This window comes from Pseudomonas sp. GP01-A4 (assembly GCF_058780865.1).
The window spans coordinates 1-53,967 of sequence record NZ_JBYSWF010000052.1; the positions used below are offsets into that span (position 1 = coordinate 1).

Genomic DNA, 53,967 nt, shown 5'->3' on the forward strand with positions numbered 1-53,967 from the left:
CTGCCTGTCCGAATGAGCGTGGAACAGGTGTCCGGATCAGCGTGGGCTGAGTGTCCGAATGGCGTGGAATCCGCAGTATTACTTGCGATGTTGGTGATTTCGTACCACCCACCATCAGGCCCAAGGAAAGCATCCCCTAAAGCTGTTGAAGACGCCGACCTCGTACGTCGGCTTTTTTGTGTCTGAAATTCAGGCTGCCTTCACCGACGCATCCATCACGTCCAGGCTCTGCCGAACGTGATTGATCTCTTGGCGGATCAGGCTCAGAGGGTTGGCAACTGACCCGGGCGTGCAGCGTAAAGCGCCAAGAACAGTTATCCAGCGGGAGAACAAGCCGAAAGGCCCGCGGCTGGAAGAACAATTGAATCAGGTCGGCGACTGACGCCAGTAGCGGGAAACCGACCAGCAGAACATTTCACGTCAGCGCCTGAATCGGGCGCTTTCGGAAGCCAACTGAATAGCGGCTATCGACGCTTACCCATGCCCGGCGCTCCACCGCTAACGATCTGAACCCATCCTTTAGGCATGGATCGATGCGGAGCGGAGCTCAGATGAGTTTCGTCTATGTCTTTGGTGCACGCCGGGCAAAGCGTAGGCGGTTGTTGCCATTGGATATGAATTGAAAACTTGCTATCACACCGCCAACAGACCTTTCGGACCCATTTCGACTCTGAATCCTTGATTGAAGGCTTCGTTTGCTTTGGTGGTGAAGCTAACTTCGGTTTTTTAGCTGTCTTGCTGGCTTTTTTTGCCTCTTTGATCGCCGATCGAGCGGCCTTACGACTCTGCTTCGTGCCCTTTTGCTTTGCGACTTCTCGAAGTTCGATAATTTTGTTGAGTCGCGCAAACTCCAAGCGAAGGTCTCTGGTTAGGTCATCAAGCTCATAGTCAGCCTTATATGCCAACGACCGGACTACACCTTCTTCGATTTCCTTGCGCTTGCTGGCAGCGCGATCAGAGAAATATTGCTCAGACTCTTCGCTGAATCCATCCCGAGACATGTGCGGCGCAGTCTCACCCTCGCCGGATTTTCTTATGAGCTTCAATCGCTCGAGCTTATCGCCATCCATGTGGAACCCCGATCCCTGACCATATCGGCAGAGTAGCAATTAGCTGGTACTGAGCGCCAGGTGAGTGATTCTAGTGACGAGGTGTTGACCGAACTGGCGAATGACCTGGTAAGCGGCGCGAGAGACACCCACAGATTTACTGATGCCGCTTCTATGAGGCGGCATTGGAAATCAACGGAGGGCAACACGATGACCGATGCAGCAGCAACACAAACGAAGTGCACGTACTGCGGCAAGCCAGCCGAAAAGGTGGTGCGCCGCAACATTCACGACCGCACTCGCGACCCATACACCAATCGGCAGGTGCTTCGCACTCGAGAGTTGTCGTTTTGCAGCGCCGAGCATGCAAGCAACTACCAGATGGGCTGCGAAGGCTGACGGACCTTTTCACTGATGCCCATCCAGAGCGGTGGGCATCGGGAAAATAACCGGAGCATGACCATGAACAAAGAACAGATTTACGACGCTCAGATCAGCCCGCTCATGCGGCAGGTCATTGCGATCTGTAAGGAACACGGCATCGCGATGATGGCGAGCTTTTCCATTGGCCACGATGGCGAAGGCCCGAACGGTGAAGACTGCTCGAATTTGACGTGCAACACGTTGCTGCCTGATGGAGCTGGCGAGCCATACTCTGTTTTTGCACAGGCGAACGCATTGATCCGCCGTAATGGACGGCCGGCTCCGCTGACGTTCACCACGGAACACGGCGACGGCTCCAAGACCATGACGGCAGTTATCTGAACAACCAGCGCCACGATAGCCTGTCGTTAAATGCCCGGTCACCTGCATGACAAAATTTTCGTACTTTATGGAGCCAATACAATCTAGTAGCTTAGAACTGAAATCCTAAACGTGAAACGGCATACCGCCGCTACATGATGAACACCTTAAGGTCTCGTAGAATGAGTGTGACAAAAAATTGGCTGAGGCTGTCCTTTGCGCTTTTGTGGCGCGCGTTTCTATTGTTCCAAATTTTCGGTTTGGTATTTGGTGTACTGCTTGGAAAACTCCTACTGCCGAGCTCATTCGTCATATTGATTAAGCCTACAATTTTGTACGGATCATTAGCTCTGGTAGTAGTTATCGCTGAAGCCGGATTCAAGCTCAATCTACTTCAATGCATTTTCGGAAAACGTTTAAATCTGTCAAAACCACAATGGCGCATGTGTGCACTTTCACTGGCGTTGCTTCTCGCAACTATGGCAGTGTTGAGCGTTGCGGTCGCTTTTTCCACGCCATTTGATTTTTGGCTTTACTACAAAGTTTTCGGCAGTCCGGTGATATTTGTTGCTGGCATATTCGCTATTTCTTGGATTGCCATCAGCAAGACCAGCATTCACCAGTAATCGCACCTCCCCTAGTGGTGGCTGACCGCTCTGAACAGGGCCTCAGCTCCACCATTCCTACAGCAATGCATTGAGGACTCCCTGTCCTCTCATATCAATCCGATTTTTCGGATTCCCACCTCTACCCGTCAGCACTCCTCCCCCGCGCCCATCGGCAACCAGCGGGAGGCATGAGTGTTGACGAATACAGGTGAACCAACGAACGGAGAAAATCATGGCCAAGAAGGTTGGCGTAAAAACCAGGAGCGCCCAAATCGGCGTTCGAATCAGCCCCCGCGCTAAGTACATGCTCGATGTAATGGGTCGCATCCAGCGCAGAACAATGAGTGGAGTTATCGAATCGGCTCTTTTGGCTTATGCCAAGTGCGACGAAGAACGCTTAGCCGACCAGACATGGTCAACGGATGAAAGCGAACGATTGCTCAACCTTTACCTAGTAGCGCCTCACCTCCTGTCATTCGACGAAGAGATTGAGGCCAAGCGGCTAATCGCAGCCAAAGCAACCGCCTAACCCCAAGCAATGGAGGCCGCCAATCGTCAATGATCTCTGGGTCGAGATCGATGCCCGCAGCGCCGGTAACGGTGGGCGGCACCCGGCGCCGGTTGCGGTCAGCTTAGGCTGACTGTGCGATGAGAGCCTTCCAACGATGTCGGACGCCAACCCCGCAGGTGCGAGATGAATCGCCCCGGGTTTCGTAGACACCTCTTTGCCTTAAACTGAGGCCAATTAGGAGGTGCCATGAGCAACCCGCGTTATCCCGAAGAATTCAAAATCCAAGCAGTCAATCAAGTGACCGAAAAGAAGCTGCCTGTCGCTGAGGTAGCGGCCCGTCTCGGCGTGTCGACGCATAGCCTCTATGCCTGGATAAAGCGCTACAGCAAACCTCAAGAAGAACGGCAGCAGGATGATGATCAGCACGCTGAGCTACGTCGTCTGCGAGCGGAACTCAAGCGCGTCACTGAAGAGCGAGACATATTAAAAAAGGCCGCCGCGTACTTTGCCAAGGAGTGCGGCTGAAGTACGCATTTATCAAGCAGCGCGCGGGCGACTATTCGATTCGACGGCTTTGCCTGACGCTGAAAGTCCATCCCAGCGGTTATTACGCCTGGCTGTCTGAGCCGCAATCTGTACGCGCCAAAGACGACCAGCGACTGCTGGGTTTGATCAAGCATTCCTGGCTGGAGAGCGGCGGCGTTTATGGCTATCGCAAAATCCACGACGATCTGCGCGAGGTCGGTGAGGATTGTGGTCGTCATCGTGTGGCGAGGCTGATGCGTCTTGAAGGTCTGCGTTCTCAGACAGGTTATCGACGCCGCCCTGGAAAGTACGGCGGTAAGCCAGCGGTCGTCTCACCCAATTTGCTGAAGCGCCAGTTCGATGTTGTGGAACCCAACAAGGTTTGGGTAACCGACATCACGTACATTCGTACGTATGAAGGCTGGTTGTATTTGGCGGTGGTACTGGATCTGTTTTCTCGGCAGGTCGTTGGCTGGTCAATGAAGTCGCAGATGACCAGTGATTTGGCTATTGATGCGTTGTTGATGGCGGTTTGGAGGCGTAAACCGAAGCAAGAGGTGATGGTTCATTCCGACCAAGGCAGCCAGTACAGCAGCTCCGATTGGCGCAGCTTTTTGAAGGCAAACAATTTGATTGCCAGCATGAGTCGCCGAGGCAACTGTCATGACAACGCTGTGGCCGAGAGCTTTTTCCAGCTTCTGAAACGGGAAAGGATCAAGCGAAAAATCTACACCACGCGGGAAGATGCTCGGAGTGATGTGTTTGATTACATCGAGATGTTCTACAACGTAAAACGCCGCCATGGTTTCAACAATCAGCTGTCACCGGTAGAGTTTGAAAAGCGTTACGCAATGAGCTTGCAAGGTGTCTAGAGAATCCGGGGCGATTCAAGACACCTAGCATAAGGTATGCGTTCTCACTTCTTGGGGAGGTAGTACGAGCACATATCTGGAAGCTTAGATACGACGACAGAGTTGCTCATATTGAACGCCAACGATTGGATTTTTGCTTTGGAAGCTGGATCAGCTTTGACTCGGCGAACTTCTGCTCTAAGCGACTCGGTCGTCTCCGGATCGCTATTTAAAGCGTTCTCAACGCTGCTATTCGAATCTGGATTGGCCTTGACGCAAAGGCTTTCAATGGCCAGCAAATTGACGGCGTTTTCGGTGTCGTCCTCTGCTGCGCTTGCCAAGGTACTTGCGACCGAGGAAACGCTCAATAGCAGAAGCGCTGCAGTAATTCGCTTTAAAAACATCATTGATCTCCCTGAAAAAACTGAAATTTATCATAGCGCTATTGATTGACGATTTTCCAGTTTTCCCCCGCATAGACACCTCCCCACCCACTACCAACAACCTTACCGGTCAGGTGCCCGACAGACCTATTTATGCCGGGATTCAAAGACGGCCACTTCAAATACGTCGCTTACACCGACTAACCCACCCAGCCGCCTCGGAGGCGACCATGAACGCAGCATTGAAGATATGCCAGGAGCGTTACGACGCTCAGTTGCCTCCAGAGGTCAGCGAGAGCGACGAGGTGACGGACTGGCTTGAGCATTCGGCGGAGCGCCTGGTGTGCGGCGTCGACATCAAGTGGAAGCGCCGCTACGGCCAGCCGCAGGTGGTGACGTTCGACCGGTTCTGCACTGTCCTGCAAGGCCATCTGAACCAGCGCCAGATCGACGGCCTGGACCAGCGCGATTCGTTTGCCCGCCTGCTGCTGTCGGCAATGCTCGGCAGCCAGAGCGATGCCCGCGCCCACGCTGCCGACTTGCTGGGCCAGCAGCGTCCGATTGAGGCGGTCGAGAAGATCGCTGTGGCGCTGCTGAGGCCCTATGCCGAGGACGCTGTAGCGGCGGAACGGGAAGAGCGCGAAGACGATGTGGATGCAGACCTATGAGCCCTCACATCCTGATCGATGAGGCGCTGGAGGCCCTGGAGCATCCCAGCAGTGAACCAGGCGCCCAAGCCGTCGTGGTGCGGATGATCACCAACATGCTCACTGGCGACGCAATCACCGTCGAGGAGTTCAACCATTACTGCCAGCGGCTGCTGAAGATCACCACGCAGCGCAAGGAGGACGCATGACCACCGCACCGGTTAAATCGCTAATCGACGAGCAGCTCGACGACGTGGAGGCCAAGCTGATCATGCTGGGCTTCGGCCTCCCCTTCAATGAAGTGATCGGCCAGCCGCGTGAGCGTGCCGTGGCCACCCTGCCGAAGCGCCTTACAGCAACCATGAAGGGCGGGCGGATCGCGGTGAGGGTTCGGCCGTGACCACCCGCCAGCGCACCAGGCGCCTACTGATCTGGCGCGGCTCTTTCTCTGCCCTCTCCGTCTGCACCTTCCTGATGTTGCTCAGCGCCCTCGCTGACCGAATCACCCAATAACCAACACCTTCAATCGCTGCGAGCATCGCGGCAAGGATTCCCCATGTCGACAAACATGCAGATCTGGGAAAAGGTCAGCACGACCGACACCCGCTACACCAAAGCTGCCGAGGTTGGCGGACAGAAGATCACCAGCCTGAACGGCACGGCGATGATCATGAAAGCCACGGAGATATTCGGGCCTGTCGGCATCGGGTTTGGGTGGTCAGTCATGGAGGAGCGCTTCGACGCAGGCTCAGAAATGGCTAGCGGCGAAGGCGACAAACGCCTCGTACTGGGTCGAGAGCTCAACCACACCATCAAGATTCGCTTCTGGTTCGAGCTGGACGGCAAGCGCGGCGAGATCGAGCAGTACGGCTGCACTCGCTACCTCTACAAATCGAAGTTCGGTACGACAACCGATGGCGAGGCGCCGAAGAATCGCTGACCGATGCCATCAAGAAATCGCTATCTATGCTCGGCTTCAGCGCCGACGTGTTCCTGGGGATGTTTGACGACGCGGAGTACGTCAATCAACTGAAGGACGAAGAGCTGATTGAACACGCCGAAGACCAGGAGGCCGAGAGGGCTCGCCAGCAGCAGGAGCGCCTGGACTACATCAAATCGGTTATCGACACGATGGCCGGAGCCCAGTCCCCCCAAGAGCTGAAAAAGATCCATGACGTTGCGGTACGCAAACTCACTCTGCGCAAGGACACCAAGGGCGCCGAGCGTATCTCGCTGGAATGGAAGCGAATCACCGATGCCGATAAGGAGGCTGCAGCATGACCCAGCTCTACACACTCACCGGCAAGCTGGCCGAACTTCAAGCAATGGCTGACACCGACGACGAGGGGTTGAAGGAGGCTCTGCAGTACGCCATGGAGGAGATCCAGGGCGAGTTCGGCGATAAGGCTGAGAGCGTCGTCATGCTGAGTCGGAACATCCAAGGCGACATCGACGCAATAGACAAAGAAGTCGACCGGCTGAATGAGCTCAAGCGCATCCGGAAGAATACCGTAGGCAAGCTCGACGAGTACTTGCGCAATAACATGGAGGCCTCCGACATCAAGACGATCAGGCGACCGTTGTTCACGATCACTCTGGCTTTGGCGCCCGAAAAGGTCATCGTCGATAAAGAAGACGATATCCCGGATGACTTCATCGACACCAAAACCGTGTTCTCTCCCGACAAGCGTGCTATCGCGACCAAGCTCAAGGAAATCCGAGATCACAACGCAGCCGTAACAAAGCGTATGGCGGCCGGTGAGGATGCGGAGCACGAACTTTTACCCGAACCAGCCTGGGCTCACCTGGAGCGCGGCGACAGTTCAATCCGCATTAAGTGAGGCCCTCATGATCAGCAACTACCTCAGCCTGGTCGAGGCACTACGCCCGGCCTCGGATGAACTGGCGGCCCAGGTCGCCCGGTTTCTGGCCGGCGGCGGCCAGATCGAAGAAGCGGCGCCCATCGGGTATAAGCCCAAACCCATCACCTACAGCAACCAGATGCCGCCAGCGCTGAAGCCATTTGTTCGACGGCGGGTTGAGGCGACTCCCCTGCCCCCTGCACTCAAAAGATATACGCCAGCAGGAACGCGACGAGCTTGCCGAGCGTATTCGGGAACTGGGAGCCACGCACACGCAAACGGAGGCATCGGTTGCCTTGGGCCTGAGCCGGCGCACCCTCTACAGCTTCGCGAAGGAGTACGGCATCGCCTTCAAGAAGCCAACCCGGGGCGGCGCCAACGGCGCAGTTCGAAGCGAACAGGTTCAGGCCCGCGACGCGAAGTACGCCGAGCGGATTCGCGCCTTCCTGGAACTGGGCATCACCCGGCGCCAGTGCTGCGGCAGGCTGGCGATCGGCAACAAGGCCTTCGAGCGGATCATCGCCGCCCATGGTATCGATTACCCAAAACGATCGTAGAAACATGCCGGAAACGCTAGATTTCGAACATCGTAAACAAGCAAAACCCCATCATCAAGGAGCAAAGGAAATGCTAGAAAACATTAACGAAGCGGGTATCACCAGTCAGGTCGTCGACAATATCTCAGCACTTAAGGCACTCGTTACGGCGAGTGACGCGGTTTATGTGCTTGGATATTACGTGCCTGGAGATGGAGGTGGAGGTGTCTATCGCAGGGATCCCGACGATGTCACTACACCGGACAATAAAGGAAGCGTGATCGTTGGTGACAACGGCACTTACCGTTGGAAGCTTTGCCAAACTACGCCTTATACCCTTAAACAGTTCGGCTGCAAGGGCGACGGAATCACTGACGATACCGCCGGGTACCTGGCTTGCTTCAGCACTGGACTCCCTGTACATATTCCGTCTGGCCGATACAAGGTAGCGCCGATTGGACCGGCCGCTGTCTACCCGGAAGGGCGGGAGCCGAATCGGACCTCCGCCGTGACGCTAGGCACCGGTCAGAACGTTACAGGAGAAGGTGCGGGCTCGGAATTAATCTGGGGCAACACTACCAAGCAGGCATTTTTCAGAGTAGTTAACGCCAAGAATATTGTGATCTCGGGCATCAAATTCACGGGCGGCTACTCTGCGATTATCATCGATCCGACTGCTGATGGATCGGTTGACGATGTAGGGCTTAAAAACTGCACCCTAGATGGGCAGTTGATCGGTTTGCTCGGCGGTCGCCAGTACGCATTGGACCCCACTGGATCCAAGTACTGCTCGAATATCTGGATAGAAACCTGTGACCTTCGAAATATTGTCGTTCACGGCATGGTCGCTACCAACTGTTATCGCCCAAGAGCCACGAGTAATAACTTTGAGTCCTTCACTGGCGGCTTTTGCATAGACTTCTCCCAGGGAACTCGCGGGGGAATTATCAGCAACAACACTGGCAACAATGTTCTGCACTTCTGCAAAGTAGAGTCGTCAAATATAGGCTTGAACGGGCAACCACTACTTCCGGATGCGACAACCGTCGCAAGCCGCGACTGTCTTATTACTGGAAACAACATTACGGGAATACAGCAACTAGGCATTTTCTTTAACAGCGGCACTGACAGACTGATTGCATCTTCCAATAGCTTGCAAGGCTCGTTCACTGTCGCGATAAGCGTCGGCTCGGTCACGGGCTTTACACACGACGGCCAAATTATCATTTCGAATAACATCCTGAAGTTGCTGTCCATAAATGCCATCGGTATTAGGTCCCAGCTCAATACAGCGACACAGCCCCCCCTGATTGAAGGAAATAGCATCAGCGGAGGCTCAATTGGTATTGACTGGCAAACACCACAGGCAAGGTTTGTCGGCAACAATATTACGTCCATCAATACCGGAATCCAGATAAGCGCGGCCGTTAAAAACATCGACTTGCTTAACAACCACATTACTGCTTCCTCCGCTGTAGCGGGTACCGGGACCGCTGCATGGAAGGGGCTAAGGGCTAGAGGCAACACGATCAATGTCACGGAATGGTCGTTTTACTTAGGGACTATTGGAAGCCTTGGATTTTCTGAGTTTTTCGACAATAGCGTAATCAATCAAACCACGCGGGCCAACGGGTCGTTGTTGATCAACAATCCAAGCTCAACACGTTTCGCCATGAACACATTTAATCTTCCTCCTGCATCAGGAGGGTCAATTGTCACCATCGGCAGCGCAACAAAGTGTTCATTGCTAGGCAACATTTCTACAGTGGGTTTTAAAGTGGCCGCTCCCGATGCCACAACCACAGCCCAAACGTTGAATAACATCACGGATGCAAGCTACATCGCCTGATACTCGGACACCATTGAGGAGTGGCATCCCGATATTCAAAAGCACTGAGAAGGCCCATGCCACTACCTCGATATGGTCGATACGGTAACTGGCTGCAATCGCTCATAGTAGTAACCGTTCCTCATATCCGAGTACCGAAAAGCCTGGATCCGGGCCGACCAAATAGCAGATTGGTCAGCCCGGATCCAAGTCGATGACACAAGGTAGCCACATAGAAAAATTCACACCTGTTGCCCACGTGAACCGCATCAACAACCAGGTGCGGCAGCGCCGGCGGCAGGCATGGCTTGATTTGCCGGCACATGAAATCGAAGAGGTAGGCCATGGCCAAGGACAACGCGCAGATCCAGCGGGACAAGCGCGCGAAAGAGAAGGCGCTGCTCGACCGGATCGGCGCCGAGAAGCGAACGCTGATTGTCTCGAAAGCGCTAGATGATGCGCTTCAAGTGCTGGGCGAACGTCACGATTTTGAAGAGTGGCAGGAGACGGTCTCGACGCTACTGATCAACCTGGCAGCAGCGCCCGCCGAAGAATCTGCCCGCTTCACCACCATGTCGCGACCTGTTTTCGAGGTTACTGAAAAGCAGTCACGACAGCTTGAAGAGTTCCGCAAGACCGGCATCGAACCCGAATAACCCACCCTACTCGCTGCATGACGAAAAGAAGATCGAGTACCTGGAGGTGGGCGCCGAATTGGCGTTCTGAGGTGGGAGTTTTGCAAAAGTTTTGCAAAAGTTTTGCAAATTCCAGGCAACAAAAAAGGGCCCACCTTTCGGTGAGCCCTTTTAGACCGCCCAGCAGAGCGGATTTTGTTTGGTAGGCGCGATTGGACTCGAACCAACGACCCCCACCATGTCAAGGTCTGCTTGAGCAAGCTGCAAGCCTTGCTGCTCTTGGTTTCCACAGAACGCCCATTCACATCATGAGGCGTCAACAATGGCCAATTTTCGTTTACTTCCGTCCGGTAACTGGAATGCTCAGGTACGGGTAAAAGGTAACCCCCCTCAGTCGAAAACCTTCAGCACCAAAGCTGACGCAGAGTCATGGGCGAACCAACTCGAAGCCGTAACGATGGACCGCAAGCATCACACCATTTACACGCTGGGCATGACCTACTGCGAGACCATGCTCAAGGGCAAAGGTAGCTACGATCATGCGTTGAAGATTGTGGAGCATCTGGGCAAACACTTCTGGCAGCCAATCCACGACATCACGCCGCAGATGATCAATGACTTCAAGATCATGCGATTGAAGACAGTGAAGCCGTCCACGTGCAGAACGCAGCTTGCATTCATGTCCCGCTTCTACAGGTTCGCAAAGCGCGGCTTACTGATCGACATCCACAACCCTGTGAGTGATATCGCTCTACCCAAGCCGGATCGCTCCTCCGACAAGGTGATTCATAAAACTGAGCTTGACCGACTGCTGGCGAAGATGTCCCCGACGATGCAGCTCATCGTTGAACTGGCCTACGAAACTGCCATGAGGCGGTCCGAAATCCTGAAGCTGACAAGAGAATGCCTGCACCTCAAAGAACGTATTGCCGATGTGATCGATGGAAAGAACGGCACGCGATCTGTCCCCCTCACCTACCGCGCCGTTGAGATTCTTGAACTCGCCCAGCTGTGGGCCACTGTGGAACGCCACCCACTCGGCATGATCTTCACTGTGACTCCCCACGCCGTTTCTCAGGCTGTGCGTCTGGCACGTGTCAAGGCTGGACTTGATAGCAGCGTCAAGCTGCACCAGTTAAGGCATACCAGAATTACCAATGTGGCGAAAAAAGGGTTTAACAACGCTCAAATCATGATCGTTTCAGGGCACCGAGATACCCGATCCGTTGCACGTTATTCCCACCTGAACGCAAGGGATGTTCTTCACCTGATTGACTGAATGACCAGCGAGGGAAGCCATTTGCCACACTTCTGCCTGATGGAAGATTGGCGAATGGCAAATATTAAGCACTATTCGTGCCAACTATTGACAAAATAGCATTTGAATGCTATAATGGGTTACAGAGATAGGAAAAACTTCCCCACCCTCTTCAACCCCATTTCTCCTAGCAACTCGTTAGAGTTCGCTTCCCCGACCCGGCTTCGATCCGTCCAAGCGCCAGCAGTTCGCCGGTCGATAACTGTTAGATACAGAGTGCGGACTTTGTATCGGCCACCGCCCTTGGCTCTTCGAATGGGCAACTAATTCAGCACCAAATGAAAACAAGCATCGGCTACACAATCAAGGCAGGGCGCCTCCAAGCTAACCCTGCCTTTTTTGCGCCTGTCATTCCGCATCACCCCGTTATCACCACAACTTTGAAAGAGGAAAGCCAAACAATGGCCCACGTCACCCGCACGTGTAAAAACCCGGCATGCCGGAAACAATATGAGAGCCGAACAGCCCGCTCTTTGTATTGCAGCAAGCAGTGCAACACCGAGTACCACAGACGAAATACCAGTAAGACAGTTCACATTGGCCGATTGTCCGTAGAGTTTCAGGACTGCGAAGACAAGACGCTGGAGCAGCTTCACAGCATTGTAGAGAGTTGCCTCACTGACGACATGAGAAAAATCATAAATAACGAACAATCAACCACAACAGGAGAGACACAATGATCCAGCAAGTAGACCAGAAGGAGCTTAAAGCTCGTATCGAAATCGCACAGGCAGGTTACAAGGACAAGAAATCAGGCATCGACTTCTTTGCCGAAACAGACCCCGTAAGCGGTCGCCCAATTGCGAAGCATGCAGAGGGCGGCACAGTAGTCTTCCAGTGTTCTACGCCACTCGACATCCTGCCAACGTACTTGGAACAAATCCAGAAGGGATTTCAACCTCACCCGTTGTCAGTTGTTCAAATTGACCACGAGCGCTTCGATATTTACTTTTATAAGCCTGCCCAAGTTATCCAAGCCGCACTTGAACAGATTGCCAAAGACGAAACCGCTAGGTATCACGCCGAAGTCGAAGCCCATAATGAACAGTTCATCCAGCAGCAGATTGACGCCCAGCTACGTGTTGACCTTGCCCGCGAAGAGCGGGAGCGAGCACTAGCCGAGACAGAACGCCGGGCTAAAGTTGAACGCGACATTCGTGCCACTTTCCAGCCAGTAGACGAAGTGACCCAGCCTGCCACGAAAGGGCGTAAATAATGGATGGCCTTACGAAGTTGCTATTGCAGCGTCACGCCCCCAACGACCCAAGGCTAGAAGAATCCCCAGATGCCCTCACAGCAGTTGCTAAGTCCACGGGTATGACTGTAGTTATGTCGGCAAATGACTACAGTGACAGTGTGATTTTCGCAGCCGTCACGAAGTTTAATCGAGAGCACCCTGAGTACATGTCATATTCATTTACATTGCCCATAGCTACTAACGGTATTGCTGCTGGTAGCTGGGTGCTAACGGATATCACGGAGGTTTAATGGAAAAACCAGCATCACCGGAAAAAGTTCTGAAAAATGAACCACAGCAGTATCGTAGTATCACCAAAATGAGCCCCTCTGTTAACATTCGTGGGTTTGTTTGTGCTCTCGGTCAGCACCTTCGTAGTTACATTTCCATCGATATCGAGTTCAATTACCAGTGGGCGAGGCTCCCAGATGGAACGGTCTACTTTGCATTGTCTGGTAGCCGGGCCGTCCAAGATGCTTTCAAGGCATACTTGATTAACAATAAGGGCAGCACCCTTGAAAGTTCAGAATATGTAAGCTACGGGCGTAACAACTCGGCGTTTCATCGTGCGCTCAATGAATACTTCGAGCAGCGTAAGAGCCTTCACGGATTCGGTTGTGGGGGTTCACGATGAGTGCCCATAATGAAGAGATTGCACGCCTAACGGGTAGTTTGATCTTCGATGTGAAGACAGGTCCGCTACTTGCGTTCGAGCAGATGCTTAAACGTGTTCAAGCCAGCATGGCGGGAATGATGAAAACAGCGGATGACTTGAACAAGCGGCTTGATCGTAAACTTGGAATCTCAACCAAGCGTGAAGCATCAGCACTAGCAAACGTAGCTGCTCAAAAGAGTCTCGACAAACAAATTGCCACTGAAGGAAAACTGTCCCGTTTACGGCAGTCGCAGTTCAGAGCGGCACTTGCTGAGCAGAAGTTAACTTCTGCGGGCAACCGCGAAGCTGCATTCCTGCAAAGCGCGTCCTTGAAACAACAAGTCACCGCCGCCGTGCTGTCAGCCAAACAACGCAAGGCCGAACAAGAGGCATTGAAAGTTGATCTTGGAAGGGCGAAGTTGCAAGCATCGGCGGAACAGTCAAAGATTCGAGAAGCGCGACTAGCTGACATCCTGCAACGTCGCCAAGAACGTACAGTTCAATTGCAGCAACAGGCTGCGCTGCATCAGTCCAAGTTGCAGCGTGCCGAGGCGAGCCTAGTAGCAGCTCGTGAACGTGGTATTCGGCTCGCTGAGCGTCACCAAGCATCCAAACTCGTCAGCGCTGCCCGTGAAGCCAGAGCCGCTGTTAGAGGCGAACAAACAGCAGGGCGTTACAGTATGGCCCAAGAGCGTTTTGCGGCTTGGAAGGCCCGTCAGGATAGCCCGGAGAGTTCCGGGATAGGCGGGCTCACCGTTGGCCTTGGCGCTGCTGGGGCGGCGTTGTACGCCCTCACAGAGGCAGCCGGTTATCTCGGTAAGCGTATCGAACAGCGCCAAGAAACAGCCGCCGACAATCAGCAGTTCGACAACACGTTGCTGGCCGCTGGCAACAACGACAAGGAGCGAGCACGAATCAAAGCAGCGTACATCGGCAACAGCCAAGAGTACGGAATGAAGATCGACCGCGAATCCGCCGTCGCTTACTCAAACATGATTCAAGGCTTCCGGGCTCAGGGGAAAACACTGGAAGAGGCCATCCAGTTGCAGAAGGATCAAGCCGCAGTGTTCCGTATCGGTAACTTGGACAAGACGCAGCAATACTCTGCCGCCCTCCAGCTCAATCAGGGTTACTCGAAAGACCGATTCATGGGGCAGGATCTACGCCCTCTGACCGACGCCCTTGGCACACGTCTAACAACGATCCTATACCAAGCAATTGGTAAGGCGCTTGGTTACAAAGGTGACGTGAACAAGCTCGCCGGGTTCGTGCTGGAAGCCCAACACGATGGCAAGGTGAACGGTGCGATGGTTCAACAGGGTCTACGTGACATCGTAGCCCAATCACCGGAACTACTTGAACGTCACAAGCGCTCCTTGGATGCACAGGCTGTACGTGTTGAGAACGATCAGTACTTGCGGAGCGTAGACGTAAATGAAAGCCCCGAACTGATCGCAGCGCTAGGTGATCGTCTTACGGCAGAGCGCCAGCTGATTGAAAGCACCACCGGCCTGCAAGCGGCTTTTCGAGACGTTGACATCGTGCTGGTAAAACTTCAGACCAGCATGTTGAACCTGCTCGCAGGAAAGAATGCCGACAACAGCGAGAAGACTCCGCAACAGCGGACAGAGGAAGTTGGGGCGGGATTCTTGATCGAGGGTAGCGGTATTGATCCATTCGCCATTAACGGAAAGAGCGGTGGCTCTCGCACAGCCCAAGGCCAACTTGATGAAGAGGCACGCGACCCAGTTTCAAAGCTGTGGCGCCTCCTTGGTGTTGGCAATGACTTGCAAAAAGTGGCCGATGACAACCGCCAGCGTTGGGGTCAAGTTGGGTTCAGCGACCATGCACCTCTGGACCCGAGACTGCCAGCACTCGATACGTCTGGGCTGAATACTCGTGCATTGCCTGACTTCGGCAAACATCTTGAAGACCTGTTGAGCCAGTCGGACCCAAACAACGCAGTTGCCAAAGTTGCCGCTCAAGCAGTTGCGACAGCATCGCGTGCTACTCCGGGTAGTCGTGGCGAAATGGTTGCCGATGATCAGTCTGCTAAAGGCGGTACCGTTACCAACACCACCAATATTGACGCTCCCGTGCATGTTGAAGTAACCATTAATGCAAAAACAGATGCCTCCCCAGAGGCTATTGGTGCCGCTGTAAGTGGGCAAGTTCGCGAAGAGATTCAAAAGACTTTCCAGGCCTACCTTCCTAAGGAGACACAATGAGCCTGCTGACAACAGGCTTCACTCTTTCACCTATCCAATGAAATTAGCCGGAGAACAAAAATGAAATACGACGACATCGCCCAATCCGAAGACATACATGCGGCGAGCAGGCTCTACGCTGTTGAAGTTTACGGCCAAGAAGTAATCAACGCCTTCCCACCCATCCCTTCGATGATCCTTGAATGCGTGCTGGCGGGACTACAAGAAGAACAGGTACTGCTGGAAGTCTTCAAGGATTACCGGCTACCACCACCAAACAAGGAAACAGAACAATGAACCAAGTGTTCACAGATGCAAACGTAGCCATGAAAGCAGCATATGAACTTTCACAAAGACTCCACAGGCCCATGTGGCGTCACACAGGCGTTGATAGCCGTGGGGCTACTGTTTGGGTGGTTAGTCTTGAAAGCAACGCTGCAACCGCACTACAAGGGCTTGTGGCCTAACTCCTTACAGCAACTTGTAAGCGTAAAGTTGATTGACAAGCTGGGGTATTTGGCGTATGTTCGCCACCTTCTTTCAGCAAACCAGCACCGAACGATCTCGACTTGCCCCAGTGCAACGTCAGGCGTCGGTTTTCTGCCGTCTGGAATTTGACCCAACAAACTACCCGAGGCACTCGCCTATGAAATGAACTACTACAGGAGATACACACATGAATGAGCTTTTATTACGTTGTCACACCCGCATCGTAGACGGTTTCAGAGTTGATCAAGAGACCGGCGAGATCTACGGTGAATACATCACCACCCCATATGCGCCATTGGCAGAAGATTACGAAATTCCCCGGAGCGTGAAAGCGGACGCAAGAGACTTGTACTTGGTTGGTCCCGAGTATCACACCGTAGCAGATGACTTCGCACCTACCGCCGTTCCTGAGGGTGTCATTGACCTAGATACGATAAGAGGGAAGCGCGGGCCAAAGCCTAAAGTATTCATTAACACTCTTGCACCCTTCATTCAGGCTGCTCATTCCGAGAGAATGCAATGGCTCGACGACTTTGTTTACGGCGCCTGCTACACCTCTGGCGAGACTAGCAATGGAACCCTCAATGTCTCACCTTCGGATGTACGGCGGGTGTGCATGTTGCCCGTGATCAGTACGGAAACCGTTAGGTCCGTGATTCGCACACGTAGCTTCGAACCCGCATCGGAAAGGCAAGCTCGTCGTATTGCCAAAGCAGCGAAGTTTGCCATAGGTGGAATTGATCTCTACCTATCCCGGAACTTGAGCGTCATGGAAAGACTAAAGTACGAGGTTGATTTCATCGCCGCTTATTACGGGCCTGATGCCGATGAAATGAGCGCTTGAATTACGGTCGGATATAGAGAGAGAAGCGAACGACCCCATACCGATAGGTATGAACAGCAATTACGGTCGGATATAGAAAAAGCGTCAGTGCGGAGCACTACGGTTGAATCACCCATGGACTAACACTAGTCGTATCGTCCCGATTCCGGATCAGCCCACCAGTAATTACACCAATATCACCACAACCCAAAATGCTCTTGCTCTTGATCTTGACACACCGGAGGTGATGGGCAACAGTTGTCAGCGAGCGCTGACGGTGAACTAATGAATGCGAGCGCATTCCTTTATGCACAAAAATCCAAGGTCAAGATCAAGGGCAAAAGCGTTTCTGTGGTGATTTCTTATGTATGGCTTCGGTTGGACTGGAAGTCCTGTGGCGATACGTCCACCGGAAGGTGGAGACATTGGAGTGAATCAGGCTTACAGCTCACGCTGTTACCACCCTTGTGCTTGGTGGGGCCATACGGCGACGTATGATGCTGACTCACCCCATTGGCGGATTAACTCTTCGTACTATCAATGGCGAAGTTGGTGAATGCGGAGCAGCAGATGAGCATGAATCGAGCATCTGCTTGGGTAAGTGTGGATTCGTTATCCATCAATGAATGACGAATACCGTTAGCATCATTGGTGTAACCATAGAGTGCGGAGAAGGCAGTTTTGAGACTTGGGTGAAGGTTGTGGTGCTTTTCCAGAACTTTCAGAGCTTGGCCAAGCGTAGCCTTTTCATCACCTACAAGTTTCTTCGCCAGCGACTCAACCGCGCTTATGCTTTCTTTAATCGAATTCCGATAGTCAGGATTTTGTTTGTCTGTCAGGAAACGAAGTGATGTTTGAATGTGAGTCCTCACGCCTGCATATTGGTCGGAATCTGCAATCGCTCGTTCTATCTCTTCGATTTCATCCTTGGACGTGATGGGCGTTAATTGTCCGTCGACAAAGCGATATGCTGAGTTTTCTCGCGTGAAGGCTTCATTGCACATGAAGATGAATTCTTCGCGATTGTCATCGAACTCAGGGGCATTCTCGTAAATGAATTCTATCAGGCTGTAGGCTCGGTGCCACTCTCCTTGAAGCACTTGCGCTCTTATTTCTTCAAGTATGTTGCTCCACGCCCACGGAATGGTGTCGATAGTGAACTTGTAGTGGCTTGCGTAGAGTCTGACTACAAAGGCATGATAGTTTGAGCCTTCTACAGCATTTGTACCATAAGCTCCGTAAAATTTATTCCAATAGCACGCCGAAAGGATGTTCCAAAGAGTATTGCGTAAGTCTTTATCAATTGAATCTGATTGTATTACCTTTGAAGCGGGCAGGTAGCCCATACGCTGTGAGAAATCCATTACCACCTCGCTCATGCTATTTCAGGAATGCTCCGTTGATTGCATCCTTTCTCACGCCATTATCCATGCTGGCGAAGTGGCGTCATACCCCCATCGGAAACCGTCCACGAAACTCCCAAACAACCGCCGAAATCCCACACGAATCCTATGTTAGCTGCTGGGGTTCTCTCCGGGAGTGAGGGCGTGTAGCACGTCTGTAGCCCAGTGTTTCCATGGCCTGAGGGGACCGATGGCTAAGCCTTTTCCTGTGGCTGCGTTCAAATCGAGGTTTTGGCGCCAGAATGCCGATTCGGGCCCTGAATCACCGTTTTTCTGCAAGACGGCAACAACGAGCCCACCCAGCGCCGAGGTGGGCTGGGATTCCTGCACCACTAATTACTCAAAGGCTACAAAGCCATCAGGCAAACCGTTCCATGCATCATCCTCAGGGGTATCGCCATCGTATTCCGGTGATACCTCGCATATGAGTGGCTGGTTCATCGGCATTCCGTCTCGTACCACACGATTAGCGGTGGCTTGAACGCCAGGCTTCTCAATCCATCTAATCTCTTGAGTCCAGCTACCATTTCTGGCTACGAAAAAGAGATTGAATGCTTGAACGGGTGTTCTAATTTCAATACTGCCCGGTAAGGAGCCGTAACTGTGTGCTCGTCCTGGGAAGAGGGTGCCAAGTTGAAGTGTTACGCTGGAATTTAAGAAAGGCTTTCTCCGGTCGGCGATGCGTACTTGTACGTCATATAGGGGAGTCTTTCCGGAGTGAGTGAAGCTCCACTGGAAATGACCCGGAGACACCATGTAAGGGTAGCCGTAACAAAACGAGTCTCCACCTGTCATCGCATCCCTCAGCTGCTCTGAAAGCTCGATAATCTTCTCGTTTCGGGCTTTATTGTCAGCGCCAGACTTGATTTGACGATGCCCAGACCAGAATGCACCGCAAGCAGCAATCAGAGCCCCACCTAAACGCATGGGGTTATGGTCCATAAACATCCCAGTCGCTACAACGCATGCACCTATTGCCGTTAGTAGCCCCGGAAAATATGGACGATACGTATCGAGGAGGCTTCGCTTTTTCGCTTCCTTGGTCATCCTGCAAGCTCCTGTATTGAAAGTCCTCTGTTGGCGGACACTAACAGCTTTCCTCTTTTGTTTCTGTGATCATCTGGGTACACCCTGATGACCGCGTGTCGGATGAATACAGTTTCTTGGGCTCCAGCGTTGTTTTCACCGGGGAGTATGGTTGTCATTTTCAGAAGGTGACTGCACGGAATATCAAGAGTCGGCTGCACAGTCTTTTCTGATCTGTGGTCGTCTCAGAAAACGGAAAATAAAGCACGCTAAGCTGTGGAAGCCCCTGCCAAGCTCGTTCCACCTTGCAACGACGCAATCAGCGGACACGAAACATTCCCCTGCCGCGAATGGCAGGCGCACACCAGGTCAGACAGCACAGCCTCCATGCGCGCCAAATCGGCCATCTTCTCGCGCACGTCTTGGAGCTTGTGCTCGGCCAGGCTGCTGGCCTCCTCGCAGTGGGTGCCATCGTCGAGCCGCAACAGCTCGGCAATCTCGTCCAGACTGAACCCCAGCCGCTGTGCCGATTTCACGAATTTCACCCGAACCACGTCCGCCTCCCCATAGCGGCGGATGCTGCCGTAAGGCTTGTCCGGTTCCGGCAACAGGCCCTTGCGCTGATAGAAGCGGATTGTCTCCACGTTGACCCCGGCCGCCTTGGCAAAAACGCCAATGGTCAGATTCTCAAAATTAATTTGCATATCGCTTGACTCCGTACATAACTACGGAAGTAAGCTTAAGCTATCCAAACCAAATTTGAAAGGACAAGCGTATGTCTGAACCACAAAAGTCTGAACCACAAAAGTCTGAACCACAAAAGTCTGAACCACAAAACGGGCGCGGCGCGCTCTTCGCCGGTGGGCTGGCCGCCATTCTTGCGTCGGGCTGCTACTTAGGGCCGTGCGTGTTGGTCATGTTGGGCTTTAGCGGTGCTTGGATGAGTAACTTGTCAGCCCTGGATCCTTACCGACCCTACTTTCTTGGCGCGGCATTGGTAGCGATGTTTTTTGCCTACCGCGCCATCTTCCGGACTACGCAAGCATGCGAGCCTGGAGATGTATGCGCTGCCCCACAATCCAAGACGTCGTACAAAGTCATCTTTTGGATTGTGGCTGCGCTGGTTGTCATTGCACTGACGTTCCCGTATGTAATGCCTTTGTTCTACTAATTAAGGAAAAAATCATGAAAAAACTGCTCACCACTCTTGCCCTAGCCGCTACTTTTGTTGCCCCTGCCTGGGCCGCCACGCAGACGGTCACCTTGGCCGTTCCTGGCATGACCTGCGCGACTTGTCCTATCACCATTAAAAAGGCCTTGAGCAAGGTCGACGGTGTTAGCAAGACCGAGGTCGACTTCTCAACCAAGCTTGCCGTCGTAACGTTTGACGATGCGAAGACCAACGTCCAGGCGCTTAGCAAGGCGACGACGGATGTAGGCTACCCATCTGAGCTGAAGAAGTAAGGCAACAAATAACGGCAGCATCGCTAGAACCACGGCAGAGATGCCGCTCAGGCGATTCTGCCGGTCGTCATCGCGTGAGCAGCCTGTAAACGACCCACGGAGCCTGTTCCCTGAAGCGCACAACCGATTCAGTGACCGAGGCGTCGTACTAGTTGGCTTGGGCACAACGGATAAAAGAGAGAGCGGAATGCAAGAGTTAAACGAAGTTGGTTTGAGCGTGGCGGGAATGACTTGCCCAAGTTGTACAAGGCACGTTGAGGACGCGCTGCTGGCGGTCCCCGGCGTAACGCGAGCGGCTGTCGATTATCCATCGAACAAGGCGCAAGTCACAGGCAATAGGCTTGACGTGTCCGCGCTCGTAGCAGCAGTGGGCGCCCTTGGTTACGGTGCTACGCCTACAGACGAATTTGAAAGCAAAGAGCGCAGTGTTGAACAGCCAGGACTCCTTGGCAAAGCCGCCCAGTGGCTGAGCGGCGAGCGCGCGGTGGAGAAACCGGCAGGTCAGCTGCATGTGGCGATCATCGGTACTGGCGGCGCCGCTGTGGCAGCAGCGCTGAAGGCAGCTGAAAACGGTGCCCGTGTCACCCTGATCGAGCGGGGAACTATCGGCGGCACCTGCGTCAACGTGGGCTGCGTCCCTTCTAAGATCATGATTCGGGCAGCGCATATCGCTCATCTGCGACGCGAAAGTCCTTTTGACGTGGGACTGTCGGCAACGCCCCCAGTTGTCCTGCGTGACCGTCTGCTGGCGCAACAGCAGGCCCGTGTGGACGAGCTGCGTCATGCTAAATATGAAAGCATCCTCGAAAGCAATCCGTCGATCAATCTGGTGCGAGGCAGCGCCCGATTCAAGGATGGCCAAACGCTTATCGTGGAAGCGGCAGAAGGTGACACTCGCGAAGTGGCCTTCGATCGCTGTCTCATTGCCACTGGTGCAAGCGCTGCCATCCCGCCGTTGCCTGGTCTTGCAGGAACGCCATATTGGACGTCCACCGAAGCCCTGGTTAGCGAAGCCATTCCTAAACGGCTGGCAGTAATTGGCGCCTCGGTCGTAGCACTGGAACTGGCACAAGCGTTTGCGCGCTTGGGCAGCGAGGTGACGGTCCTGGCCCGGCGCACCTTGTTTGCCAGTGACGACCCTGCCATTGGCGAGGCCGTGACTGCAGCTTTCCGTGCGGAAGGCATCACGGTGCTGACACAGACGCAGGCGAGTGCCGTGACCTATTGCGACCGCCAATTCATCCTGACGACCGCGCAGGGCGAGTTAAAGGTGGATCAATTGCTTGTTGCCACCGGCCGCACGCCAAATACCGCAAGCCTGAATCTCGAGCGCGCAGGTGTGACGTTTGACTCGCAACATCGCATCCTGATCGATCAAGGCATGCGCACGAGTGCTTCGAACATTTACGCAGCTGGCGACTGCACTGACCAGCCTCAGTACGTCTACGTTGCAGCCGCGGCTGGTACCCGGGCTGGCATTAATATGACCGGCGGCGACGTAAAGCTCGATCTCGACGCCATGCCGGCAGTCGTGTTCACCGATCCGCAAGTTGCCACGGTAGGCTACAGTGAAGCAGAGGCCCAGCGCATTGGTCTGCAAACCGAAAGCCGTACGCTCACGCTCGACAATGTGCCGCGTGCACTCGCCAACTTCGATACCCGCGGCTTTATCAAGCTTGTTGCTGAGGCAGGGTCCGGACGCATTCTCGGAGTCCAGGCTGTGACACCGGAAGCAGGCGAAATCATCCAGACTGCCGCGATTGCCATCCGGGCCCGCATGACCGTCCAGGATCTGGCTAACCAGCTTTTCCCTTACCTCACCATGGTTGAAGGTCTCAAACTGGTGGCACAGACTTTTTCGAAGGATGTGACACAGCTATCGTGCTGTGCCGGCTAAACCTTGGGCACCAAAACAGGGACAGAGGAGTTTTTATGTTTTGTGACATCAGACTTAAATTACGCCGTGTACGCGCGTGCTTGACGATCGTACTGGCAAGTACCGCAACGTTAGGCATGCCAAACCAAGCGTTGGCGGCTTATGATTTTTCTAAGCTCGGCGCCGCGATTGAAACATTGTCGCCAGAGACCGTCAGTGATTGGGAAAAGAAGGCCAGGGCTGGCGATGCCATGGCTCAGAACATCATGGGTCTTGCGTACAAATGCGGTATGGGCGTAAAGCAAAACCACGCGGCATCGATCCAGTGGTTCCGCAGGGCGGCCGAGCAGGGTGAAGCCGATGCACAGTTCAACCTCGGGCGCCTCTACGGAAGTGAAGTCGACGGTATGTATAAGAATGGGCGTGCGGCTCCTGCCAACGATGCAGAGGCTTTCAAGTGGTACCGCCTCGCTGCCGAGCAGGGACACACGCAGGCTCAAGTCAGGCTGGCCCAGCTGTTTGCAAAGGGTCTTACCGACATCGCGCCCGACCAGGTGCAGGCATACCAGTGGATGAGTCTGGCCGCAGCGTCGGGAGAACCGACAGCAGCAAAAGTCGTTGCAGACTATGCAGCTCAAATGAAGCCCGAACAGTTACAGCAAGCCCAGCTGCTGGCCGAGGAATGGCAACGCCGGCAAGGCACAAAGTAATTCGTCTTTGTTAAGCGCAGGACGTAACCGCCGAGTAAGGTTTATCCCGGTTGATCGCTGCCCGATATAACAGGTGGAAAATGGACAAGACTATTTATTCCAAAAAGATTGCCGAAAGCCTTTCATCTGGCAATCATCCTAAAGAGTTCGCAACGCTCTTTGTCGCGCTGCTCCGACAGCTAGCGATGGGGGGACCTGTATCACGCGAAAAGCTCGCCGGCGCACTCGGATGGTCTGGAGCGAGAGTTGCAACGGTACTTGAGCAGGCACCTGGTACGGAATATGACGACGAGGCCAATATCATTGGACTGGGGCTGACACTACGTGAAACCTCTCACGTTTTTGAGGTGGATGGCCGTCATTTGTACACATGGTGTGCGCTGGACACCTTGATGTTTCCCGCCTTGACCGGCAAGATTGCCCGTGTCACTTCCCGCTGCGCCGCCACCGGTAGGCCGATCACTCTCACCGTTGCACCAGAAGCAGTGCTTCATGTCGAACCGGCAGAAGCAATGGTTTCACTGCGAACTCCGGATACTTCGCCCGACATTCGTTGTTCGTTTTGCTGTCATGTGCATTTCTTTGCGTCTCCGTCTATTGCAAATTCGTGGGCTTCGACCCACCAAGGGATTGAGGTCGTGCCTGTCGAGAGTGCGTTCGACCTTGGTCATGATGTCGCGCTTAAGCTGCTAGAGGACTGCGAGGAAAGCCCAGTATGAATGCGTACTCGATATCGAAGCTGGCTGATGATGCTTGCGTCAGCGTGCATGTCGTGCGCGACTACATGATACGCGGCTTGTTGCACCCTGCTCGGCGAACCGAAAGTGGCTAGAACATTTTCGATGACAAAACACTCGGAAGGCTGCGGTTTCTCCGCGCAGCCTTCGAGTCCGGAATTGGGCTCGACGAACTGGCGCGACTTTGCAAAGCATTGGACGCAGACGATAGCGAAAGCCTGGACCGATGCGTCGAGCGCGTGCGATGGAAGATCGACGTGCGTCGAACAGTTTTGACTGTCGTCGAGGCCTCTTTGAATGAAATGGCGGCCGGTGCAGCTACTTGAGGTCCGGCCGGTAAAAGCGTTGGAATTAGCCACTTCGTATATAATATATTGATTAATATAGCTTTTTCGATGAATGTTTGACTAAAGCCTTTATCGCGACAGTGACTCCTGAAGCTGCTTAAACTGCCCCTGAATCACCGCTTTTTCCTGAAGAATCAACTTGTTCTCATCGGACAGAACTTCCGCTCTATTCTGAGAGGCTTTCAGATCCGTTTTGGTGACCTCTAATGCTTGGGATAGTACGGCCACCTGCTTATCGGCATCTGCTTTCTGGCTTGCGAGTGCGGCAATATTATCCGCCAATTGTTTGCTTTCATGCTTCCGCTCCCGGTTTTTTGCCGAGGCGTCGTTAAGTTGATGCTCCAAGTTCTGGATATCGGCCACTTGCCTATCCAAGGTGCTTTTGTGCATCGCATTGGCCTGTTCGAGCTCATGCGTTTGTCGTTGTAATTGCGCATTAGTGTCTATCAGCTCGGACGCTCTTGACTCGGCTTGGATGAGCCGGTTTTGCAGGTCTTGAATCTGGTCTTTCAGGCCCCGGTTAACCATCTGGAATTGCTCGCGCTCCTGCTGCCGGTCTTCGGCGGTGCGTTGCTGGTAGGGGGCACCTCAGAAAACGGAAAATAAAGCACGCTAAGCTGTGGAAGCCCCTGCCAAGCTCGTTCCACCTTGCAACGACGCAATCAGCGGACACGAAACATTCCCCTGCCGCGAATGGCAGGCGCACACCAGGTCAGACAGCACAGCCTCCATGCGCGCCAAATCGGCCATCTTCTCGCGCACGTCTTGGAGCTTGTGCTCGGCCAGGCTGCTGGCCTCCTCGCAGTGGGTGCCATCGTCGAGCCGCAGCAACTCGGCGATTTCATCCAGGCTGAAGCCCAACCGCTGGGCCGATTTCACGAATCGCACCCGTGTCACGTCCGCCGCGCCATAGCGGCGAATGCTGCCATAGGGCTTGTCCGGCTCGGGCAACAAGCCCTTGCGCTGATAGAACCGGATGGTCTCCACGTTGACGCCGGCTGCCTTGGCAAAAACGCCAATGGTCAGGTTCTCCAAATTATTTTCCATACCGCTTGACTCCGTACATGAGTACGGAAGTAAGGTTACGCTATCCAATTCAAAAAGGAGATGGAACCATGAAGCTCGCCCCATATATTTTAGAACGTCTCACTTCGGTCAATCGTACCAATGGTACTGCGGATCTCTTGGTCCCGCTACTGCGGGAACTCGCCAAGGGGCGTCCGGTTTCACGAACGACACTTGCCGGGATTCTCGACTGGCCCGCTGAGCGAGTGGCCGCCGTACTCGAACAGGCCACCAGTACCGAATATGACAAAGATGGGAACATCATCGGCTACGGCCTCACCTTGCGCGAGACTTCGTATGTCTTTGAAATTGACGACCGCCGTCTGTATGCCTGGTGCGCGCTGGACACCTTGATATTTCCGGCGCTGATCGGCCGTACAGCTCGCGTCTCATCGCATTGCGCTGCAACCGGAGCACCCGTTTCACTCACGGTTTCACCCAGCGAGATACAGGCTGTCGAACCTGCCGGCATGGCGGTGTCCTTGGTATTGCCGCAGGAAGCAGCCGACGTTCGTCAGTCCTTCTGTTGCCATGTACATTTCTTTGCATCTGTCCCGACGGCGGAAGACTGGGCCTCCAAGCATCAAGGATTGGAAGGATTGGCGATCGTCAGTGTCCACGAGGCTTTCGGCTTGGGCCAGGAGTTTAATCGACATCTGTTGCAGACCATGTCATCTAGGACACCGTGATCGGATATCGACCCAATGTTCTACGGCACCGGCATCGGATTCGCAGCGCGCGGATTGAACTCGGCGAAACGGTATATGCATTGCCGTGAACCGACCAAAAGGAGGTGTTCGATGAACGCCTACACGGTGTCCCGGCTGGCCCTTGATGCCGGGGTGAGCGTGCATATCGTGCGCGACTACCTGCTGCGCGGATTGCTGCGGCCAGTCGCCTGCACCACGGGTGGCTACGGCCTGTTCGATGACGCCGCCTTGCAGCGACTGTGCTTCGTGCGGGCCGCCTTCGAGGCGGGCATCGGCCTCGGCGCATTGGCGCGGCTGTGCCGGGCGCTGGATGCGGCGAACTGCGATGAAACTGCCGCGCAGCTTGCTGTGCTGCGTCAGTTCGTCGAACGCCGGCGCGAAGCGTTGGCCAATCTGGAAGTGCAGTTGGCCGCCATGCCGACCGCGCCGGCACAGCATGCGGAGAGTTTGCCATGAACAGCCCCGAGCGCATGCCGGCCGAGACGCACAAACCGTTCACCGGCTACCTGTGGGGCACGCTGGCCGTGCTGACTTGCCCCTGCCACCTGTCCATCCTCGCTGCCGTGCTGGCCGGCACAACCGCCGGTGCATTCCTTGTCGAGTATTGGGTCATCACGGCGCTCGGTTTGACCGGCCTGTTTCTTCTGTCACTGGCGCGGGCGTTGCGGGCATTCAGGGAAAGATCATGAGCGCTTCCCGGCCGGATGGATGGACTACGGCGGAGGGCCCAAGCGTTCGAGCGCGGGCAAGGCTTTCTGTTCGCAAAGCCGATGCCGGCGGCGGCATTCGCCGTCTTCGTCAGTCAATGGAGGGGTGCCACCATGAATGCAAATGATCCGACCGCCACCAGTTGCTGCGTGTGCTGCAAGGAAATTCCGCTCGATGCCGCCTTCACACCGGAAGGCGCGGAGTACGTCGAGCACTTCTGCGGGCTGGAGTGTTATCAACGTTTCCAGGCGCGGGCCAGCACTGCGACCGAAACGAGCGGCGAACCGAACGCTTGCGGTTCGCCGCCGTCAAATTGAGACAAACCACGCTTTCGCTACGTCGCCTCATGTCGGCATCAAATTCGGCTGAGTAGCTTCTCGCCATCTGGACGTAGCTCGCCCTTGGGTGAAATATGCCGATACAGGGTCTGCCGCGTGATGCCAAGTTCCTGGCACAGGTCGCCGACCTTGGTCTCTGACTGCCCCATTGCCGCCATCGCCAGCCGCAGCTTGGCGGCGGTCATCTTGAACGGCCGGCCGCCTTTCCGGCCGCGTGCCCGTGCTGAGGCCAGGCCCGCCACGGTGCGCTCGGCGATCAACTCGCGCTCGAACTCGGCCAGCGCGGCGAAGATACCGAAGACCAGCTTGCCGGCGGCGGTCGTGGTGTCAATGGCCGCGCCGTGCCCGGTCAGCACCTTGAGGCCGATGCCGCGTCCGGTCAGGTCATGGACGGTATTGATCAGATGGCGCAGGTCGCGCCCGAGCCGATCCAGTTTCCAAACGACCAACGTGTCGCCTGGCCGTAGTGCCTTCAGACAGCTCGCCAGACCGGGACGATCCTCGCGTTTTCCGGACGCTTGGTCTTCATAGAGATGCGCCGGATCAACACCGGCCGCGACCAGCGCATCGCGCTGCAAGTCCGTCGCCTGGGAGCCATCCGCCTTCGATACTCGCATGTAGCCAATCAGCATCTTGTACCTGTCACATATACGTTCGATTATGTGACAGTATGCGCCGGAAAGTTCTAACCGTCAAAAGTTGTCACTTAACCCGTCATTCTGTCTAAGGCATGCAAAGGGTAGGCTAGGCTCATAATGTGACAGAAATTCCGGGGGGATGCCTTCCTTCGCGAAGGTGGCGCGCAACTGTTCCAAGGAAGCGGGGTCGCGCCGACCATAGGAAGCCAACGCGAACAGCGAGCGTGCCGTCTCGGGGTTGTGTCGTGCTTCAATGATGGCCTCATCAATGGCCTGGATTGCACGCTGCCAGTGATCGACGGGTTCGGGCTTCGGCGCTTTCGCCGGCAGGCCACTGGTGAACCCGGTTTGGGGCTCGGACCAGAATAGCTTTGCGTGCTCGCCTAGCGGGCTGATATCCCTCACCTCAATCAAGCTGATTGCCGTTGCCGCCGCCTCCAGCATCTGCAACCGTACTGCCGGGTTCAGGGTTTCATACGGTCGCCACAGACTTTGCCCAGCACGCAGCGGATGCCCGCAGCATTCCCAGATTTGGCGGAGATACCCCGCGTAGGTGCCGCACGTCGAAAGCGGGGTGTTCAGCTCATCGAGCAGCGTGCGTAGCAGCCTAAACCACAATCCGGCGTGGATGCGTCGGCGCGGCAACTCCACGTGGCCGGTCGTCAGTGCCTGCCAGGTACGCTGGTCCATCGCCGCAATCGCGTCGCTGGCAGTGCGCGGTTCGGCGTCGGCGTTCTCCCAGCCGAGAAACCGCCCTGGCACGCCCCAATAGGATTCCAGCCAGCAGCCATGCAGTGGGCAGCTCAGCATCAGGGGCAGCTTCCACGCGAGCAGTACGGCGTGGTTCTCCGGATCGTTCAGGCAGAGCGGACAGGCGCGGTGTATCGGTTGGGTGGGCAGCCAGGCACGCCAGCTCGTGATGGATCGCGTCTTACGGCGGAGTCTCGGCAGCAGTACCGAGAGCTGGAACGCATAGGTTTCCAATGCGGCTGGAATCTGATCATCAAGGCTGTCCAGTAGCCAAGGCACCCAGCCGGCGAAACTCATGCAGCGCAGCCGATCCAGCTCGATACCGCTCCGCTGGGAGAGCATCGCCAGCAGCGCCAGTGGTGGCGCGGTGTCCAGGTCATCAACCTGGCCGTGACCAAGATCGTGCTCCAGCAGCTCGGACACTTCCATGTGATAGCAAAGGGCCACGCGGTTGAGCCACGAAGACAGGGCTTCGGCTTCCCTGGGTGCCGGATGCAGTGGCCAGCGTGGCGCTGGCTTCACATCAGTTCCCGCTCGAATTGCCGCCGCCGCTCGCTGGGACCGGTGTAATCGGCCATGCTGAGCGTGCGGTGGTTGATCGCTTCCTCACCACTCTCCACGGCGGCCACGGCCGCCGCCATCAAAAGGTGCGCCAGCTCGCCAATAGTGCCCTCGCTGCGCGTGAGCAGGTAGCGAGCCATGTCCAGCGTGGCAATCGACGAAGGTCGCCGCAGCGGGAGCGAAGCCGCGAAGCTGGCCAGCAGTGAACAGCAATCGTCGTTGGCCTCCCACACCGGCAGCATCATCGGCTCGAAGCGATTTTCCAACTGGTCATCCGAGCGGATGGCCAGGTAGGCGTCGCGTGTGCCCACACCGACCAGCGGGATGCGCAATTCGTTGCCGAGGAAGCGCAGCAGGTTGAGGAATTCCCGGCGGTTGACGCTGTTGCCGGCCAGGACGTTGTGCAGCTCGTCGATCACCAGCAAACGCACACCGAGCTTGCGCAGCAGTGTCAGCGCCAGTTGCTCTATTTCCGGCAGCCGTGGGCGCGGTCGCAATGGTGCTCCCATCGCCGCGAGCAGCGCGACGTAGAAGCGGATCACCGATGGCTCGGACGGCATCTGCACGACCAATACCGGGATGTGCTCCTGGTCGGCGTCGGAGCTGGCCGGGTGGGCGCGGCGGAACTTCTCGACGATCATCGACTTGCCGTTGTTGGTTGGACCGACCAACAGCAGGTTGGGCATGCGTTGTTTGTTTGGCCACGTATACAGGGCTTCCAGCCGGTTCAACGCCTCGACTGCTCGCGGATAGCCGATCCAGCGGTCGGCGCGAAGGCGATGGATGCGCTCGTCCGCCGGGAGACGGGCCAAGCCCTGGGCCGCCGGCAGCAGGTGGGACAGGTCGATGATGGGATATTCGTCCACGGCTACCACTCCTCAATCTGGTCGAACGGTTTGGCAGGTGGCTGGTTGTCCGCCTGCGGGTCTGCCATGTCCGTGTCCGCTGGTGGCGTGGTTTTGACAGGTTGTTCCGTTGACTTGAGATGCTGGCGTCGATCCGCGTCGCGCCGCGCCTTGCGCGTGGCTTTCTGCGCAGTGGTCACGATTTCGCGCATCTGCCCGATCATGCGGAACAGCGCCGACTCATCCACCTGTTCGCGCCCTTGCTGCCGCAATTTCGCCAGCGCCTGCCGTTGTTCCCAGAGGGTGACAGCCGGGTGCGACAAGGTACGGTAGGGAATTTCCAGATAGTGCTGCCCCTCCGGCTCCAGCACCCAAATGCGGCTGATGTCGCGTGGGTCGCGCCGGATCAGGAACGCAGGCAGGCGGTCGCGCCGAGCTATCCACGGCTTGAGCGCATCGGCGTAGTAGTGGATGTGGTCGATGACGAAGCCAGTGCGGGTCAGGGTGCGGCGGAGGACGGGCAGGAAATCGACCAGAAAAGCCGTGGTGCGAGTGATGACGGTTGGAACGCCGGTACGCGCGACAGCTTCGGCCCAGCGTGCGGCCGGCGGTTGGAGCAGGCCGTTGTGCACGGAGCCGTGATAGGTGCCAACCGCCAATGCGAGCCAGCGTTCCAGCTCGCGCAGTGTCAGGGCGGCCATCTTCTCGGAGGCGTATTCCCCGCGCTGGTCAGGGTTGGAGAAGGTCGTCCCCGGCAATTCGTCGTGGATCATTTGCATCGCCGTGCCGATGATCCGTTCCACGATGCCGCCATAGTGCGGCTGCCCGAGAGGCCGATAGTCCAACCGGATGCCATGCTGCTCGCAGCCACGGCGTAGCGCCTCGCTCTTGAATTCGGCCGCGTTGTCCAGGTAGAGCAGCGCGGGCTTGCCGCTCATCGGCCAGTCCATTTCCACGTCCAACCTTTCCAACCAAGGGCGCTTGTCGCAACCGGCGTGTGCGAGGCACAGGCCGACCGAGACGGCAGATGGCGCTTCTAACGTGACCACCATGCCAACCACGCAGCGGGTGAACACGTCGATGGCGAGGGTCAGGTACGGACGGCCAATCGGTTGCCGGTCGCGCTCGTCCACCACGATCAGGTCGATGACTGTGTGGTCGATCTGTACCTGCTCCAGCGGTGCGGAGACTGGCGGAGGAACACCGCCAACACCTTGCAGGATGCGGGACGCATCCTGGCCTTCCCGAAGTCGAGTGGTCTTGAGTGGATCAAGGCTGGCGATCCGCAACGCGACCGTGTTGCGCGCCGGCATCCGCAGCTTTTGCAGCTTGCACACCCGCGCAACTTCACGGTGGAACGCCGCCAAGCTGCGCTTCTGCTTGGTCAGGAAGCGCTTTTGCAGTAGCTCGCGGATGATTCGTTCGACCGACTCCGGCAAGCGGCCTTTACCTTTGCCACCGCTCGACTGTCCAAGAGCCAAATCAGTGACCAGCCCCGAACCTTGCCGGGCACGGCGGATCAGGACGTAGACCTGCCGCCGGGACAGACCCAGCGCCTGGGCTGCTGCGTCGGCCGCTTCATGCCCGACCGTCTCCGACTGCGCCAACGGCCCAATGATCTCCGCGCGGCAGCGAGCACGCTCCCATGCCTGTTCTGACAGGGTGGCTACGCCGCGCTCGGCAATCGGTACGGTATCGGTCGCCATGCTCGCCTCGCTTTGGTGCACACGAGTATTGAGCATAGACGAGTTTCGTGCAGAGGAGTCCTGATATCGGGCTGTCAGGAGCCGTATGCACAGCAGGCTTCATGTCTCGTTGATTGGTGCAGTCGTCTTCTGAAAATGACAATCAAGTTAGGGTATAGGAAGAGCAGCTTGGCCAGAAGCGGCAGCGAGGGCCAAGCAGTGGGCTGATGGTGTATTGGTAAACGCGAATACAGCCCACCATCACTGCTGTTAGCAGCTTAAGAAAAACCTGTTTAATGGCGAACAGCCAATTTTTCACGGCGCTTTTTTACCGTATAGCGTGGCCGGATCAATCAGCGGCTCGCTGGTAATCTTGGCGCTGTCTGCACCGAGCGACACATAAAAGCAGCTGCGACGGCCGGAATGGCACGCGGGACCAGTTTGCTCCACCTGAACCAGCAGCGTATCACCATCGCAATCTAGCGCTGCGCTTTTAAGGCGCTGTTGCTGTCCTGATGTCTCACCTTTGCGCCATAGCTTTTGGCGCGAGCGTGAGAAGTAGCAAACTCGCTGCGTTGTTAACGTCTCTTCCAGGGCTTCTCGGTTCATCCACGCCATCATCAGTACTTCGCCCGTATCATGTTGCTGGGCAATGGCGGGAATCAGGCCGTCTTCATTAAAGCGAATGGCATCTAGTAGCGTTGCAAGCTTGGGCAGGGAAGCTGTTGTGGTCGCTGACTCTAACGCCTTAAAAAGCTGTTGAGGGGCGAGTTCATCAAATTGGGACATTAGGCATTACTCACGGATCGGCATGCTTGACATAAGCCCTGAAGCTCAATCGTTTGGCGCTCAACGTTGAAGCCTTGGCGCTGGGCCAGGGCGGCAAGCTGATCGCTAATTTCATCAAGGTGCAGCTCTTCGACGTAGCCGCACTGGCGACAGATAGTGAGGTTATGCACTGGACGCCAACTCGCCTAAAGAGGTCTCGATCACCATCAGCTCTTTTCGGCGCACATCGATCTTCCGACGCAGTTGCTCGACACATCCGTGTACGCACTTGCTATCGCCTGCATCCAACGCCCTGCAAAGTCGCGTTAACTCGTCGAGCCTGGGTCCCGACTCGAAGGCCACGCGCAGGAAACGCAACCGTTCCAGTGTTTTGGCATCGAAAACGTTGTAGCCACCTTCGGTTCGCCAGGCGGGATGCAACAACCCGCGCATCAAGTAGTCGCGCACAACATGCACGCTTACGCCTGCATCTTCAGCAAGCTTCGAAATCGAGTAGGCATTCATGCCGTGTTTCGCTCGCTGTCTTCTAACAGCTTATGCGCGATCAGATGTCCGAGACCGAATGCATTCTCGACAGGCACGAGCTCTATCCCCGGGTGCGTCGAAGCCCATGCATTTGCAACAGAAGGCGATGCAAAAAAATGCACATGACAGCAAAAGGAACAGCGAATGTCGGGTGAAGCATCCGGCGTTAGCAGAGACACCATTGTTTCCGCCGGTTCAACCTGAAGCACTGCTTCTGGCGCAACTGTGAGCGTAATCGGCCTGCCGGTGGCAGCACAGCGCGACGTGACACGGGCTGTTTTGCCAATCAAAGCGGGAAACATCAAGGTGTCGAGCGCACACCAGGTGTATAAACGGCGGCCATCCACTTCAAAAACGTGAGGGGTTTCGCGTAGCGTCAGGACCAGTCCAATGATATTGCCCTGCTCGTCATATTCGGTACCGGGCGCCGGCTCAAGTACAGTTGCAACCCTCTGCCCAGACCATCCGAGTGCGGTGCCGAGCGCTTCGCGTGACACAGGCCTTCCCATCACAAGCTGACGAAGCAGGGTGACGAAGAGGGTTGCGAACTCTTCTGGATGATTGCCAGATGAGAGGCTCTCGGCAATCTTTTTGGAATATATAGTCTTGTCCAATTTCCACCTCCAACATCCAAGCAGCGGTTACGCGGCATAAACCCACCCTTGGCGATTACATGCCGCGCTTTTCAAAGATCACGTCAGCGTGCGCTTTGCCGGCGTTTCCATTCCTGGACCAGCAATTGCGCTTGCTGCACCTGTTCGGGCTTCATTTGAGCCGCATAGTCGGCAATGACTTTTGCTGCCGTTGGTTCTCCTGACGCTGCTGCCAGACTCATCCACTTGTAGGCCTGAACCTGGTCGCGCGCGACCTCACCGAGCCCCTTCGCAAACAGTTGAGCCAGCCTGACTTGAGCCTGCGTGTGTCCCTGCTCGGCAGAGAGGCGGTACCACTTGAACGCCTGTGCATCGTCGGCAGGAGCCGCACGCCCTTTCTTATACATACCGTCGACTTCGCTTGCGTAGAGGCGCCCCAGGTTGAACTGCGCATCAGCTTCACCCTGCTCGGCCGCCCTGCGAAACCACTGGATCGATGCAGCATGGTCTTGTTTTACGCCCATACCGCATTTGTAGGCAAGACCCATGATGTTCTGCGCCATGGCATCGCCCGCCCTCGCTTTCTTTTCCCAGCCGTCGACGGTCTCCGGCGCCAATGTTTCGATCGCTGCTCCCAGCTTAGAAAAGTCGTAGGCCGCCAGCGCATTGTTTGACAAGCCAAACGCTGCAGTACCCGCCAACAGAATGGTTAAGCATGCACGGGTGCAACGTGCTGTTAGTCTAATATCGCAAAACATAAAAACTCCTCTGTCGCTCTTTTCGTGTCCTTGGTTTAGCCCGCACAGCACGATAGCTGTGTCACATCCTTCGAGAAAGTCTGTGCCACCAGTTTGAGACCTTCCACCATGGTGAGGTAGGTGAAAAGTTGGTTGGCAAGATCCTGGACGGTCATGCGAGCCCGGATGGCAATCGCGGCAGTCTGGATGATCTCGCCTGCTTCCGGTGTTACAGCCTGAACCCCAAGAATGCGTCCAGATCCAGCCTCAGCGACAAGCTTGATAAAGCCGCGCGTGTCGAAGTTGGCGAGTGCACGCGGCACATTGTCGAGCGTGAGAGTACGACTGTCGGTTTGCAGGCCGATGCGCTGGGCTTCTGCTTCACTGTAGCCAACCGTGGCAACTTGCGGATCAGTGAACACGACTGCCGGCATAGCGTCGAGATCGAGCGTTGCGTCGCCGCCGGTCATGTTAATGGCCGCACGAGTGCCGGCCGCTGCCGCCACATAGACGAACTGCGGCTGGTCGGTGCAGTCGCCGGCCGCGTAGATGTTCGGGCTACTGGTGCGCATGCCCTTGTCGATGACGATGGCCCCCTGCGCATTGACGGCTACCCCCGCCGCTTCCAATGCCAGGCTGCGCGTGTTCGGTGTCCGGCCGGTGGCGACCAGCAGCTTGTCGGCGCGCACTTCGCCCTGTCCAGTGGTCAGCACGAATTCGCCGTCCACATGGGCGACTTGGCTGGCTTGCGTATGTTCCAGTACCTTGATTCCTTCGGCACGGAAGGCGGCTGTGACGGCCTCGCCGATGGCAGGGTCTTCGCGGAAGAACAGCGTGCTGCGCGCAAGGATCGTGACCTGGCTACCCAGCCGGGCGAAGGCTTGCGCCAGTTCCAGCGCCACCACCGACGAGCCGATGACGGCCAGGCGTTCGGGAATGGTGTCGCTGACCAAGGCCTCGGTCGAAGTCCAGTAGGGTGACTCTTTCAGGCCCGGAATCGGCGGCATGGCCGGACTGGCACCCGTGGCGACCAGGCAGCGGTCGAACATCACGACGCGCTCACCACCCTCGTTCAAACTAACGATAAGGCTCTGGTCGTCCTTGAAACGCGCTTCACCGTGCAGAACGGTGATGGCTGAATTGCCGTCCAGGATGCCTTCGTACTTGGCATGACGGAGTTCTTCGACACGGGCCTGCTGCTGGGCCAGCAGCCGCTCGCGCAAGATCGTCGGCGGTGTGGGTGGCATGCCGCCGTCGAATGGGCTTTCCCGGCGCAGATGGGCGATGTGGGCGGCGCGGATCATGATCTTGGACGGCACACAACCGACGTTGACGCAGGTGCCACCGATGGTGCCGCGCTCAATCAGCGTGACCTGCGCGCCTTGCTCGACGGCCTTCAGTGCTGCCGCCATCGCGGCTCCACCGCTGCCGATCACGGCGACTTGCAACGGGCGCTCGCCGCCGCTGCCCTTGTCGGCGGCACCCATCCAGCCGCGCACCTTGTCGAACAGCCCAGTGCGGTTGTCGGTCGGCGGGGCATCGGCGAGCATCGCTTTGTAGCCCAGGCCAGCCACGGCGGCGGTCAGTGCGTCCGGCGCTGTGCCTGGATCAAGGGCGAGCTGGGCCGCGCCCTTGGCATAGGACACTATGGCAGATTGGACGCCGGGTACTTTTTCCAGCGCTTCCTTGACGTGCGCCGCGCACGAGTCGCAGGTCATGCCGGTGATTTTTAGATGGGTCATGCGACAGATCCTTTTTCGTTTGTGGTAGCAGACAAGGGCGTCAGATGTGCTGCGCTGCCGTTTTCAGTGCCTCACTTCTTGACGCTGGACGGATAGCCTGCGTCTTCGGTGGCCTTGGTCAGCTTCTGCACGCTGGTCTTGGCATCATCGAAGGTGACAACCGCTTCGCGTGTCTCGAAGGTCACGTTAACTTTGCTGACGCCTTCGACCTTGGAAATCGCCTTCTTGACGGTGATCGGGCAGGTGGAGCAGGTCATGCCCGGTACGGACAGCGTGACGGTCTGGGTGGCGGCGAACACGGGGGCAACGAAAGCGGCGAGAGCGAGGGAGGCAAACAGTTTTTTCATGATGAACTCCTGGTTAGTAGAAAAATGGCATGACGTAGGGAAAACCAAGCGCGACCAAGACCAACACGGCGACGAACCAGAAAATGAGCTTGTAGGTGGTGCGCACTTGCGGAATCGCGCACACCTCGCCCGGCTTGCAGGCTGCGGTCGGTCGGACGATGCGCCGCCAGGCAAAGAACAGTGCAACCAGCGCCGCGCCGATGAAGATCGGGCGATAAGGTTCCAACACCGTCAAGTTGCCGATCCAAGCGCCGCTGAACCCCAGGGCGATCAGAACCAGCGGCCCCAGGCAGCAAGCCGAGGCGAGAATCGCCGCAAGCCCCCCGGCGACAAGAGGGGCGCGCCCGTTTGATGGTTCAGACATGCATTTCTCCTTTCGAGCATTTGATCGATGGTTTAAGGTTAGTCCCGTAGTCATGTACGGAATCAAGCGGTATGAAAAACAATTTGGAAAGCCTGACCATTGGCGCTTTCGCCAAGGCGGCCGGGGTCAACGTGGAAACCATCCGGTTCTATCAACGCAAGGCGCTGTTACCCGAACCGGACAAGCCCTACGGCAGCATTCGCCGTTACGGTGAGGCGGATGTCGCCCGGGTGAAATTCGTTAAATCCGCGCAACGGCTGGGCTTTAGCCTCGATGAAGTGGCCGGGCTGTTGAGGCTGGATGACGGTGCTCACTGCGATGAAGCGCGTGTGCTCGCCGAGCAGAAGCTTGGGGATGTGCGTGGCAAGCTCGCGGATCTGCGACGGATCGAGTCAGTTTTGGAGCAACTGGTTCACGACTGTTGTGCGAGCCACGGGACTGTTTCCTGTCCGCTGATCGTTTCGCTGCATGGGGACAACTCGGGCGTTAACCGAGGATTTCCCGTTGCGTAAGGCGCCCCTGTTGGTCGGCTTGCGCTTAGAAAAAAGCGGCGCTCAATGAGCGCCGCTGAATGGCCAAAGGAGCACTTGCAAAGGGCACAGTTTGGTATTGCTATTTGCCCTCGCGCCTCAGCAGAGTGGGCTCACGTTGCATCTGGTCGAGTAGCACAGGCTCTACTTTGCAGGCGGACAGGCGGGCTGCGCTTCGCTACGGCCTGCCGCCGTGGGGCCCAGTTGCTTAATCTCCTTGACGGTTTCCGCCACCAGGGTCGCTTCAGCCCTCTCGCGTGCAGCAATTCGCTCAATCGCTCGGTCGCTCCCGCCCTCGGCCCATACGGTGGATGACAGCAGAGTCGCACCCACTACCAGCAGCAGTCTTAGGTGTTTCATAACGGCGATCTCCTCTCGGGTTTTCGATCCACGATTCAACTCTACCTCCGTAGTTAAGTACGGAATCAAGGAGAGAGGAGATGAAGGTCCTGGATTATGGCGCTGAGAGGAAATGGCAGGGCTCCGCCATGAAGACGGCGATTGCTTCAGGGCCGTCTAGGGCTGCTGCTGGGTCGTAGTCGTAAATTTTTTCGCTCATTCTGACCTCCACTCGCTGGCGAGTTTTTTAGCCGCTTCAATATCACGGCTTTGGCTGCTTTTGTCGCCGCCGCACAACAGCAAAACGAATTCATCACCTCGCTGCTGGAAATAGGGGTTGGGGGAGCAACGGAACAGAAAGTGCACTTAAGCTCAGTCGCTGCCCCGCAAACCCTTGCAACGTCTGGATAGTTTCGAAAAACGACCGTTTTATGAAACCGTTTCCGCTATCGCGAGGAAAGGTCACCAACACCCGAAAATCAGTGCAATAAACCTTTCTCACGAATCAAAGTTCGTTAATTCGCAGTCGCTGACGAGTAAAACGAACTCTAATTCGGCTTACGTTGGTTTTCAGTTCCATTGCTCCCCAACCCCCGTACACCGACACGCGCCACGGCTTCTGACCAGCGCGCCGCCGGCGGCTGAAGCAGGCCGTTGTGCACAGAGCCGTGATAGGTGCCCACCGCCAACGTGAGCCAGCGCTCCAGCTCACGCAATGTCAGGGCGGCCTTGTTTTCGGAATCGTAGTCCCCGCGCTGGTCAGGGTTGGAGAAGGTCGTCCCTGGCAATTCATCGTGGATCATCTGCATCGCCGTACCGATGATCCGTTCCACGATGCCGCCGTAGTGCGGCTGCCCTGGCGGACGATAGTCCAACCGGATGCCGTGCTGCTCGCAGCCACGGCGCAGCGCCTCGCTCTTGAACTCGGCCGCGTTGTCCAAGTAGAGCAGCCTGGGCTTGCCGCTCATCGGCCAATCCATTTCTATATTCAGACCCTCCAGCCAGGGACGCTTGTCGCAGGCGACATGCACAAGGCACAGGCCGACCGAAACAGATGACGGCGCTTCCAGCGTGACGACCATGCCGAGCACGCAGCGGGTAAACACGTCGATGGCGATGGTCAGATACGGACGGCCAATCGGTTGCCGGTCGCGCTCGTCCACCACGATCAGGTCGATGACCGTGTGATCAATCTGCACTTGTTCCAGTGGCGCGGTCACGGCGGGAGGCTCACCACCGACACCTTGCAGGCTGCGGGACGCATCCTGACCTTCCCGGCGGCGAGTGGCCTTGAGCGGGTCGAGGCCGGCGATCCGCAGGGCCAAAGTGTTGCGCGCCGGCACCCGTAGCTTTTGCGCTTTGCAAGCCTGCGCGACCTCGCGGTGGAACGCCGCCAGGCTACGCTTCTGCTTGGTCAGGAAGCGCTTTTGCAGCAACTCGCGGATGATGCGCTCAACTGATTCCGGCAAGCGTCCCTTGCCTTTTCCGCCGCCGGACTGGCCGGGAACCAGGTCCGTCACAAACCCAGCACCTTGCCGGGCACGCCGGATCAGGACATACACCTGCCGCCTGGATAGGCCCAGCGCTTGAGCAGCGGCATCGGCGGCTTCATGCCCAACCACTTCAAGCGCTGCCAGCGGCCCGATGATTTCGGTCCGGTGCCGGGCCTGTGCCCATGCCGCATCGGGCAGGGTGGCCACGCCCTGCTCGGCAATTGGTAATGTGTCTGACGCCATGCTCACACCTCGCTTTGGTGCACACGAGTATTGAGCATAGTCGAGATTGGTGCAGATGACTTCTGATATTGCGTGGTCAGGAGCCGACTGCACACCTGGCGTTACGCCCCGTCAATTGGTGCAGTCGTCTTCTGAAAATGACAATGGTCAGAATGACAGACTCTAGACCCAGATGAACACAGGAGCGAAGAAATGGCAGATGTAGGCTACAAGCGCGTTTCGTCGGCAGACCAAACAACCGCTCGCCAGCTGGACGGCATGACCTTCGCTCAGGTATTCGAAGACAAGGTGACGGGTTCTACGACTGACCGTCCTGCATTGCAGGAAATGCTTCGTTACGTCCGTGAGGGCGATACCGTTCATGTGCATTCAATCGACCGGCTGGCCCGTAGCTTGGTTGATTTGCTGGGGCTAGTGAGTGACCTAAAGGTCCGTGGCGTGAACATCCAGTTCCATAAGGAGAACCTTCTGTTCACGACCGAACAGAACGCCAACCAAGACCTGATGCTGAGCATGATGGGCGCGGTCGCACAGTTCGAGCGCTCAATGATTCGTGAGCGTCAGCGGGAGGGTATCGCCACGGCTAAGGCGAGAGGCGCCTACAAGGGTGGTGTGAAGACCACCAACGCCGATGCAATCCGTACACACGTCGCCAACGGGGCGTCCTACCGTGATACTGCCAAAGTGCTTGGTGTCAGCCTGAGCACCGTTCAGCGTGCAATGAAAGCCTGATCTTAACGCCCCACAGAGCCCGCCTTGAGCGGGCTTCGCCGTCTCTGAAACAATCCCACAGCACTTGGCTCAACGCCTGCCAGAGGCGAGCCCGGCGGCACCCAGTCCAGCATTTATTTTAGAATCGCGAACGGTTTGTATTTGTACTGTTGCAGGTTGCTAAACCGCTCCCGCAAGTATCCGGGTCTGCCCAACTTACTTTTCTAGCCAGTGAACTCAAACGCCTTTCAAGTTGCTTGTCCTTTCCGGCGGCGGGCAAGGTCTGGTTAAAAATTGACGCTTGTCTATGGGAACCAAAATAGCCAACTCCCCGGATTGTGGGGGTTGCAGCGTAGTGGCAGAATGACGCTCCCCCGCGAATTTCAAGGAAAGATAATGGCTCTCATCGAGTGCAAGGAATGTTCAAAGCAGGTCAGTGATTCTGCTGTGTCCTGCCCTAACTGCGGGGCACCGGTGGCAACGGTATACGCCGCTCCTGTTGCAGCTCCTCAGCCTGTTACCAAGAGTGTGGGTTTTGGTTTTGCACTCGGCATTTTCTTCCTTCCGTGGATTTTTGGCTGGTTCCTTCTAGGACGGGGTTACAGCCCGAAGGCACGAGTTTTAGGCATCGGCTGGCTCGCATTGACTGCCTATCTCTTCTTTGCCGCCAAAGACCATGCGCCGCCAACGATCAGTACGTCATCGACCCCGCCGAAGCCCGTAGTCAGTCAGCAGGAGGCGCGGGCATCTCGTATAGCCTCCCTTAACACTTTCACGGTTGCACAACTCGCATCTGCCTATGATCGCAACACCGTTGCAGCAGACCAGCAATTCAAGGGCAAGCAGTTCAAGGTGACTGGCGTTGTCAGCTCGATCAATACGGACTTCCGTGGTCGGCCATATGTCACGCTGCAAGGGGGAGTGAACCAGTTCATGGAACCCCAGTTTTCATTCGAGGATGCGAAAGATCCAGCCATCGCCCAGTTGCAGAAGGGGAGCAAGGTCACTTTGGCATGTACAGGCAACGGCGACATTGCCAAGACACCAATGTCGGAAGACTGTGAGTTCGTACGCTGATCATTCGAAGATAAAAGCCCTGCAATTCAACCTGTTGCAGGGCGCCATACAAGTGCCGATATAGCGTTGTAATATATAAAGGCACGGAGTGCGCCCATTGCTGGAGCCCTACCCGAGAGCGGCAGCTCTCAAGGTGATACCCCTTCGACGTTCCGTCGAGACTGACACCAACGATAGCGCTTCGCTATCACTCATGCCAATCCAATAGACCAGAGTCAAAAGCCAACGGCTCGTTTGGTGGATCATGGGTATGGGCCGAGGTACATTCCGCGATAGCTCACTCACGACTTGCCTAGCAATGCGGTAGCCAATGGCACTACGATTGAAATCAGGACGGCTATGAAGGATAGGACGGTCGCCCATTTGAATTTACTGCTTTCCTCTTGCAGCCCTGCCAACACAGACGCAAGAAGCGGGAAGTTCACGCAGTGCCTGTCAGGACCAACACCCAACGAGAAGAATGCGACCTTATCATCATCATCATCATCTCTTTTGTAGCCGTACTTCTGCTCCAAGTGGTAGTAGAGCCTTCCAAAAACGATGTCACTATCCACGCCCAGCTCCCTAGCAATCATCTTGCAGTCGATGGGAACATGGATTTTACTCACCCGCCCATTTTGAACGTCGGACTCCTGCGCGAAGTTCTTAAACTCTTCGTAGTACAGCTTGTAGATAACGTTGAGAATCTTGAGATCAGAGGGTGGCTTCATGCGATACATCCTTGTGAGCGATGATCAAGCTTACCGCATCTACGTCGGACCGTTTTGCTAACACCCCCCCCACCTGAATTCAAGCGCTTCGCCGTACTCCAAGACGACCGATCAACGGCGTTCACATTGCCCAGTGTGAACGAACCCGATATTTTGTGAACGTTTTGTAGGAATTCCAGGCAACAAAAAAGGGCCCACCTTTCGGTGAGCCCTTCTAGGCCGCCCAGCAGAGCGGATTTTGTTTGGTAGGCGCGATTGGACTCGAACCAACGACCCCCACCATGTCAAGGTGGTGCTCTAACCAACTGAGCTACGTGCCTGCTGTGAGGCGGCATTCTACGGAATTCCCGAGGGGTGTCAACACCTTTTTTGCAGCTAAGCCTATGAATATGCGAATTTTTTATTTGTGGCCAGCACAACGGTATTTTCCGGCGGCTGGCAGCGGATTTTCAACTCAGGTAGGATCGGCGCACTCGTAAAAAATATAAAACAGAGGTTCCAGGATGGCGAACACCCCCTACCCCCAGTCGTATTACGCCGCGTCTGCGAATGCGGTACCTCCTCGCCCAGAGCTGCAAGGTGAAGTCGAAACCGATGTGTGCGTGATTGGCGCCGGTTATACTGGCCTGTCCAGTGCGCTGTTCCTGCTGGAAAACGGCTTTCGCGTGACAGTGCTGGAAGCTGCCAAGGTAGGCTTTGGCGCGTCGGGCCGCAATGGTGGGCAGATCGTCAACAGCTACAGCCGTGATATCGATGTGATCGAGCGCAGTGTCGGCCCCCAGCAGGCGAAATTACTCGGCGACATGGCATTTGAAGGCGGCAGGATCATTCGGGAGCGGGTGGCCAAGTATCAGATCCAGTGCGATCTGAAGGACGGCGGTGTATTTGCGGCACTGAACAGCAAGCACATGGGCCACCTGGAGTCGCAGAAGCGCCTGTGGGAGCGCTACGGCCACACCCAGCTGGAGCTGCTGGACGAGCGGCGCATTCGCGAGGTGGTAGCCTGTGACAACTATGTGGGCGGCCTGCTCGACATGAGCGGCGGGCACATTCACCCGCTGAACCTGGCGCTGGGCGAGGCGGCAGCCGTGGAGTCCCTGGGCGGCACCATTTATGAGCAGTCGGCGGCGACTCGCATCGAGCGCGGCGCCAATCCGGTGGTGCATACGGCGCACGGCAAGGTCAGGGCCAAGTTCATTATTGTCGCGGGCAACGCCTATCTGGGGAACCTGGTTCCGGAACTGGCGGCCAAGTCGATGCCGTGTGGTACGCAGGTGATTACCACCGCACCACTGGGCGATGAACTGGCGAAGACGCTGCTGCCACAGGATTACTGCGTCGAGGACTGCAATTACCTGCTGGACTACTACCGCCTGACGAGCGACAAGCGCCTGATCTTCGGCGGTGGCGTGGTGTACGGCGCGCGTGACCCGGCGAATATCGAGGCGATCATCCGGCCGAAGATGCTCAAGGCCTTCCCGCAGCTCAAGGACGTGAAGATCGACTACGCCTGGACCGGCAATTTCCTGCTGACCTTGTCGCGCCTGCCGCAGGTCGGTCGCCTGGGGGATAACATCTACTACTCCCAGGGCTGTAGCGGCCATGGCGTGACGTATACCCACTTGGCGGGCAAGGTACTGGCGGAAGCGCTGAGAGGCCAGGCAGAACGTTTTGATGCGTTTGCCGGCCTGCCGCACTACCCCTTCCCCGGCGGACAACTGTTGCGCACGCCGTTTGCGGCGCTGGGGGCCTGGTATTACGGGTTGCGGGACAAGCTGGGATTCTGACCCCGGACCACGGGGCTGGCTTGCCGGCCCCTGTACTTGTCGCGCCGGCACCAAATTGCAGACACAAAAAACCCCGGTCTTTCGACCAGGGTCTTTGCTATCGATCCAACCAAGCCGGCGGCTTGCTTTGGCGTCTCAGGGCGTTCAGTGGGCCCTGGAACAGATATGGCGCAGCGGACGGGACTCGAACCCGCGACCCCCGGCGTGACAGGCCGGTATTCTAACCGACTGAACTACCGCTGCGCGTCGGTGCAACCTTTAACGTGGCGTCTTGCCCTAGGGCAAAACTCTCAAGAAGTGGTGGGTGATGACGGGATCGAACCGCCGACCCTCTGCTTGTAAGGCAGATGCTCTCCCAGCTGAGCTAATCACCCTTTGCTTCGTTGAGGCCGCGAAATTTACGCAGGTAGCGGACCTAAGTCAATAGCCTGCTTGAAGTTTTTCTGAAAAAGACAAAATGGCTTCAGGACCGCGACCCGCCCTACTCGGTGTAAATCATCTTCTTGCTCATGCCGCCGTCGACGACGAACTCTTGCCCGGTGACAAACCCGGCATTGCGCGACAGCAACCACGCCACCATCGCCGCTACGTCTTCCACAGTGCCTACCCTGCCCGCCGGGTGCTGGGCGTGATCCGCATCCGTCAGCGGCTCGGCACGGCGTGCAGCCGGGTCACGGGCATCGATCCAGCCCGGGCTGACGGCATTGACCCGTACTTCCGGCCCGAGGCTGATAGCCAACGCGTGGGTCAGGGCCAGCAAACCGCCCTTGCTCGCCGCATAGGCTTCGGTGTCCGGTTCCGACTGGCGTGCCCGGGTCGACGCCAGGTTGACGATGGCGCCGCCGTGGGCCCGCAGGTAGGGCGCACAGTGCTTGGCCAGCAACATGGGACCACTGAGGTTCACCGCCAGTACACGATTCCAGTAAGCCAGGTCGAGACTTTCCAGGGTGATGTTGCGCGGGTCGGCCACGGCGGCATTGCACACCAGCGCATCCAGGCGCCCGAACTGGCCAAGTACCTCGGCCACGCCCTGGGCAACCTGCCGCTCATCGGCCACGTCCATGGTAATAAACCAGGCGTTGTCGCCGAGCACCTTGGACACCTTGGAACCGCGCTCACGGTCCAGGTCCGTCAATACCACCTGCCAGCCTTCGCTGATCAACCAGGCGGCAATCCCCAGGCCGATGCCCCGCGCCGCGCCGGTCACCAGCGCGACCCGCCCGTTACTGGCGCTCGCCGCTTCCATGGACCACTCGATCACAGGGCAGCCAACCCACGGGCCAGGTCGGCCTGCAGGTCAGCGACGTCTTCCAGGCCCACGGCAATGCGGATCAGGCTGTCACGAATCCCGGCAGCTTCACGCTCCTGCGGCGCCAGGCGACCGTGAGAGGTGGTGCTTGGGTGAGTAATAGTGGTCTTGCTGTCACCCAGGTTGGCGGTGATGGAGATCAGGCGAGTCGCATCGATAAAGCGCCAGGCGCCCTCTTTGCCGCCCTTGACCTCGAAACTCACCACGGCGCCGAAACCACGTTGCTGGCGCTGGGCCAACTCGTGTTGCGGGTGGCTCTTGAGGCCGGCGTAGTGGACCTTCTCGATACCGTCCTGTTGCTCCAGCCACTCGGCCAGGGCCTGGGCGTTGGCACAATGGGCCTTCATCCGCAGGCTCAGGGTCTCCAGACCTTTAAGGAAGATCCAGGCGTTGAACGGGCTCAGGGTCGGGCCGGCGGTGCGCAAGAAGCCCACCACTTCCTTCATCTGCTCGCTGCGGCCGGCAACCACGCCCCCCATGCAACGGCCCTGGCCGTCGATGAACTTGGTGGCCGAGTGCACAACGATGTCTGCGCCCAGCTTCAGCGGCTGCTGCAATGCAGGGGTGCAGAAGCAGTTGTCGACGATCAGCATCGCGCCCTTGGCGTGGGCCACTTCGGACAATGCGGCAATGTCCACCAGCTCGGCCAATGGATTGGACGGCGACTCGACGAACAGCAATTTGGTGTTGGCCTTGATGGCCGCGTCCCAGCCGGACAGGTCCGCCAGCGGCACGTAGTCGACTTCAATACCAAAACGCTTGAAGTACTTTTCGAACAGGCTGATGGTCGAACCAAACACGCTGCGCGACACCAGGACGTGGTCGCCGGCGCTGCACAGGCTCATGACTACCGCGAGAATCGCAGCCATGCCCGTGGCAGTGGCGACAGCTTGCTCGGCGCCTTCCAGCGCGGCGATACGCTCTTCGAACGCGCGCACGGTCGGGTTGGTGTAACGCGAATAAACGTTGCCCGGTACTTCACCGGCAAAACGCGCAGCGGCGTCGGCCGCAGTGCGGAACACATAGCTGGAGGTAAAGAACATCGGGTCACCGTGCTCACCTTCCGGGGTGCGGTGCTGGCCGGCGCGCACAGCCAGGGTATCGAAAGCTACGCCATCGAGGTCGCTGTCCAAGCGACCGGCATCCCATTCCTGACTCATGCTCTACTCCTCAACTCGAATGCTTTATCAAAGATACAAAACCGGCCCCTCAGGGCCGGTGTCTACTCAGTTGTTGTACAGGTCGATGATCGCGCTGACCGCCTGGGTCTTGATCTTCGAGGAATCGTTACGGGCCTGCTCGATCTTGTTCAGGTAGGCCTCGTCGACATCGCCGGTGACGTACTTGCCGTCGAACACCGCGCAATCGAACTCCTCGATCTTGATCTTGCCACCACCGACGGCTTCGATCAGGTCCGGCAGGTCCTGGTAGATCAGCCAGTCGGCGCCGATCAGGTCCGCAACGTCCTGGGTCGAACGATTGTGGGCGATCAGTTCGTGGGCGCTCGGCATGTCGATGCCGTACACGTTCGGGTAACGCACGGCAGGCGCGGCGGAACAGAAGTAAACGTTCTTCGCACCGGCTTCGCGGGCCATCTGGATGATCTGCTTGCAGGTGGTGCCGCGTACGATGGAGTCATCCACCAGCATCACGTTCTTGCCGCGGAACTCCAGCTCGATCGCGTTGAGCTTCTGGCGCACCGACTTCTTGCGCGCAGCCTGGCCAGGCATGATGAAGGTACGGCCGATGTAACGGTTCTTGACGAAGCCTTCGCGGAATTTCACGCCCAGGTGGTTCGCCAACTCCAGCGCAGCGGTGCGGCTGGTGTCCGGGATCGGGATAACCACGTCGATGTCGTGATCCGGGCGCTCGCGCAGGATCTTGTCCGCCAGCTTCTCGCCCATGCGCAGGCGCGCCTTGTACACCGAAACACCGTCGATGATCGAATCCGGACGCGCCAGGTAGACGTGTTCGAAGATGCACGGGGTGAGTTTCGGGTTCAGTGCGCACTGACGGGTGTGCAGCTTGCCGTCTTCAGTGATGTAGACCGCTTCGCCCGGCGCCAGGTCGCGAATCAGGGTAAAGCCCAGCACGTCCAGGGACACGCTTTCGGAAGCGATCATGTACTCGACGCCTTCGTCGGTATGACGCTGGCCGAACACGATCGGGCGGATGCCGTGGGGGTCGCGGAAACCGACGATACCGTAGCCGGTCACCATCGCCACTACCGCATAGCCACCGACGCAACGGTTGTGCACGTCAGTCACGGCAGCGAACACGTCTTCTTCGGTCGGCTGCAGCTTGCCGCGCTGGGCCAGCTCGTGGGCGAACACGTTCAGCAGTACTTCGGAGTCCGAGTTGGTGTTGACGTGGCGCAGGTCAGATTCGTAAATCTCCTTGGCCAGTTGTTCAACGTTGGTCAGGTTGCCGTTGTGCGCCAGGGTGATGCCATAGGGCGAGTTGACGTAGAACGGCTGGGCTTCGGCCGAAGTCGAGCTGCCCGCTGTCGGGTAGCGCACGTGGCCAATGCCCATGTGCCCGACCAGGCGCTGCATGTGGCGCTGATGGAACACGTCACGCACCAGACCATTGTCCTTGCGCAGGAATAACCGGCCGTCGTGGCTGGTCACAATACCGGCAGCATCCTGGCCGCGGTGCTGGAGGACGGTTAGCGCGTCATACAGCGCCTGATTCACGTTCGACTTACCGACGATACCGACGATGCCACACATGCGACGCAACCCCTACTTAATGAATCTTGACTGAACACAACTTACTGAGGCGTTTTGGCCGGCAAGAGGTGTTCCTTGAACGGAAGATCAGCGGGTACGCTGATCCCGCTGGCCAGCCACTGACTGCTCCACCCCAAAATGAGGTTTTTGGACCAATCTGCAACCAATAGAAATTTTGGCACGAGTACCGACTCCTGCCACCACGAATCCTGCTGTACCGGCCCCAGGCTCAACAGCCCGACCGCCACGACCACCAGCAAGCCGCCACGCGCGGCGCCGAAGGCCATGCCGAGAAATCGATCGGTCCCGGAGAGGCCGGTGACGCGTATCAATTCGCCGATAAGATAATTGACCATTGCCCCCACCAACAACGTGGCGATGAACATGATGGCGCAGCCCGCGATGACGCGAGCCGAAGGTGTCTCGATGTATCCGGCCAGGTAGACAGACAATGAACCGCCGAACATCCAGGCTACAACTCCTGCGATGATCCATGTCAGCAGCGACAATGCTTCTTTGACGAAGCCGCGGCTCAGACTGATCAAAGCGGAGATGGCGACGATTGCAACGATCGCCCAATCAACCCAGGTAAATGGCACAGTTCAGCCTACAGACGGATAAGGCGGCGCATTTTAGCAGAGCGCTGGGCTATCGGTAAGCTGTGATTGGCAGTGCATTTGAAATCAATGAGTTATAGGGGAAACCGGCCTGTTGCGGCACACCCAAAACACTTGTGGGAGCGGGCGTGCTCGCGAAGGCGGTGGGGCAGCCAATAAATCTGCTGACTGATACACCGCTTCGCGAGCAAGCCCGCTCCCACATTGACCGCATTCCAGCTTGAATCCTTGCAGCCTCAGCCTTTTTCGGGCTGGAAGCGAACCACAAAACCCTTGAGGTTCTGCTGGCGATCCAACAGGTCCCGCAGGCGATCGGCTTCAGCCCGCTCGATCAGCGGCCCGATGAATACCCGGTTCTTGCCATCGGCGCTGCGGATATAGGCGTTGTAACCCTGGGTGCGCAGCTTCTTCTGCAACGCATCAGCACTTTCGCGGTTAGCCAGGCTGGCCAGCTGGATCGACCAGCTGATCGGCAAGCCATTCGGGTCAATACGGCTCTGGCCCACGTCCGGCTTGCCTGGTGCCGCAGGTTGCGGGGCCACAGGTTTTGGCGCTGGCGCCGGCGCCGCAGGCTTCGCAGCAACTGCAGGAGCAGGCGCAGGCTTAACCACCGGCACGCTCGGCTGCACCGGCATCGACGGCGCTTGCTGTGCAGCCACTTCGTCATCGGTCGGCACCGGCTCTTCTTCCGGCAGCGCTTGCGGCTCGGGAACCACCACCGGCTCAACCTGAACCTGAGGCACCGCAGGCGCCTGGGGCGCAGCTGGCGCTTCAACGGTCACTTGGCGCTGCTCATCCTGACGGGAAAACAGCATCGGCAGGAAAATCACCGCCAACGCCACCAGGACCAGGGCTCCAACCATTCGCTGCTTGTATGCGCTATCCAGTAATGCCATGTGCAGCTTCCTCCGTGGAGCGCCGGGCCAACCATTCGAGCGCCTCGGCAACACAATAAAATGATCCGAACAACAGAATCTCATCCTCAGGCGTCGCAACCGCGCACTGGGCTTCCAGGGCGGCTGTCACGCTTGCATGGGACGTCACGGACGCGCCAAGGTTCTGCAAGGCAACCTGCAACTCGATGGCAGGACGACTGCGGGACGTATCCAGCGGTGCAACCGCCCAGGCCTGGACGTCACCCAGCAAGGGTGCAACCACGCCGTCCAGGTCCTTGTCGGACAACAATCCGAACACCGCGAGGCGGCGACCGGCGGGCGGCGTGCGTGCCAGGCGCCTGGCCAGGTATTCAGCGGCGTGAGGGTTATGCCCCACGTCCAGCAGCAGGTTCAGGCGCTTGCCCTCCCAGTCGAACGTGCGCCGGTCAAGGCGCCCCACCACGCGAGTAGCCTGCAACGTAGCGGCAATCTGCTCGGCATGCCAGGGCAAATCCAGCAACAGGTAGGCTTGCAGCGCGAGCGCGGCGTTTTCCATCGGCAGGTTCAGCAGTGGCAAGTCGCGCAACTCGACGGTTTGACCGCGCGCGTCAAGCCCGCGCCATTGCCAGAATTGGTCGCCAATCTCGAGATTGAAATCACGCCCGCGCAGGAAGAACGGGCAATCCAGCTCGCGCACCTTGTCCAGCAAGGTATGCGGCGGGTCCAGGTCGCCGCACAGTGCAGGCTTGCCCTGGCGGAAGATCCCGGCTTTTTCATAGGCCACGGACTCACGGGTGTTACCCAGGTAGTCCGCATGGTCGACACCAATACTGGTAATCAGCGCCAGGTCGGCATCCACCACGTTGACCGTGTCCAGACGCCCACCCAGACCGACTTCCAGCACCACCACATCCAGCTGCGCACGCTCGAACAGCCAGAACGCCGCCAGGGTGCCCATCTCGAAATAGGTCAGGGAAATCTCGCCACGCCCGGCATCAAGTGCGGCGAAGGCTTCGCAGAGTTGCTCGTCAGTGGCTTCGACGCCATTGAGCTGCACCCGCTCGTTGTAGCGCAGCAGGTGCGGCGAGTTGTACACGCCGACCTTCAGGCCCTGGGCTTGCAGCAAGGCCGCGACAAAGGCGCAGGTAGAGCCCTTGCCGTTGGTGCCGGTCACCGTGATCACACGCGGCGCCGGCCGGCCCAACCCGAGGCGGGCCGCTACCTGTTGCGAGCGCTCCAGGCCCATGTCGATGGCTGACGGATGCAACTGCTCAAGGTAGGCGAGCCATTCGCCCAGGGTACGTTGGGTCATATGTTTGCAGGCACCGGTGGCACGACAATCGGCTCGATTTTAGGCGCGACGTACACAGGTGTCGGCAGGCCCATCATTTGCGCCAGCAGGCTACCCAGGCGCGGACGCAGTTCGCCGCGCGGAATGATCAGGTCGATCGCGCCGTGCTCCAGCAGGAACTCGCTGCGCTGGAAGCCTTCCGGCAGTTTTTCGCGAACGGTTTGCTCGATAACACGCGGGCCGGCAAAGCCGATCAGCGCCTTCGGCTCACCGACGATCACGTCACCCAGCATCGCCAGGCTGGCGGAAACACCACCGTAGACCGGGTCGGTCAGCACGGAGATGAACGGAATACCTTCTTCGCGCAGACGCGCCAGTACCGCGGAGGTCTTGGCCATTTGCATCAGGGAGATCAGTGCTTCCTGCATCCGCGCACCACCGGAGGCGGCGAAGCAGATCATCGGGCAACGGTTTTCCAGCGCGTAGTTGGCGGCACGTACGAAACGCTCACCGACGATGGCGCCCATCGAGCCGCCCATGAAGGAGAATTCAAAGGCCGAAACCACCACCGGCATGCCCAGCAGCTTGCCGCTGACGGAAATCAGCGCGTCCTTTTCACCGGTCTGCTTCTGGGCCGCGGTCAGGCGGTCCTTGTACTTCTTGCCGTCACGGAACTTCAGACGGTCAACCGGCTCCAGGTCAGCGCCCAGTTCGGAGCGACCATCGGCGTCGAGGAAAATATCAATGCGGGCGCGGGCGCCGATACGCATGTGGTGATTGCACTTGGGGCAAACGTCCAGGGTCTTTTCCAGCTCCGGGCGGTACAGCACCGCGTCGCAGGATGGGCACTTGTGCCAAAGACCTTCAGGAACCGAGCTTTTCTTCACCTCGGAACGCATGATCGAAGGGATCAGTTTGTCTACTAACCAGTTGCTCATGCTTTCTTTCTCCAGTACCGGTGGCTTGAACACAGCCCCGCGTATGCCCTTGAGCTAAATTCATATGTGGCGATGACACAAACTGGACGGGGTCAGACGTTCGACCAGCCATTTCCTGCCTGTGCCCTCAGCCTTCCAGACAACCTGCCGTGCAAAGTTGCCACTTCATTTCCGGGCCTCCCACAGGCGGCGCCGGGCTGTTTTACACAGTGGTAGTTATGGACGGCGGCAGACTGCCAGCCGTCACATCGTCCCGCTGCTGTCGCGCACGGCCTGCATGAATGCGCGAATCCTTGCGTGATCCTTGATGCCCTTGCCCTGCTCTACCCCGCCGCTGACGTCCACGGCATACGGCCGAACCTGCTGGATGGCACTGGCCACGTTGTCCGGATTCAGGCCGCCCGCGAGGATAATCGGCTTGCTCAACCCTTCGGGAATCAACGACCAGTCAAACGCCTCGCCCGTACCACCGGGAACGCCTTCGACGTAGGTGTCGAGAAGAATCCCGCGAGCCCCGGCATAGGCAGCGCATGCCGCAGCAATATCATCCCCGGCCTTGACCCGCAGCGCCTTGATGTACGGGCGCTGGTAGCTCTCGCACTCGTCCGGACTCTCATCGCCATGGAACTGCAGCATGTCCAGTTGCACGGCGTCGAGGGTTTCATTGAGCTCGCAGCGGCTGGCGTTGACGAACAACCCCACGGTGGTCACGAACGGCGGCAACGCGGCGATGATCGCCCGCGCCTGCAACACATTCACCGCCCGCGGGCTTTTGGCATAAAACACGAAACCGATGGCATCGGCCCCCGCCTCGACCGCCGCCAACGCGTCTTCTATGCGGGTAATCCCGCAAATCTTGCTGCGAACGGCAGACATGTCGATGAAACCTCAGGGCGTGTCCGGGAAAGTCCCGGATGGTAACAAATGCTTTTGAGGGCGTCAGCCGCCAAGTTCGCTGAAACCTGTGAGGAAGTGTGGCCCGATGAATCGCTGGGGCAATTCGAACTCGTCGCGGTACTCCACATCCACCAGGTACAGGCCGAACGGATGCGCCGTGACGCCGCCGGTACGGCGAATCCGGCTTTCCAGCACTTCCCTGGCCCATTCCACCGGGCGTTCGCCGGTACCGATGGTCATCAGCACCCCGGCGATATTGCGCACCATATGGTGCAGGAACGCGCCGGCGCGGATATCCAGCACGATCATCTTGCCGTGGCGCGTCACCCGCAGGTGGTGGACTTCCTTGATCGGCGACTTGGCCTGGCACTGCCCGGCACGGAACGCACTGAAATCGTGGATACCTACAAGATGCTGGGCCGCCTCGGCCATGCGCTCGGCGTCCAGCGGGCGGTGGTTCCAGGTGATTTCTTCGTTGAGATGGGCCGGGCGGATCTGATCGTTGTAGATCACATAGCGATAACGCCGGGCGATGGCCTTGAAGCGCGCGTGAAAGTCCGCCGGCATCACCTTGGCCCAACTGACGCTGACGTCGTGGGGCAAGTTGATATTGGCGCCCATCACCCATGCCTTCATCGAGCGCTCGGCCTGAGTGTCAAAGTGCACCACTTGCCCGCAAGCGTGCACGCCGGCATCGGTCCGCCCGGCGCACATCAGCGACACCGGTGAGTCGGCGACTTTCGACAGGGCCTTCTCCAGGGTTTCCTGCACCGTCGGCACACCGGAGGCCTGGCGTTGCCAGCCACGATAGCGCGAGCCTTTGTATTCCACGCCCAGGGCGATTCTGAAAAAGCCTGCGGCCGCCATTTCGGCGGCCGCGTTATCTATATTTGCCAAGAACTGAGAGCCTGATGAGTTGCGCAAAGGCGGCCATTATAAGGCCGCGCGCCTGGGACGCCATGGGTTTGGTGCCTGGATGGCAAAACGGCAGCCCGAAGGCTGCCGTTGTATTTACCGCGCGTATCAAGCCAGCCGGCTGAGCATTTCCTTGGCTTCGCCCTTCTGACCGTCATCGCCTTCCTTGAGCACCTCGCCAAGAATGTCCCGCGCCCCGTCGGCATCGCCCATGTCGATGTAGGCCTGCGCCAGGTCGAGCTTGGTGGCCACTTCGTCGGTACCGGAGAGGAAGTCGAATTCCGGCTCATCGCCACCCAACGCCGCGTCGTCGGCGGTGAAGGACGGTTCGATTGGCGGATGTTCCAGGCTTTGCGACAGGCGATCCAGCTCGGCGTTGACATCATCAAGCTCCGACGCAAACGCGTCCGGCTTGGCCGCTGCAGGCGCCTCGGGTTCGTCGGCCAGGGACAGGTCGAAATCCTCCGGCAGGTCGAGGTCATCCAGGTCGGCCGGCGTCAGTGTCGGCGGCTCTACCGGCGGCAGGTCCTTCATCTGGTCTTCAAGGCCGGAGAGGAAGTCGTCGTCTGACTGGGTCGACGAGGATGGATCGAGTTGCAGGTCCAGGTCGAAATCCGACAGGTCTTCCGCGCTGG

General features: G+C 57.3%; 64 protein-coding genes, 3 tRNA genes and 4 pseudogenes (1 of these 71 only partly in view). 34 read left to right on the forward strand and 37 right to left on the reverse strand.

What is annotated here, in order from left to right; genetic code table 11:
• Window positions 1-189 precede the first annotated feature (189 nt).
• Together AC3WKX_RS24505 and AC3WKX_RS24510 are read right to left on the reverse strand one after the other, a co-directional pair.
• Window positions 190-264 (reverse strand): annotated as a pseudogene (locus AC3WKX_RS24505) (phage regulatory CII family protein); the annotation flags it as partial.
• Between the two features lie 200 nt (window positions 265-464).
• Window positions 465-1,070 (reverse strand): hypothetical protein, encoded by a 606-nt coding sequence (locus tag AC3WKX_RS24510; protein WP_102606482.1) that lies wholly within the window; start codon window positions 1,068-1,070, stop codon window positions 465-467.
• Between the two features lie 189 nt (window positions 1,071-1,259).
• Between AC3WKX_RS24510 and AC3WKX_RS24515 the strand changes: the two genes are divergently transcribed.
• The 20 genes and pseudogenes from AC3WKX_RS24515 to AC3WKX_RS24610 all read left to right on the forward strand — a co-directional run bounded on the left by AC3WKX_RS24515 (window position 1,260) and on the right by AC3WKX_RS24610 (window position 16,929).
• Window positions 1,260-1,448 carry a hypothetical protein gene (locus AC3WKX_RS24515; RefSeq protein ID WP_003212725.1) on the forward strand — a complete coding sequence of 63 codons (189 nt, stop codon included), beginning with the start codon at window positions 1,260-1,262 and terminating at the stop codon, window positions 1,446-1,448.
• A 63-nt stretch (window positions 1,449-1,511) separates the two neighbouring features.
• Entirely contained in the window at window positions 1,512-1,814 is a 303-nt protein-coding gene (locus AC3WKX_RS24520) for a hypothetical protein (protein ID WP_003212724.1), read from the forward strand.
• A 161-nt stretch (window positions 1,815-1,975) separates the two neighbouring features.
• Window positions 1,976-2,419, forward strand: coding sequence for a septation protein IspZ (locus AC3WKX_RS24525; RefSeq protein WP_003212723.1), 444 nt, complete (start codon window positions 1,976-1,978; stop codon window positions 2,417-2,419).
• 214 nt (window positions 2,420-2,633) lie between these two features.
• Window positions 2,634-2,930, forward strand: coding sequence for a hypothetical protein (locus AC3WKX_RS24530; protein WP_003212721.1), 297 nt, complete (start codon window positions 2,634-2,636; stop codon window positions 2,928-2,930).
• Between the two features lie 228 nt (window positions 2,931-3,158).
• Window positions 3,159-4,309, forward strand: a protein-coding gene (locus AC3WKX_RS24535; RefSeq protein WP_102606481.1) for an IS3 family transposase whose coding sequence is annotated in 2 segments (ribosomal slippage) — window positions 3,159-3,402 and window positions 3,402-4,309 — 1,152 coding nt in all. Because the reading frame shifts where the segments join, the coding sequence is not laid out codon by codon here.
• A gap of 111 nt (window positions 4,310-4,420) precedes the next feature.
• Window positions 4,421-4,741 (forward strand): hypothetical protein, encoded by a 321-nt coding sequence (locus tag AC3WKX_RS24540; protein WP_158244087.1) that lies wholly within the window; start codon window positions 4,421-4,423, stop codon window positions 4,739-4,741.
• A 160-nt stretch (window positions 4,742-4,901) separates the two neighbouring features.
• Window positions 4,902-5,339 (forward strand): hypothetical protein, encoded by a 438-nt coding sequence (locus tag AC3WKX_RS24545; protein ID WP_003212717.1) that lies wholly within the window; start codon window positions 4,902-4,904, stop codon window positions 5,337-5,339.
• On the forward strand, window positions 5,336-5,527 hold the full coding sequence (locus AC3WKX_RS24550) for a hypothetical protein (RefSeq protein WP_102368932.1): 192 nt from the start codon (window positions 5,336-5,338) through the stop codon (window positions 5,525-5,527). Before AC3WKX_RS24545 ends, AC3WKX_RS24550 begins: the two co-directional genes overlap by 4 nt.
• The gene (locus AC3WKX_RS24555) at window positions 5,524-5,718 is read left to right on the forward strand and encodes a hypothetical protein (RefSeq protein ID WP_003212713.1); all 195 of its coding nucleotides are present in this window, start codon (window positions 5,524-5,526) and stop codon (window positions 5,716-5,718) included. The genes AC3WKX_RS24550 and AC3WKX_RS24555 overlap by 4 nt, the downstream gene beginning before the upstream one ends.
• Window positions 5,719-5,874: 156 nt before the next feature.
• Window positions 5,875-6,599: pseudogene (locus AC3WKX_RS24560) on the forward strand (hypothetical protein).
• On the forward strand, window positions 6,596-7,159 hold the full coding sequence (locus tag AC3WKX_RS24565; RefSeq protein ID WP_102606480.1) for a siphovirus Gp157 family protein: 564 nt from the start codon (window positions 6,596-6,598) through the stop codon (window positions 7,157-7,159). The pseudogene AC3WKX_RS24560 and the gene AC3WKX_RS24565 overlap by 4 nt, the downstream one beginning before the upstream one ends.
• Window positions 7,160-7,476: 317 nt before the next feature.
• The gene (locus AC3WKX_RS24570) at window positions 7,477-7,737 is read left to right on the forward strand and encodes a hypothetical protein (RefSeq protein ID WP_080673251.1); all 261 of its coding nucleotides are present in this window, start codon (window positions 7,477-7,479) and stop codon (window positions 7,735-7,737) included.
• 4 nt (window positions 7,738-7,741) lie between these two features.
• Complete coding sequence (locus tag AC3WKX_RS24575) at window positions 7,742-9,565, forward strand: putative phage tail protein (protein ID WP_492561476.1); 1,824 nt, start codon at window positions 7,742-7,744, stop codon at window positions 9,563-9,565.
• 323 nt (window positions 9,566-9,888) lie between these two features.
• The gene (locus tag AC3WKX_RS24580) at window positions 9,889-10,200 is read left to right on the forward strand and encodes a hypothetical protein (RefSeq protein WP_102606034.1); all 312 of its coding nucleotides are present in this window, start codon (window positions 9,889-9,891) and stop codon (window positions 10,198-10,200) included.
• 301 nt (window positions 10,201-10,501) lie between these two features.
• Window positions 10,502-11,458, forward strand: a complete 957-nt coding sequence (locus AC3WKX_RS24585; RefSeq protein ID WP_102606033.1) for a tyrosine-type recombinase/integrase — start codon at window positions 10,502-10,504, stop codon at window positions 11,456-11,458.
• A 715-nt stretch (window positions 11,459-12,173) separates the two neighbouring features.
• Window positions 12,174-12,713 carry a hypothetical protein gene (locus AC3WKX_RS24590; RefSeq protein WP_102606032.1) on the forward strand — a complete coding sequence of 180 codons (540 nt, stop codon included), beginning with the start codon at window positions 12,174-12,176 and terminating at the stop codon, window positions 12,711-12,713.
• Between the two features lie 271 nt (window positions 12,714-12,984).
• Window positions 12,985-13,368, forward strand: a complete 384-nt coding sequence (locus AC3WKX_RS24595) for a hypothetical protein (protein WP_146013736.1) — start codon at window positions 12,985-12,987, stop codon at window positions 13,366-13,368.
• On the forward strand, window positions 13,365-15,617 hold the full coding sequence (locus tag AC3WKX_RS24600) for a coiled-coil domain-containing protein (RefSeq protein WP_102606030.1): 2,253 nt from the start codon (window positions 13,365-13,367) through the stop codon (window positions 15,615-15,617). The genes AC3WKX_RS24595 and AC3WKX_RS24600 overlap by 4 nt, the downstream gene beginning before the upstream one ends.
• A gap of 60 nt (window positions 15,618-15,677) precedes the next feature.
• A complete protein-coding gene (locus AC3WKX_RS24605; protein ID WP_102606029.1) occupies window positions 15,678-15,893 on the forward strand; it encodes a hypothetical protein in 216 nt (71 codons plus the stop codon).
• A 379-nt stretch (window positions 15,894-16,272) separates the two neighbouring features.
• A complete protein-coding gene (locus AC3WKX_RS24610) occupies window positions 16,273-16,929 on the forward strand; it encodes a hypothetical protein (RefSeq protein WP_102606028.1) in 657 nt (218 codons plus the stop codon).
• A gap of 500 nt (window positions 16,930-17,429) precedes the next feature.
• Here AC3WKX_RS24610 and AC3WKX_RS24615 read toward each other — a convergent pair whose 3' ends face one another.
• From AC3WKX_RS24615 to merR (AC3WKX_RS24625), 3 genes are all read right to left on the reverse strand, one after another.
• The gene (locus AC3WKX_RS24615) at window positions 17,430-18,287 is read right to left on the reverse strand and encodes an AbiJ-NTD4 domain-containing protein (RefSeq protein ID WP_102606027.1); all 858 of its coding nucleotides are present in this window, start codon (window positions 18,285-18,287) and stop codon (window positions 17,430-17,432) included.
• A 360-nt stretch (window positions 18,288-18,647) separates the two neighbouring features.
• Window positions 18,648-19,358, reverse strand: a complete 711-nt coding sequence (locus AC3WKX_RS24620; RefSeq protein WP_102606026.1) for a hypothetical protein — start codon at window positions 19,356-19,358, stop codon at window positions 18,648-18,650.
• 248 nt (window positions 19,359-19,606) lie between these two features.
• Complete coding sequence (gene merR / locus AC3WKX_RS24625) at window positions 19,607-20,041, reverse strand: mercury resistance transcriptional regulator MerR (RefSeq protein ID WP_102606025.1); 435 nt, start codon at window positions 20,039-20,041, stop codon at window positions 19,607-19,609.
• A 71-nt stretch (window positions 20,042-20,112) separates the two neighbouring features.
• On the opposite strand from merR (AC3WKX_RS24625), the gene merT (AC3WKX_RS24630) reads away from it, so the two are divergent.
• The 6 genes and pseudogenes from merT (AC3WKX_RS24630) (at window position 20,113) to merD (AC3WKX_RS24655) (ending at window position 24,450) form a co-directional block, all read left to right on the forward strand.
• A complete protein-coding gene (gene merT, locus AC3WKX_RS24630) occupies window positions 20,113-20,508 on the forward strand; it encodes a mercuric ion transporter MerT (RefSeq protein WP_102606024.1) in 396 nt (131 codons plus the stop codon).
• A gap of 14 nt (window positions 20,509-20,522) precedes the next feature.
• Window positions 20,523-20,801, forward strand: a complete 279-nt coding sequence (merP, locus tag AC3WKX_RS24635; protein ID WP_034000286.1) for a mercury resistance system periplasmic binding protein MerP — start codon at window positions 20,523-20,525, stop codon at window positions 20,799-20,801.
• A gap of 187 nt (window positions 20,802-20,988) precedes the next feature.
• Window positions 20,989-22,698 carry a mercury(II) reductase gene (gene merA, locus AC3WKX_RS24640; protein WP_011405608.1) on the forward strand — a complete coding sequence of 570 codons (1,710 nt, stop codon included), beginning with the start codon at window positions 20,989-20,991 and terminating at the stop codon, window positions 22,696-22,698.
• Window positions 22,699-22,733: 35 nt separating this feature from the next.
• On the forward strand, window positions 22,734-23,387 hold the full coding sequence (merG, locus tag AC3WKX_RS24645; protein WP_011405609.1) for a phenylmercury resistance protein MerG: 654 nt from the start codon (window positions 22,734-22,736) through the stop codon (window positions 23,385-23,387).
• Window positions 23,388-23,467: 80 nt separating this feature from the next.
• Window positions 23,468-24,106, forward strand: coding sequence for an organomercurial lyase MerB (merB, locus tag AC3WKX_RS24650; protein WP_011405610.1), 639 nt, complete (start codon window positions 23,468-23,470; stop codon window positions 24,104-24,106).
• Window positions 24,103-24,450 (forward strand): annotated as a pseudogene (gene merD, locus AC3WKX_RS24655) (mercuric resistance transcriptional repressor MerD). Before merB (AC3WKX_RS24650) ends, merD (AC3WKX_RS24655) begins: the two are co-directional and overlap by 4 nt.
• A gap of 90 nt (window positions 24,451-24,540) precedes the next feature.
• On the opposite strand, the gene AC3WKX_RS24660 reads toward merD (AC3WKX_RS24655), so the two are convergent.
• Together AC3WKX_RS24660 and merR (AC3WKX_RS24665) are read right to left on the reverse strand one after the other, a co-directional pair.
• A complete protein-coding gene (locus tag AC3WKX_RS24660; RefSeq protein WP_011405611.1) occupies window positions 24,541-24,999 on the reverse strand; it encodes a hypothetical protein in 459 nt (152 codons plus the stop codon).
• 84 nt (window positions 25,000-25,083) lie between these two features.
• Window positions 25,084-25,518: a mercury resistance transcriptional regulator MerR gene (merR, locus tag AC3WKX_RS24665; protein WP_010981353.1), complete on the reverse strand. Its 435-nt coding sequence runs from the start codon at window positions 25,516-25,518 to the stop codon at window positions 25,084-25,086.
• A gap of 68 nt (window positions 25,519-25,586) precedes the next feature.
• On the opposite strand from merR (AC3WKX_RS24665), the gene merB (AC3WKX_RS24670) reads away from it, so the two are divergent.
• From merB (AC3WKX_RS24670) to AC3WKX_RS24685, 4 genes are all read left to right on the forward strand, one after another.
• Window positions 25,587-26,225: an organomercurial lyase MerB gene (gene merB / locus AC3WKX_RS24670; RefSeq protein WP_000761850.1), complete on the forward strand. Its 639-nt coding sequence runs from the start codon at window positions 25,587-25,589 to the stop codon at window positions 26,223-26,225.
• Between the two features lie 111 nt (window positions 26,226-26,336).
• Window positions 26,337-26,702: a mercury resistance co-regulator MerD gene (gene merD / locus AC3WKX_RS24675; RefSeq protein WP_000995361.1), complete on the forward strand. Its 366-nt coding sequence runs from the start codon at window positions 26,337-26,339 to the stop codon at window positions 26,700-26,702.
• Window positions 26,699-26,935 (forward strand): broad-spectrum mercury transporter MerE, encoded by a 237-nt coding sequence (merE, locus tag AC3WKX_RS24680; RefSeq protein ID WP_005413392.1) that lies wholly within the window; start codon window positions 26,699-26,701, stop codon window positions 26,933-26,935. The genes merD (AC3WKX_RS24675) and merE overlap by 4 nt, the downstream gene beginning before the upstream one ends.
• Before the next feature lie 132 nt (window positions 26,936-27,067).
• Window positions 27,068-27,271, forward strand: coding sequence for a DUF3330 domain-containing protein (locus AC3WKX_RS24685; protein WP_005413391.1), 204 nt, complete (start codon window positions 27,068-27,070; stop codon window positions 27,269-27,271).
• A gap of 38 nt (window positions 27,272-27,309) precedes the next feature.
• Here AC3WKX_RS24685 and AC3WKX_RS24690 read toward each other — a convergent pair whose 3' ends face one another.
• The 13 genes from AC3WKX_RS24690 to merT (AC3WKX_RS24750) all read right to left on the reverse strand — a co-directional run bounded on the left by AC3WKX_RS24690 (window position 27,310) and on the right by merT (AC3WKX_RS24750) (window position 36,868).
• Window positions 27,310-27,924, reverse strand: coding sequence for a recombinase family protein (locus AC3WKX_RS24690; protein WP_010981357.1), 615 nt, complete (start codon window positions 27,922-27,924; stop codon window positions 27,310-27,312).
• A gap of 60 nt (window positions 27,925-27,984) precedes the next feature.
• On the reverse strand, window positions 27,985-29,202 hold the full coding sequence (locus tag AC3WKX_RS24695; protein WP_102606023.1) for a TniQ family protein: 1,218 nt from the start codon (window positions 29,200-29,202) through the stop codon (window positions 27,985-27,987).
• Window positions 29,199-30,107: a TniB family NTP-binding protein gene (locus tag AC3WKX_RS24700; RefSeq protein ID WP_013741668.1), complete on the reverse strand. Its 909-nt coding sequence runs from the start codon at window positions 30,105-30,107 to the stop codon at window positions 29,199-29,201. Before AC3WKX_RS24700 ends, AC3WKX_RS24695 begins: the two co-directional genes overlap by 4 nt.
• A 2-nt stretch (window positions 30,108-30,109) precedes the next feature.
• Entirely contained in the window at window positions 30,110-31,792 is a 1,683-nt protein-coding gene (locus AC3WKX_RS24705; RefSeq protein ID WP_011494284.1) for a TnsB C-terminal domain-containing protein, read from the reverse strand.
• Window positions 31,793-31,934: 142 nt separating this feature from the next.
• Window positions 31,935-32,033 (reverse strand): membrane protein insertion efficiency factor YidD, encoded by a 99-nt coding sequence (yidD, locus tag AC3WKX_RS24710; RefSeq protein WP_102606035.1) that lies wholly within the window; start codon window positions 32,031-32,033, stop codon window positions 31,935-31,937.
• Window positions 32,034-32,086: 53 nt separating this feature from the next.
• Window positions 32,087-32,560, reverse strand: coding sequence for a phosphoribosyl-AMP cyclohydrolase (hisI, locus tag AC3WKX_RS24715; protein WP_034389874.1), 474 nt, complete (start codon window positions 32,558-32,560; stop codon window positions 32,087-32,089).
• Window positions 32,560-32,730 carry a transcriptional repressor gene (locus tag AC3WKX_RS24720; RefSeq protein ID WP_196484667.1) on the reverse strand — a complete coding sequence of 57 codons (171 nt, stop codon included), beginning with the start codon at window positions 32,728-32,730 and terminating at the stop codon, window positions 32,560-32,562. Before AC3WKX_RS24720 ends, hisI begins: the two co-directional genes overlap by 1 nt.
• On the reverse strand, window positions 32,723-33,064 hold the full coding sequence (merD, locus tag AC3WKX_RS24725; protein ID WP_033869424.1) for a mercuric resistance transcriptional repressor MerD: 342 nt from the start codon (window positions 33,062-33,064) through the stop codon (window positions 32,723-32,725). Before merD (AC3WKX_RS24725) ends, AC3WKX_RS24720 begins: the two co-directional genes overlap by 8 nt.
• Window positions 33,061-33,699 carry an organomercurial lyase MerB gene (merB, locus tag AC3WKX_RS24730; protein WP_079384172.1) on the reverse strand — a complete coding sequence of 213 codons (639 nt, stop codon included), beginning with the start codon at window positions 33,697-33,699 and terminating at the stop codon, window positions 33,061-33,063. The genes merD (AC3WKX_RS24725) and merB (AC3WKX_RS24730) overlap by 4 nt, the downstream gene beginning before the upstream one ends.
• Before the next feature lie 83 nt (window positions 33,700-33,782).
• Entirely contained in the window at window positions 33,783-34,436 is a 654-nt protein-coding gene (merG, locus tag AC3WKX_RS24735; RefSeq protein WP_033869423.1) for a phenylmercury resistance protein MerG, read from the reverse strand.
• Between the two features lie 35 nt (window positions 34,437-34,471).
• Window positions 34,472-36,157 carry a mercury(II) reductase gene (merA, locus tag AC3WKX_RS24740; protein ID WP_034036508.1) on the reverse strand — a complete coding sequence of 562 codons (1,686 nt, stop codon included), beginning with the start codon at window positions 36,155-36,157 and terminating at the stop codon, window positions 34,472-34,474.
• Window positions 36,158-36,228: 71 nt separating this feature from the next.
• The gene (merP, locus tag AC3WKX_RS24745; protein WP_003131872.1) at window positions 36,229-36,504 is read right to left on the reverse strand and encodes a mercury resistance system periplasmic binding protein MerP; all 276 of its coding nucleotides are present in this window, start codon (window positions 36,502-36,504) and stop codon (window positions 36,229-36,231) included.
• A gap of 13 nt (window positions 36,505-36,517) precedes the next feature.
• On the reverse strand, window positions 36,518-36,868 hold the full coding sequence (gene merT, locus AC3WKX_RS24750) for a mercuric ion transporter MerT (RefSeq protein WP_033869416.1): 351 nt from the start codon (window positions 36,866-36,868) through the stop codon (window positions 36,518-36,520).
• Window positions 36,869-36,939: 71 nt separating this feature from the next.
• Between merT (AC3WKX_RS24750) and merR (AC3WKX_RS24755) the strand changes: the two genes are divergently transcribed.
• Window positions 36,940-37,380 carry a mercury resistance transcriptional regulator MerR gene (gene merR / locus AC3WKX_RS24755; RefSeq protein WP_003131870.1) on the forward strand — a complete coding sequence of 147 codons (441 nt, stop codon included), beginning with the start codon at window positions 36,940-36,942 and terminating at the stop codon, window positions 37,378-37,380.
• A gap of 162 nt (window positions 37,381-37,542) precedes the next feature.
• Here merR (AC3WKX_RS24755) and AC3WKX_RS24760 read toward each other — a convergent pair whose 3' ends face one another.
• From AC3WKX_RS24760 to AC3WKX_RS24770, 3 genes and pseudogenes are all read right to left on the reverse strand, one after another.
• On the reverse strand, window positions 37,543-37,758 hold the full coding sequence (locus tag AC3WKX_RS24760) for a co-regulatory protein PtrA N-terminal domain-containing protein (protein WP_017849619.1): 216 nt from the start codon (window positions 37,756-37,758) through the stop codon (window positions 37,543-37,545).
• Between the two features lie 195 nt (window positions 37,759-37,953).
• A pseudogene (locus AC3WKX_RS24765) lies at window positions 37,954-38,070 on the reverse strand (type II toxin-antitoxin system RelE/ParE family toxin); the annotation flags it as partial.
• Between the two features lie 215 nt (window positions 38,071-38,285).
• The gene (locus tag AC3WKX_RS24770) at window positions 38,286-39,473 is read right to left on the reverse strand and encodes a TnsB C-terminal domain-containing protein (RefSeq protein WP_488656215.1); all 1,188 of its coding nucleotides are present in this window, start codon (window positions 39,471-39,473) and stop codon (window positions 38,286-38,288) included.
• Window positions 39,474-39,665: 192 nt separating this feature from the next.
• Here AC3WKX_RS24770 and AC3WKX_RS24775 point away from each other — a divergent pair, with 192 nt between their 5' ends.
• A complete protein-coding gene (locus AC3WKX_RS24775) occupies window positions 39,666-40,205 on the forward strand; it encodes a recombinase family protein (protein WP_102606518.1) in 540 nt (179 codons plus the stop codon).
• A gap of 375 nt (window positions 40,206-40,580) precedes the next feature.
• Window positions 40,581-41,261 (forward strand): OB-fold protein, encoded by a 681-nt coding sequence (locus tag AC3WKX_RS24780; RefSeq protein WP_102606517.1) that lies wholly within the window; start codon window positions 40,581-40,583, stop codon window positions 41,259-41,261.
• A 281-nt stretch (window positions 41,262-41,542) separates the two neighbouring features.
• Here AC3WKX_RS24780 and AC3WKX_RS24785 read toward each other — a convergent pair whose 3' ends face one another.
• A complete protein-coding gene (locus tag AC3WKX_RS24785) occupies window positions 41,543-41,971 on the reverse strand; it encodes a hypothetical protein (RefSeq protein WP_102606516.1) in 429 nt (142 codons plus the stop codon).
• A gap of 243 nt (window positions 41,972-42,214) precedes the next feature.
• Window positions 42,215-42,291, reverse strand: a tRNA-Val gene (locus AC3WKX_RS24790).
• A 183-nt stretch (window positions 42,292-42,474) separates the two neighbouring features.
• Between AC3WKX_RS24790 and AC3WKX_RS24795 the strand changes: the two genes are divergently transcribed.
• Window positions 42,475-43,758, forward strand: coding sequence for an NAD(P)/FAD-dependent oxidoreductase (locus AC3WKX_RS24795; protein WP_003212689.1), 1,284 nt, complete (start codon window positions 42,475-42,477; stop codon window positions 43,756-43,758).
• A gap of 166 nt (window positions 43,759-43,924) precedes the next feature.
• Here AC3WKX_RS24795 and AC3WKX_RS24800 read toward each other — a convergent pair.
• The 12 genes from AC3WKX_RS24800 to AC3WKX_RS24855 form a co-directional block, all read right to left on the reverse strand.
• Window positions 43,925-44,001: transfer RNA gene (locus AC3WKX_RS24800), tRNA-Asp, on the reverse strand.
• Window positions 44,002-44,056: 55 nt separating this feature from the next.
• Window positions 44,057-44,132 (reverse strand) — tRNA-Val (locus tag AC3WKX_RS24805).
• A gap of 107 nt (window positions 44,133-44,239) precedes the next feature.
• Window positions 44,240-45,004 carry an SDR family oxidoreductase gene (locus tag AC3WKX_RS24810; protein WP_003212687.1) on the reverse strand — a complete coding sequence of 255 codons (765 nt, stop codon included), beginning with the start codon at window positions 45,002-45,004 and terminating at the stop codon, window positions 44,240-44,242.
• Window positions 45,005-45,015: 11 nt separating this feature from the next.
• The gene (locus tag AC3WKX_RS24815; RefSeq protein WP_008438742.1) at window positions 45,016-46,227 is read right to left on the reverse strand and encodes an O-succinylhomoserine sulfhydrylase; all 1,212 of its coding nucleotides are present in this window, start codon (window positions 46,225-46,227) and stop codon (window positions 45,016-45,018) included.
• Window positions 46,228-46,293: 66 nt separating this feature from the next.
• Window positions 46,294-47,799, reverse strand: coding sequence for an amidophosphoribosyltransferase (gene purF, locus AC3WKX_RS24820; RefSeq protein WP_003212683.1), 1,506 nt, complete (start codon window positions 47,797-47,799; stop codon window positions 46,294-46,296).
• A 41-nt stretch (window positions 47,800-47,840) separates the two neighbouring features.
• Window positions 47,841-48,398 (reverse strand): CvpA family protein, encoded by a 558-nt coding sequence (locus tag AC3WKX_RS24825; RefSeq protein WP_003212681.1) that lies wholly within the window; start codon window positions 48,396-48,398, stop codon window positions 47,841-47,843.
• A gap of 254 nt (window positions 48,399-48,652) precedes the next feature.
• Entirely contained in the window at window positions 48,653-49,312 is a 660-nt protein-coding gene (locus AC3WKX_RS24830) for an SPOR domain-containing protein (protein WP_102606395.1), read from the reverse strand.
• Window positions 49,296-50,603: a bifunctional tetrahydrofolate synthase/dihydrofolate synthase gene (gene folC / locus AC3WKX_RS24835; protein ID WP_008438745.1), complete on the reverse strand. Its 1,308-nt coding sequence runs from the start codon at window positions 50,601-50,603 to the stop codon at window positions 49,296-49,298. Before folC ends, AC3WKX_RS24830 begins: the two co-directional genes overlap by 17 nt.
• Window positions 50,600-51,520 (reverse strand): acetyl-CoA carboxylase, carboxyltransferase subunit beta, encoded by a 921-nt coding sequence (gene accD / locus AC3WKX_RS24840; protein WP_003212675.1) that lies wholly within the window; start codon window positions 51,518-51,520, stop codon window positions 50,600-50,602. Before accD ends, folC begins: the two co-directional genes overlap by 4 nt.
• Window positions 51,521-51,763: 243 nt before the next feature.
• Entirely contained in the window at window positions 51,764-52,396 is a 633-nt protein-coding gene (locus AC3WKX_RS24845) for a phosphoribosylanthranilate isomerase (protein ID WP_102606396.1), read from the reverse strand.
• 63 nt (window positions 52,397-52,459) lie between these two features.
• Window positions 52,460-53,284, reverse strand: coding sequence for a tRNA pseudouridine(38-40) synthase TruA (truA, locus tag AC3WKX_RS24850; RefSeq protein ID WP_003212671.1), 825 nt, complete (start codon window positions 53,282-53,284; stop codon window positions 52,460-52,462).
• A 156-nt stretch (window positions 53,285-53,440) separates the two neighbouring features.
• A protein-coding gene (locus AC3WKX_RS24855) for a motility hub landmark protein FimV (protein ID WP_102606397.1) crosses the window boundary here: on the reverse strand, window positions 53,441-53,967 show its 3' portion. The gene runs 2,026 nt beyond the window's last position; the window shows 527 of its 2,553 coding nt (coding positions 2,027-2,553); the start codon falls outside the window, past its right edge; its stop codon occupies window positions 53,441-53,443.

Bases quoted from the DNA above. Each gene is read 5' to 3' on its own strand.
- AC3WKX_RS24510 (WP_102606482.1), bottom strand. From the start codon at position 1,070: ATGGATGGCGATAAGCTCGAGCGATTGAAGCTCATAAGAAAATCCGGC.
- AC3WKX_RS24515 (WP_003212725.1), top strand. From the start codon at position 1,260: ATGACCGATGCAGCAGCAACACAAACGAAGTGCACGTACTGCGGCAAG.
- AC3WKX_RS24520 (WP_003212724.1), top strand. From the start codon at position 1,512: ATGAACAAAGAACAGATTTACGACGCTCAGATCAGCCCGCTCATGCGG.
- AC3WKX_RS24525 (WP_003212723.1), top strand. From the start codon at position 1,976: ATGAGTGTGACAAAAAATTGGCTGAGGCTGTCCTTTGCGCTTTTGTGG.
- AC3WKX_RS24530 (WP_003212721.1), top strand. From the start codon at position 2,634: ATGGCCAAGAAGGTTGGCGTAAAAACCAGGAGCGCCCAAATCGGCGTT.
- AC3WKX_RS24545 (WP_003212717.1), top strand. From the start codon at position 4,902: ATGAACGCAGCATTGAAGATATGCCAGGAGCGTTACGACGCTCAGTTG.
- AC3WKX_RS24550 (WP_102368932.1), top strand. From the start codon at position 5,336: ATGAGCCCTCACATCCTGATCGATGAGGCGCTGGAGGCCCTGGAGCAT.
- AC3WKX_RS24555 (WP_003212713.1), top strand. From the start codon at position 5,524: ATGACCACCGCACCGGTTAAATCGCTAATCGACGAGCAGCTCGACGAC.
- AC3WKX_RS24565 (WP_102606480.1), top strand. From the start codon at position 6,596: ATGACCCAGCTCTACACACTCACCGGCAAGCTGGCCGAACTTCAAGCA.
- AC3WKX_RS24575 (WP_492561476.1), top strand. From the start codon at position 7,742: ATGCCGGAAACGCTAGATTTCGAACATCGTAAACAAGCAAAACCCCAT.
- AC3WKX_RS24580 (WP_102606034.1), top strand. From the start codon at position 9,889: ATGGCCAAGGACAACGCGCAGATCCAGCGGGACAAGCGCGCGAAAGAG.
- AC3WKX_RS24585 (WP_102606033.1), top strand. From the start codon at position 10,502: ATGGCCAATTTTCGTTTACTTCCGTCCGGTAACTGGAATGCTCAGGTA.
- AC3WKX_RS24590 (WP_102606032.1), top strand. From the start codon at position 12,174: ATGATCCAGCAAGTAGACCAGAAGGAGCTTAAAGCTCGTATCGAAATC.
- AC3WKX_RS24595 (WP_146013736.1), top strand. From the start codon at position 12,985: ATGGAAAAACCAGCATCACCGGAAAAAGTTCTGAAAAATGAACCACAG.
- AC3WKX_RS24600 (WP_102606030.1), top strand. From the start codon at position 13,365: ATGAGTGCCCATAATGAAGAGATTGCACGCCTAACGGGTAGTTTGATC.
- AC3WKX_RS24605 (WP_102606029.1), top strand. From the start codon at position 15,678: ATGAAATACGACGACATCGCCCAATCCGAAGACATACATGCGGCGAGC.
- AC3WKX_RS24610 (WP_102606028.1), top strand. From the start codon at position 16,273: ATGAATGAGCTTTTATTACGTTGTCACACCCGCATCGTAGACGGTTTC.
- AC3WKX_RS24615 (WP_102606027.1), bottom strand. From the start codon at position 18,287: ATGAGCGAGGTGGTAATGGATTTCTCACAGCGTATGGGCTACCTGCCC.
- AC3WKX_RS24620 (WP_102606026.1), bottom strand. From the start codon at position 19,358: ATGACCAAGGAAGCGAAAAAGCGAAGCCTCCTCGATACGTATCGTCCA.
- merR (WP_102606025.1), bottom strand. From the start codon at position 20,041: ATGCAAATTAATTTTGAGAATCTGACCATTGGCGTTTTTGCCAAGGCG.
- merT (WP_102606024.1), top strand. From the start codon at position 20,113: ATGTCTGAACCACAAAAGTCTGAACCACAAAAGTCTGAACCACAAAAG.
- merP (WP_034000286.1), top strand. From the start codon at position 20,523: ATGAAAAAACTGCTCACCACTCTTGCCCTAGCCGCTACTTTTGTTGCC.
- merA (WP_011405608.1), top strand. From the start codon at position 20,989: ATGCAAGAGTTAAACGAAGTTGGTTTGAGCGTGGCGGGAATGACTTGC.
- merG (WP_011405609.1), top strand. From the start codon at position 22,734: ATGTTTTGTGACATCAGACTTAAATTACGCCGTGTACGCGCGTGCTTG.
- merB (WP_011405610.1), top strand. From the start codon at position 23,468: ATGGACAAGACTATTTATTCCAAAAAGATTGCCGAAAGCCTTTCATCT.
- AC3WKX_RS24660 (WP_011405611.1), bottom strand. From the start codon at position 24,999: ATGGTTAACCGGGGCCTGAAAGACCAGATTCAAGACCTGCAAAACCGG.
- merR (WP_010981353.1), bottom strand. From the start codon at position 25,518: ATGGAAAATAATTTGGAGAACCTGACCATTGGCGTTTTTGCCAAGGCA.
- merB (WP_000761850.1), top strand. From the start codon at position 25,587: ATGAAGCTCGCCCCATATATTTTAGAACGTCTCACTTCGGTCAATCGT.
- merD (WP_000995361.1), top strand. From the start codon at position 26,337: ATGAACGCCTACACGGTGTCCCGGCTGGCCCTTGATGCCGGGGTGAGC.
- merE (WP_005413392.1), top strand. From the start codon at position 26,699: ATGAACAGCCCCGAGCGCATGCCGGCCGAGACGCACAAACCGTTCACC.
- AC3WKX_RS24685 (WP_005413391.1), top strand. From the start codon at position 27,068: ATGAATGCAAATGATCCGACCGCCACCAGTTGCTGCGTGTGCTGCAAG.
- AC3WKX_RS24690 (WP_010981357.1), bottom strand. From the start codon at position 27,924: ATGCTGATTGGCTACATGCGAGTATCGAAGGCGGATGGCTCCCAGGCG.
- AC3WKX_RS24705 (WP_011494284.1), bottom strand. From the start codon at position 31,792: ATGGCGACCGATACCGTACCGATTGCCGAGCGCGGCGTAGCCACCCTG.
- yidD (WP_102606035.1), bottom strand. From the start codon at position 32,033: ATGGTGGGCTGTATTCGCGTTTACCAATACACCATCAGCCCACTGCTT.
- hisI (WP_034389874.1), bottom strand. From the start codon at position 32,560: ATGTCCCAATTTGATGAACTCGCCCCTCAACAGCTTTTTAAGGCGTTA.
- merD (WP_033869424.1), bottom strand. From the start codon at position 33,064: ATGAATGCCTACTCGATTTCGAAGCTTGCTGAAGATGCAGGCGTAAGC.
- merG (WP_033869423.1), bottom strand. From the start codon at position 34,436: ATGTTTTGCGATATTAGACTAACAGCACGTTGCACCCGTGCATGCTTA.
- merA (WP_034036508.1), bottom strand. From the start codon at position 36,157: ATGACCCATCTAAAAATCACCGGCATGACCTGCGACTCGTGCGCGGCG.
- merP (WP_003131872.1), bottom strand. From the start codon at position 36,504: ATGAAAAAACTGTTTGCCTCCCTCGCTCTCGCCGCTTTCGTTGCCCCC.
- merT (WP_033869416.1), bottom strand. From the start codon at position 36,868: ATGTCTGAACCATCAAACGGGCGCGCCCCTCTTGTCGCCGGGGGGCTT.
- merR (WP_003131870.1), top strand. From the start codon at position 36,940: ATGAAAAACAATTTGGAAAGCCTGACCATTGGCGCTTTCGCCAAGGCG.
- AC3WKX_RS24760 (WP_017849619.1), bottom strand. From the start codon at position 37,758: ATGAAACACCTAAGACTGCTGCTGGTAGTGGGTGCGACTCTGCTGTCA.
- AC3WKX_RS24770 (WP_488656215.1), bottom strand. From the start codon at position 39,473: ATGGCGTCAGACACATTACCAATTGCCGAGCAGGGCGTGGCCACCCTG.
- AC3WKX_RS24775 (WP_102606518.1), top strand. From the start codon at position 39,666: ATGGCAGATGTAGGCTACAAGCGCGTTTCGTCGGCAGACCAAACAACC.
- AC3WKX_RS24780 (WP_102606517.1), top strand. From the start codon at position 40,581: ATGGCTCTCATCGAGTGCAAGGAATGTTCAAAGCAGGTCAGTGATTCT.
- AC3WKX_RS24785 (WP_102606516.1), bottom strand. From the start codon at position 41,971: ATGAAGCCACCCTCTGATCTCAAGATTCTCAACGTTATCTACAAGCTG.
- AC3WKX_RS24795 (WP_003212689.1), top strand. From the start codon at position 42,475: ATGGCGAACACCCCCTACCCCCAGTCGTATTACGCCGCGTCTGCGAAT.
- AC3WKX_RS24810 (WP_003212687.1), bottom strand. From the start codon at position 45,004: ATGGAAGCGGCGAGCGCCAGTAACGGGCGGGTCGCGCTGGTGACCGGC.
- AC3WKX_RS24815 (WP_008438742.1), bottom strand. From the start codon at position 46,227: ATGAGTCAGGAATGGGATGCCGGTCGCTTGGACAGCGACCTCGATGGC.
- purF (WP_003212683.1), bottom strand. From the start codon at position 47,799: ATGTGTGGCATCGTCGGTATCGTCGGTAAGTCGAACGTGAATCAGGCG.
- AC3WKX_RS24830 (WP_102606395.1), bottom strand. From the start codon at position 49,312: ATGGCATTACTGGATAGCGCATACAAGCAGCGAATGGTTGGAGCCCTG.
- folC (WP_008438745.1), bottom strand. From the start codon at position 50,603: ATGACCCAACGTACCCTGGGCGAATGGCTCGCCTACCTTGAGCAGTTG.
- accD (WP_003212675.1), bottom strand. From the start codon at position 51,520: ATGAGCAACTGGTTAGTAGACAAACTGATCCCTTCGATCATGCGTTCC.
- AC3WKX_RS24845 (WP_102606396.1), bottom strand. From the start codon at position 52,396: ATGTCTGCCGTTCGCAGCAAGATTTGCGGGATTACCCGCATAGAAGAC.
- truA (WP_003212671.1), bottom strand. From the start codon at position 53,284: ATGGCGGCCGCAGGCTTTTTCAGAATCGCCCTGGGCGTGGAATACAAA.